The sequence below is a fragment of the Tenacibaculum profundicola genome (genome assembly GCF_057220795.1).
The window spans coordinates 3,990,317-4,047,987 of the sequence record NZ_CM170137.1 but is presented as its reverse complement, the minus strand read 5'-3'; the positions used below and the strand labels follow the sequence as shown (position 1 = coordinate 4,047,987).

The following is a 57,671-nucleotide window of genomic DNA, read 5'->3' as shown; positions in this document are numbered from 1 at the left end:
AATATAAAACGCCTTTGCCATTACTTCAGGAATATCACTAGCTTTGGTTATTTGATAATTCCATTTAGTAACTGGTGTTGAAATACCCACGATATCGGTTTCTTGAAACGCATCAGTTCCCAATAAATGTTCCGCTACTTGCCCTGTAATACAAACCATAGGCGTAGAGTCAATTTGAGCGTCTGCTATTCCCGTTATTAAATTAGTAGCACCAGGGCCTGATGTTGCTATCGCTACTCCCACTTTCCCGGATACTCGAGCATAACCTTGCGCCGCATGGGTAGCACCTTGCTCATGACGTGTAAGGACATGATGAATTTTATCTTGATATTTATAAAACTCGTCATATACTGGCATAATAGCACCTCCTGGATATCCATACAGTATATCTACTCCTTCTGCTAACAAACATTTTATAACCGCTTCCGCTCCTGTTATTCTTTCAGTTTGACTTGCAATTTCTTTCGTTTGTTCTTGTGTTTTTGTTGCCATTTCTTTTTGCTTTATATTTGGCTTATAAGCTTTATTACTTTGTTAGAATTCATCTGTAACACAGCCATTTGACGCTGATGATACCGTTCTTGCATATTTATACAAAACACCTCTACTTACCTTTAACGCAGGTGCTTTCCAATGTTTTTTACGTCTCTGCAACTCTTCTTCGGAAATCTCTAATGTAATCGCATTTGTTTCTGCATTTAGAGATACTATATCTCCATCTTCAACGAACGCTATAGTGCCTCCATCTTGAGCCTCTGGTGTTATATGACCTACCACGAAGCCATGAGTTCCCCCTGAAAAACGACCATCAGTTATCAATGCCACATCTTTTCCTAACCCTGCACCCATAATAGCTGCCGTAGGTTTTAACATTTCTGGCATTCCCGGACCTCCTTTTGGTCCTTCGTAACGAATAACAACTACATCTCCTTTTTCAACTTTTCCGTCTCGTATTCCATCATTTGCCGCATATTCTCCTTCAAAAACTTTAGCTTTTCCTCTAAAATGAAGTCCCTCTTTTCCTGTTATTTTTGCTACCGAACCTTCTTCCGCTAAATTTCCATAGAGCATTCTCAAATGTCCTGTTTGCTTAATTGGTTTTTCTACGGGCTTCACAACCTCCTGACCTTCAGCCAAACTAGGTACTTCTATTAAATTTTCAGCAAGTGTTTTTCCTGTTACCGTCAAGCAATCACCATGTAATAATCCTTTTTCCAATAAATATTTAAGTACTGCAGGAATACCTCCTACTCGATGTACATCTTCCATTAAAAACTTACCACTTGGTTTTAAATCTGCCAAAAACGGCGTATTATCAGAAATTCGTTGAAAATCTTTTAAGGTAAACACTACATTCGCCGCTTTTGCTATCGCTAAAAAGTGTAATACAGCATTTGTTGAACCTCCCATCACCGTTACCAGTCGTATGGCATTTTCAAGTGATTTTTTGGTTACTATATCAGAAGGTTTTATGTCTTTTTCTAATAATATTCGTAATGCTTCTCCTGCTTTTATACATTCTTCTTCTTTATCCGCACTAATAGCAGGGTTTGATGAGTTATAAGGTAGGCTCATACCTAAGGCTTCAATGGCTGACGCCATGGTATTAGCGGTATACATACCTCCGCAGGCGCCTGCACCAGGGCAAGCTTTTTCTATTACGCTTTGATATTCTTGAGCATCTATTTTCCCTGCAACTTTTTCTCCCCAGGCTTCAAATGCAGAAACCACATCTAACTTTTTTCCCTCATGACAACCAGATGCTATCGTTCCTCCATATACTAAAATTGAAGGTCGATTTAATCGTAACATTGCCATTAAAGCCCCAGGCATATTCTTATCACATCCTACAACAGTAATTAAGCCATCATACGACATTGCTTGCACAACCGTTTCCATAGAATCTGCTATCACATCTCTCGAGGGCAGTGAAAATCGCATTCCAGGTGTTCCCATTGAAATTCCATCTGACACCCCAATAGTATTGAATATCAAGCCTATCAAATCGGTATTCTTAGTTCCTTTTTTCACAAGCTTAGCCAAATCATTCAAATGCATATTACACGGGTTTCCTTCGTAACCAGTACTTGCTATTCCAACGAAAGGTTTTTCAAAGTCTGAATTAGACAATCCTAAAGCATGAAGCATTGCCTGCGCTGCCGGTTGTGTATCATCTTGAGTTACTCTTTTACTAAATTTATTTAACTCCATACTTAGTTTACTGAATGTTTTTTACGAAGTCCTAAAACCTCTTCTTTATATAATTTCATTAATTTACTTCCTTGAGATGCTTCCCATGCCAATGGAAATTGATACTCATCTATAGATTTCAAGCCTACAACTTCAGCTGCTGTACCAGTAAAAAAGGCACTATCGGCTTGCTTTAATTCTTCTATTGAAAAAAATTTCTCTTCAACCATAATAGCTTCTTGCTCGCACAATTCTAATATGGTAGCTCTTGTTATCCCAGCCATAATATGGCCACGAGGTGGTGTAAATAATTTCCCGTCTTTTTCAACAAAAATGTTAGCTCCAGAGCATTCAGCTACATTATTGTTCATATCTAACAATAAGGCTTCATCATACCCTTGTTTTTTTACTTCATTACTTGCTAATATTGAGTTTATATAATGTCCTGTTACTTTTGCTTCTACAAAACATGACTTAGGATTCGGGCGCTGAAATTCTGATGTTTTCACTCTTAACAATTTATTTCCCATTAACTTTTCCCATTCCCAACATTGAATTATCAAATCTGATCCTTTTGCTGTAAAAACACCCATATTCTCTCCTGCTAGCACTATGGGTCTTATGTAAGCATCGGTTATATTATTTCTCTCTAGCAATTCATAAGTAATCCGTGTTAACTCCTCCTCTTCATAGTCAAAATCTATCCCCATTACTTCTATTCCATACTTCAATCGTTTAAAGTGTTCTACTGGTTTAAAGATCTTTACCCCTTCTGGAGTATCATACGATCTTATCCCTTCAAAAACACCATTACCATAATGCAATGTTTGTCCGTAGAGACTTACTGAGGTCTCTTTGGGATTTACAAATTCTCCGTTATGAAAAATTATTGTTTCTTCATTATAATACATCATTCACTCTTTTGTTATTCGAAATTATTTGATTGTTTCATTGTTCTACTGTTATATTTTTTTCTTTAATGATTGTCATTCTTCACATTTTTAGCGCAAATATTTAAAAATCAGTGACTTAACGCAAAACCGCAAATGACACTCATGGTATAAAAAAAGCCTGTATCGATTTGTCGATACAGGCTTTTTTAACACAATAGCTATCCGTATCAACTCGGTGGCGAATTAATAATGACCATAATGTTAATTACTACTATATTAAAAAATTGTTTCATTTTAATGGTAACTAAAAAAGGCTTCCTGAAATTTCAGGAAGCCTTTTTTTATTTATATTTTATTAAATATACTTCCTCTATCCTTGTGAAATAATCACAATGACAATAATTATAGAAATAATATTTAATACTTGTTTGCTCATGTTGCGACAAATATGCAAAATTATTTTTTAATTATCCTAATTATTTTAAAAACATTTTAACTCAGCACCAACAAAAGCTAAAAACTGTGTTTTTTAAGACATTACACAAATTATATTGTTATACTTTGTATTTATTAAAATTTAATTTATAGATTTGTCCTATGTTAAAAAATAAAACATACAACCATATACCCAGTTTGTTAGTGCGGTAATTCTGACCGAGACTAACCTTACTACTATTTAACTTATTGTTGTATAATTTTTTTGACATGTTAATTCACATAACCCACCTATTTTTTTTCACACTAGATATTACTATACAGAATAGCGTATTTTTCGTACGCCCTATTTTTATCAAACCACGCCCGTAAGGGTGTTACTTCTTTATGGAACTTAGGTGAGTCCGGTTCTTTTTCTGCAAACATATAACCATCAAGACATCATTTTTCAACAATTAAATCAACAACAATGAAAATTGTTATTGCTAATAAATCGCACATTGCATATAGCCAAATTATATGCAGTACCATTGAGCAAGCCGCAAAAAAAAGAGGTACTGGCATCGCTAAGCGTACCTCTGATTATATCATTTCTAAAATTGAAAAAGGCAATGCTGTTATTGCTTTAGACAACGACGAATTTGCCGGTTTTTGTTATATAGAATCATGGGGGCACGGAAAATTTGTAGCTAATTCTGGATTAATAGTCCATCCAAATTATAGAGGGATTGGACTTGCTAAAAAAATAAAAAACAAAGTTTTCAATTTATCTAAAAAGAAATTTCCTGATGCTAAAATTTTCAGCATTACTACTGGACTAGCAGTTATTAAAATGAATAGTAACTTAGGTTATAAACCAGTAACTTTTTCCGAATTAACTGACGATGAATCCTTTTGGAAAGGCTGTCAAACTTGTGTGAATTATGATGTTCTTCAAAGAACTCAACAAAAAATGTGTTTATGTACAGGTATGTTATATGATCCTATCGCAGAAAACAAAAACAACAAGGTTAAAGCAACTGTTTTTAAGAGATTAAAAAGAATTAAAGAAAGCATTTATTTAAAAAAAGAGAAAAAATGAAAAAATTAGTAATTGCCTATAGTGGCGGATTAGACACATCGTATTGCGCAGTGAGTTTGTCTAAACTAGGATATGATGTACATGCCGTAAGTGTTAACACAGGAGGTTTTTCTTCAGAAGACATAAAAAACATTGAAACAAATGCTTATAAAATGGGCGTTACCACTTATAAAAATATTGATGCGGTCACTACTTTTTACGAGCAAGTAGTAAAATACTTAATCTATGGAAATGTATTAAAAAACAACACCTATCCCCTATCAGTAAGTGCTGAAAGGATCATACAAGCTCTCGAGATTATTACCTATGCAAAACAGATAGGCGCCAAATACATCGCCCATGGAAGTACCGGTGCAGGAAATGATCAAGTTAGGTTTGATATGATTTTTCAAACTATTGCTCCAGAAATTAACATCATAACCCCTATAAGAGATCAGAAAATTTCAAGACAGCAAGAAATCAATTATTTAAAAAATCACGGTATCGATCTATGTTGGAACAAAGCAAAGTACTCTATTAACAAAGGTTTATGGGGCACTAGCGTTGGTGGTGAAGAAACCTTAACCTCTGAAACCCCTCTACCTGAAAAAGCCTACCCTTCACAAGTAGAAAAAAAGCAAGCAGAAAAAATCAAACTTTCTTTCATAGAAGGTCAATTGGTGGCTGTAAACAACAACAAAGAAACCCCTGTAAAAAACATAGTTTATCTAAATTCAATTGCTTCGAAATTTGGCATAGGAAGAGACATTCATGTAGGGGATACTATTGTTGGTATTAAGGGAAGGGTAGGCTTTGAAGCTGCGGCGGCTCTACTAATTATTAAGGCACATCATTTATTAGAAAAACACACATTAACAAAATGGCAACTACAGCATAAAGAATATTTGGCTAATTTTTATGGAATGCATTTACATGAAGGGCAGTATCTAGATCCGGTGATGAGAGATATGGAAGCCTTTTTAGAAAGTAGTCAAGCAAAAGTTACTGGTGACGTTTATCTTACGTTACACCCGTATCATTTTACGCTTGATGGAATTAGCTCTCCTTTTGACTTAATGAATACTAAATTTGGTAGTTATGGAGAGATCAATGAAGGCTGGACTGCCGAAGAGGCTAAAGGTTTTATCAAAATTCTAAGTACTCAAAATAAAATATATCAACAAGTAAATCAATAACGCATGATACAAGCAGGAATCATTGGAGGAGCTGGCTATACGGCAGGAGAGCTCATTAGGCTTTTATTACAACATCCTACAACCAACATCAATTTCGTTTTTAGCACTTCAAATGCAGGAAACAGAGTATCCGATGTTCATCAAGATTTGGTTGGCACTACAGCGATTAAATTTACAGATACGATTAACAAAGATATCGATGTGCTTTTTCTTTGTTTAGGACATGGAAATTCGAAAAAATTCTTAGCGTCTAACTATTTTCCAAGCAATACAAAAATTATTGATTTAGGTAATGATTTTAGATTAAAAGAACACCGTTCTTTTCAAGAAAAACATTTTGTTTATGGATTGCCAGAGCTCTATACAAAAGAGATCAAGAAAGCGAATTATATTGCCAACCCAGGATGTTTTGCAACGGCTATACAACTGGCTTTACTTCCTTTAGCAAAGGCCAAACTTTTACAAAACGATGTACACGTCAATGCCGTAACCGGAGCCACAGGAGCTGGAACCTCACTTTCTGACACCACCCATTTTACCTGGAGAGATAATAATTTTTCTTATTACAAACCTTTCATTCATCAACATTTAGGAGAAATTAATCAAACCTTTCATTCGGTACAAAAAGAATTTGATGCTGACGTAATTTTTATACCTAATAGAGGTAATTTTTCTAGAGGTATATACGCTACTTCTTATACCTATTTTAACGGGGCTATTGAAGATGCACAAGAGCTTTATGCTAAATTTTATAAGGATGCCCATTTTACTTTTATTTCCGAGAACAATTTACATTTAAAGCAAGTAGTCAACACAAACAAATGTCTCATCCACTTACATAAACACCAAGACAAACTACTCATAACAAGCACCATAGACAACTTATTAAAAGGAGCCTCTGGACAAGCAATTCAAAACATGAATCTCATGTTTGGACTGGACGAAACCACTGGAATTCAATTAAAAGCTAATTATTTTTAAATCGATAATCATGAAAATCGCAATCATAGGTACAGGAAATTTAGGAAAATCAATAGCCAAAGGCCTTATTAAAAACAACATTATAACCAGTCTTTTTTTAACTAAAAGAAACCTTGAAGAACTCAAAGAATTTGAAGATAGTCCATCTGTTTTTATTACCTCAAATAATAAAGAAGCTATTTTAAAATCTGATATTTTAATTGTGGCTGTTCAGCCAAGGCATTTCGAAAATATTTTAGAAGAAGTCCGCCCTTTTTTAACCAAAAATCATTTATTAATATCAACAATTACAGGATTTCCAATGCGTAAAATAGAAGACATAATTGGCTCTAACAATTATATTTTTAGGGCCATGCCCAATACAGCTATTGCGGTAGGAAAATCAATGACCTGTATTTGCTGTAACTCTAAAGGAACATATAAAATTGAAGTAGCGCAGACTATTTTTAATCAATTAGGAAACTCTATTGTTATACCTGAAAATCAAATGCAAGCAGCAACGGTTCTTTGCGCCAGTGGTATTGCTTTTTGGATGCGACTTATTCGTGCAACCACCCAAGCTGCCATCCAATTAGGCTTCGATGCTAAAGAAGCCCAAGAACTGGCTATGCACACAAGTGAAGGTGCAGCAAGTCTGTTAATTGCTACAGGCAATCATCCTGAAGAAGAAATAGACAAAGTAACAACCCCTAAAGGCTGTACTATCGAAGGGTTGAATGAAATGGAACACAAAGGCTTAAGCGCTGCCTTAATTCAAGGAATGGTAGCATCCTTTAAAAAAATAAATACTATTAAAAAAGAACAAATATGAGCTTATTCAATGTATATCCTTTGTTTGATGTTACTCCAGTAAAAGCAACCGATGTTTACGTATTTGATACTAAAGGAAGAAAATATTTAGATCTATATGGTGGGCATGCGGTAATATCAATAGGACATTCTCATCCTACCTATGTAAAGAGCATCAGTGAACAAGTTCAGAATTTAGGGTTTTATAGTAATGCCATTCACAATCCATTACAAGTTGAATTGGCGGAACAAATCGAAAAAGTTTCAGGATGTAAAGGGTATCAATTATTTCTTTGTAATTCTGGTGCTGAAGCCAATGAAAATGCATTGAAACTCGCTTCTTTTCACACCAATAAAAAGAAAGTAATTTCCTTTAAAAATTCTTTTCACGGACGAACTTCTGCTGCTGTTGCCGTTACTGACAACCCAAAAATCATTGCTCCTATAAATGCTCAACAAGAAGTAACTTTTCTTGAGGTAGGCGATTTATACGGCGTAGAAAATGCTTTACAAAAAGGAGATGTATGCGCTATCATTATCGAAATCATCCAAGGAATCGGTGGTTTGGAAGAAGGTACAACTGCCTTTTATCAAGGGCTTGAACAACTTTGTAAACAATACGATGTACTATTGATTGCTGATGAAATTCAATGTGGTTTCGGAAGGACAGGCGATTTTTTCGCTTTCCAAAAACATGGGATCTCTCCTTCCATTATTTCCATGGCCAAAGGCATGGGAAATGGATTTCCTATTGGAGGTATCTTAATTCATCCAAGTATTAAACCCTCATATGGTTTACTAGGAACCACTTTTGGAGGTAATCATTTGGCCTGCGCTGCTTCACTAGCGGTTTTAGCGGTAATGGAAACAGAAAATTTAATGCATCATGTCAAACAAATTAGTCGCTATTTTATCGAACAGGCAAGATCTTTACCACACTTGAAATCTATCAAAGGAAGGGGGTTCATGTTAGGGTTAGAATTTAATTTTCCAATTAAAGACATAAGAAAATCACTTATCCACAAACATTTCATTTTTACTGGAAGTGCTAAAAATCCCAATTTATTAAGAATTCTACCTCCATTGACTTTAAAAGAAAAGCATATCAATGTATTCATTAAAACTTTAAAAGAAGAACTCAATCAAAAAGAAATGATCCATTCCTAGTGAACACCAATTAAACTACAGGAATCCAAAAAATTTAAATAGATGAGAAATTATACCTGTCTTAACGACATCAACGACCTTAACACTATGGTTCACCAAGCTATTGAACTAAAGAGAAATCCATTTCAGTTTTCTTCAATCGGAAAAAACAAAACCTTAATTATGCTCTTTTTTAATGCCAGTTTACGCACTAGATTAAGCACTGAAAAAGCTGCTAAAAATCTAGGAATGCATGTCAGTATTTTAAACATTTCAAATACTTGGAATTTAGAATTTGAAGATGGCTCTATCATGAACTTAACAACTTCTGAACATATAAAAGAAGCCGCTAGAGTCATCTCTCAGTATGCCGATATTATTGCGATTAGAGCTTTTCCTACTTTACAAAGCAGAGAAAAAGATGCTTCTGAATTTGTTATTAATAATTTTGTAAAATATGCAAATGTTCCTATTGTAAACATGGAAAGTGCCACTGCACATCCTTTACAAGCATTAGCCGACGCCATTACTATTACCGAAACAGCAACAATGCAAAAACCGAAAATTGTACTCTCATGGGCACCTCATCCTAAGGCATTACCTCATTCTGTTGCCAATTCTTTTGTTCGCTTAATGCATAAAATGGACGTTCACTTCACTATAACTCATCCCGAAGGGTACGAGCTAGATAGTTCCATAACCAAAGATGCAACAATCGAATACGATCAACAAAAAGCTTTTAAAAATGCCGATTTTATTTATACCAAAAATTGGTGTTCTTATACTGCTTATGGTCAAATTCTAAGTAACCACACTAACTGGATGATTACCTCAGAAAAAATAGGAAAGGCAAAATTTATGCACTGCTTACCCATTAGAAGGAATGTTGTTGCTGAAGATGCTGTTTTAGATAGCGAAAATGCCCTTATTATTGAACAAGCCAATAACAGAACGTATGCCACACAAATAGTATTACACCAAATTCTAATGAACTCATGCAAACACTAAAAATTATTAAAATAGGTGGTCATATTATTAATCAAGAAAAAGCTTTAACGGAATTTATACATGCTTTTTCCAAAATAAAAGGCCCAAAAGTACTAGTTCATGGAGGTGGAAAGTCTGCTTCTGAACTAGCGAAACAGATGAATGTTCCTGTTCAAATGCTCCATGGAAGACGAATTACAGATGCCGCAACCTTAGATATCACTACAATGGTTTATGCCGGTAAAATAAACAAAAAAATTATTGCTCAATTACAAGCCAAAAATATTAATGCTGTTGGCTTTACAGGAGCAGACGGTAATACGATTACCTCTGTAAAACGCCCAGTATCTACAATTGATTACGGATTTGCAGGCGATATCATTAAAGTAAATACCGCCGTTCCTTTATTGTTAATTACCAATAAAGTGGTACCTGTATTCTGTGCTATTACTCATGATAATAATGGTCAGTTATTAAATACCAACGCCGACACTATAGCCGCTGAAATTGCCATTAGTTTAGCTTCTTCATATACAACAGAACTTTATTACTGCTTTGAAAAACCAGGCGTACTACACAATGTAAATGACGACCACTCGGTTATTGAACATCTCAACCTAAAAATTTATCATAAACTGAAAGAGCAAGGCGTCATATATGAAGGGATGCTTCCCAAATTAAATAATTGTTTTTACGCCCTTAACAATAACGTTCGTAAAGTTTATATAGGTAATACCGACATGTTGTTCAATCAAAATGTAAAATACACATCTCTACAACTCTAATGAAACAAGCACTCACCAATAAAGCAATTAGTTTACTGAAGCAATTGATAGAAACGCCCTCTTTTTCTTCAGAAGAAGAGAACACCGCCCTATTATTAGAAAACTGGTTTAAGGAATTCGATATTCCATATACAAGAACAGTTAATAACGTATGGTCCGTTAATAAATATTTTGACAGTACAAAACCCACACTGTTATTAAACTCACATCACGATACAGTTAAACCCAATAACGGTTATACTAAAAATCCGTTTAAAGCCATTATTGAAGGTGATAAACTATATGGGCTAGGAAGCAATGACGCCGGTGGTTGCTTAGTTTCTTTATTGGCATCGTACACGTATTTTTATCAGCAACAAAACCTGCAATACAATATCGTTTTTGCTGGCACCGCCGAAGAGGAAAGTAGTGGTTCAAACGGACTAAACAGCTTACTTTCGATACTCCCTGAAATTGATGTAGCCATCGTTGGTGAACCTACCCAAATGCAATTAGCCATTGCCGAAAAAGGATTGATTGTTTTCGATGCAGAAATAACCGGCACCCCTAGTCATGCTGCACATCCAAATAATGACAATCCCATTTACAAGGTAATAAAGGTTTTAGAATGGTTTAAAAATGTATCGTTCGAAAAAAAATCAGATACCTTAGGAGACGTCAAATTAACGGTTACACAAATAAATGCTGGTAAACAACACAATGCTGTACCTGCAAACGTTCAATTAGTTGTTGATGTTAGAGTAAACGACCGATATACCAACAAGGAAATAAGTGACTATTTACAAGTGAATGCTCCTTGCTGTATAAAACCGAGAAGCTTAAATTTAAATTCATCATCAATACCAGTGGAACATTCTTTGGTTCAAGCAGGTATCTCATTGGGCAGAAAAACCTATGGTTCTCCTACTTTATCAGATCAAGCCGTTTTAAATTGTGCTTCCTTAAAATTGGGCCCAGGTGATAGTAAACGCTCTCATTCGGCTGATGAGTTTATTTATCTCAAGGAAGTTGAAGAAGGTATTGCTATTTATATCAAATTATTAGAACAAGTTCTATAACTATAAAAAAAAACGAAAAATATGAAACTTTGGGATAAAGGATTGACCATAGATAAAAAAATAGAAAATTTCACCATTGGAAATGACAGAGAAATTGATTTACATATTGCTTCTTACGATATCCAGGCTTCGATAGCGCATGCTAAAATGCTCGCAGCTACAAATATTATTTCTACTAAAGAATTTGGTCAGCTTGAAAAGGGGTTGCATATACTTCAGCAACAAATAGCAGAAGGTTCTTTTCAAATAGAGTCGGAATTTGAAGATGTGCACTCGAAAATTGAATTTGAACTAACCAAAGCTTATGGCGCTGTTGGGCAAAAAATACATACCGCTAGATCAAGAAATGATCAGGTTTTAGTTGCTTTGCACTTATACTACAAAAATAACTTACAAATCATTTCTGAAAAAGTAAAACTTCTTTTCGAAACACTTTTACAACTAGCTGAAAGGTATAAAGATAATTTACTACCCGGCTATACTCATTTGCAAGTAGCCATGCCTTCTTCATTTGGCTTATGGATTTCTGCCTATGCAGAACTGTTAATTGATGATTTATATATAGTTCATGCTGCTTTAAAAACAGTAGATCAAAACCCATTGGGTTCAGCGGCCGGATATGGTAGCTCTTTTTCTATTGACAGACAATTCACCACGAAAGAGCTACACTTTGCCACCTTAAAATACAATGTTGTTGCCGCTCAAATGAGCAGAGGAAAAAGTGAACGAACAATCGCTATGGCCTTGGGAAGTATTAGTAATACCTTGGCTCGTTTTTCTATGGACATTTGCCTATACATGAGTCAGAACTTTGGCTTTATTTCTTTTCCTGATGCCTTAACTACTGGAAGTAGCATAATGCCTCATAAAAAAAACCCAGATGTTTTTGAACTTATTAGAGGAAAATGTAATGGGATACAAGCACTACACACAGAAATAACCTTAATTACCAATAATTTACCCAGTGGGTACCACAGAGATTATCAGCTTCTAAAAGAAAAAACAATATCAGCATTTGAAGACCTAAAAGATATTTTAGACATTTTTGAGTATTCAATTCAACAAATCATTGTGAAAGACATCGATTTAAATGATGACAAATACCACTATTTGTTTACCGTTGACAACATAAACACTTTGGTAGAAAACGGTCATAGTTTTAGAGAAGCCTATCAAAAAATAGGAAGTGAAGTTGACAAGGGGACTTATATACCCGATAACTCAAAAACACATACCCATGAAGGAAGTATCGGTAACTTATGTTTAGAGGGGATTCGAAAAAAAATGGAGTGTCTGTAATTTCAGAATAAAGTCATCTGCTAGCTTTGATTCTTTATAAATCAAACTACGGAAAACCATATTTAATTTTTATACAATGTTTGGGGCTCATAAACATTAAGGATCCAAAAAAATAGTTTTTTGGATCTTCCTTATTGGTTGTAATCTTGACTATTTTTGTGGAAAAATCATTGAAAATTGCTTCGTAGTCCTTTTTGTCAACTTCTGTAATTCAATACCATTTACCATTTGAATTTACAGTAAACTCAAATGGTAAATGGTATACTATATTTTCACTACCTTGTTTGCTACTACTACTCAACTCACACTACCCTAATCTGATAACAATCCTAAAAATGAAAAACACAATCCTTATTCTCATTTTCTCTGCACTCATCTATGGGTGTTGTCTTAAAGATAAAATAATTACATCGCACAGGTTTAACGAATTTGAAACCTCTCTTATCCCCTACAATTCAAATGAAAACTTAAATTTTGTTGATGAAGAAGGAATTATGTCTATCGCCATAAGTCAATCAAAAGAAAATACATTTTTCACTACTAGATTACATCCAGATGGATGCGAGTTATCTGAACATGAAAAATCAACAAGCTATCTGAATTTTCGATCACAAGGAATTCAGATACAACTAGAAGCAACTGCTCATTTTAGTGGATTCAACCTTATCATTTCCAGTGATCAACCTACTTTAAACGGATGGTTAGTATTAGCTTGCCAAGAATTATATCAGCTGACAGTTGAAGAAAGACTCACTGATATCTCCATTCATGGGTTTAACTACCAAGATGTACTCGTATTTAAAGACTGTGAAGGGGCTAACCAAATAGAAAGAGTTGTGTATTCTGTTGTTCATGGAATTGAATTCATAGAATTTCGCGACGGAAAATGGTTAAAGCTGACTGAATAAGGTCCTTTATAATATGAAATTACTATAACTTTTTCTCTTTATACAAAGAATAAAAATTAAGCAAGGTATTAGTTCATGGTAAACAATTAAGATCGGTAAATGAACATCAGAATTGAATTATATTCCCAACCACTGATTAAATGCAGCTGTTTTATTCTGACTTGTTTTTAAGACTGTTGCACTTCCTTCCAGTGATATTGCTAGTACATTTTTGTTATATCTATGGATTTTATCAATATAATTTCTATTTAAAAACTCACTTCTATTTATCTTAAAAAACACCGATGGATCTATCAATTCTTCGATTGCTTTTAAAGACGTTTGGTTCAATACATGTTTTTTCCCAAAATTATCATAGGCAAATAATACTCCATAGTCAGCTTGAAAATATTGTACCTCTTCTACCTTTAAGAAATAAGTGAAATTTGATGATTTTACGGCCAATGAATTTTGGTAGGTATTCGGCTTAATTCCTTGATTTAAGTAAGCATCTAGCTTCTTTAAAATATCGTGATCTTTCATTGATTCTTTTGAGTTCACTAATTTTAAAAACTTTTCTACTGCCCTTTCAAACCGCTCATAAGAATATGGTTTTAATAAATATTCTATTCCATTTGTTTCAAAGGCATCCATCCAAAATTTATTATACGCTGTTGTAAAAATAATTGGGATTGGCACCTCAATTTTGTTATAAATTTCAAAAATATTTCCGTCTCTTAACTCTATATCTGAAAAAATCAAATCAACAGAAGGTGTCTTTTTTAGGTATAATTCAACCTCTTCTAATGTTTCCAATTCATCGACAATAAACATAGAATGATTGGATTTTTGAATGAACTTCTTGAGCTTTTTCCTTGCAGGAGCTTCATCTTCTATTACTAGTACCTTTATCAATGTTTGTTTGTTTTAATTAATGGTAAAATTACCTCAAAAGTCAATTCATGATTCTTAATTTCAAGTGGTGTTTTTTCAAGCAATTCAAATTGTTTTGATAAGTTCTGTAATGCTACACCGTTTCCTTTTATATGGCGTTTAAAAGGAATTTTGTTATTTGCTATTTTCAGTCCGTTATCCACACTTATTTCAATGATTACAGGTGCTTTTCGTGTACCCTTATTGTGTGTGATGGCGTTTTCTAGTAAAACTTGTAAACAAAATGGTGGTAACATAATATCTAACCCACGAACATAATCATCTATTTTTAAGTAATAATAGTCCTTATACTTTTCCTCCATCAACTTAAAATACCCCTCAGCAAAAAACAACTCTTCGTTAAAAGGCACTAATTCTTTGTTTATACTATGCAGGCTGTATCGGTATAGCTCTGAAAAATTAGTTAAAAATGAGGATGCCTTTTCAGTATCTTCATCTATTAATTGATCCAAAATATTTAAGTTATTAAATAGAAAATGTGGATTTAACTGCGCTTTTAACTGTGTGATCTCATTTTTTGCTTTACTAATTTTGTATTCATGAACCTCCTGTTGAAATTGCTGAGTATCCTTATAGTATAAATAGGCAAGAGAAAAGCCTCCAAACATCATAAAATCTAGAGAAGAACTAACGTTCTTATAAATCACATGAAATACTGAACTAAAATTTCTTGAAAATGTATCAAATATTACAGCAATTAATACGCCAAAAACATTTGAGAAGATTAAGTAGGAGATCAATCCAATACTCAAAAGCGACATGTTTTTATACGCTTTTGTAACATTCATTAAGGCACCTTTCTCTACCTTCTTTTTAGTAAAGTAAATAATACCATATATAAACTGAGCGTCGAGGAAAAACCAAAAAGGCGCATCTATTTTAAACCTAAAATCATCCCATGATGTTGAACTTTTTAATTCTCCTATGAGGATCACTAACCAGCTAATCAGAAAAAGGAAGATTAAAAAAGCCTTATTGGTTTGAAAGTAATTACTTATTTTTTTCATATGTGAACGCAAATATATTAAAATCGCAATGAAGCATTTGCCAGATCCTTCATCGCAATTTTAAAAACTACTACTCTTTTTTGGGCCAGGTACTTACGATATTCCCTTTTTCATCGTATGCTACTAGCTTAATTTCATTATTATTATCAATAATAAACTTAGCTCTTGTTTTTCCTTTTTTATCGAACAAAAACAAGCCATTCTGTTTTCCAGGTGTTTGACCTAAGGCCACTCTAGGAACACCGCCAATCATTCCTTTATTAATGTATTCTAATCTCTTTTTTCTTCTTTCTTGAGGGTTCTTAATTTTTGCCAATTCATTGCCAATTCTCATAGTACCTTCTTGTGTTTCATGTTCAGCTCTATCATTAAAAACCAAACGCCCTGTTTTATATCTCTTATCGTTAACTTTAGTATCGTGTGTGATGAGCTGCATGACCTGATCTCCATCGTATTGATCAAATGATAATGCAAGTCCGGAACTGTGTCCTTTTTCAGTTTTTTTACCGTCGTAAATAAAACCACCACATTCCATTCCTTCTTCATTGTAAAAAAGCATCCCTGCTCTTTTCTTGCGCTCATGATAAACTCGTCCATTAATAACATCTCCTTTACTTGGGAAATTTTCTACATTAGTGATCATCATTTTTACTGTTCCATCATTTTCTACAATATTAATTCGTTTAACATCAATAGTATCAAATTGAGTGTTTCCTTTATTTTTAAAAGCTACAGTAGTGAAAATTATCATTGCAGTTGTTATGCTTAAGGCAAATGTTCGCAACAATACGAGTTCTTTTTTTGTGTTCATTTTTAGTGTTTTTTAATGTTTTACACTTCAAAAGTACCTTCAAACTATGCGCCTAAAAACCACTATTTGATAAACACAGGAATTATTCTATTAAACACCTGAACTTTCCCTATAAGCCAACCGTTTCATAAAATAAACCCCATCATACCTATAGCATTAATATCAAATGAGCACTCTTCACCAAAAGCAGGTGTCTTCATGGTTTTCACTGATATAACTTCTAGGGTTTCTACCTATTTCATATACTATAGTTATACTGTACATTTGTAATACATTGTTATTTATTGAAAAGCTAACTGTGCTGCTTCATTTAAACCTATCCTTTTCACCATCATATTTTAAATAAGCACAGTTAGTTTTTAAGTATCAGTTAGCTAATGCTTTAATAACGTTTGCTTTACTTTCTTAATCCAAATTTATTCTAATTTTGACTTGTTTATCGTATCCATTGACTTTGAATTAATGATTCTCCTAAAATCTGCTACATAATTTTATGTAGCTTTTTTCATGAGCTATTATTACATTGATTCCCTATCTTTGAACATGCTTAATAGACTAATAGATTTCATTGTAAAAATTTTGGACTTTTTAAAAATTTGGTTTTTTGGGTTCTTTATTATGTTAGCTATTTATTGGGTTTTAAAAGGTTTCTTTTATTTAATATTTACACTATTTTAAATACTGTCTTTATTATACCAGTGAAGTAATCGAGAAAATTAAATGTTAAATTGTATCATCTATAAATCGGCATTTACCATGAAAAATCATAGTCAGCAAATTAACATCAAATGCTACAACATCATGCTCTGTATGGTCAGTATTTGCAGAAAACACAGTTTCTTGTAGTTGATAATTTAAATATATTAGTATGAAATTTAAAAGAACCCTCCGCACTTATTGGGTGCTAAACTAGCAACTGATATTATTTCAATTCTAATTTTTCAATTCGGTTGCCTAATGTAAAATCTATCATCTCGGATTCCAGTTCAGAAAAGTCTTTTCGGACTACTTTCTTAATAATCTCTCCGTTTTTCATCAAAAAAATTTCATCGCAGGTTTCTGCCAAAGTAGAGAATATATGTGATGAAATTATTATTGTTTTTTCTAATTGATTAAGCTTCTTAATTATTTCCATTATAATCAAATTACTTTGTATATCTACACCGTTAAAAGGTTCGTCCAAAACAAAAACGTCATTTTCTTGCAATAAAATGGCCGTCAATGCCAATTTCTTTTTCATTCCGGTAGAATATGTTGCAGCGTATTGGTTTAACGGCAGATCAAAAATGTTTTTATCTTTAATACTCTGTATTTTTAATTGCCTGGCATTCGCAAGTAATTGAATGTATTCTTTACCTGTAATTTTTGAAAAAAAGAATGGCTCTGTAAGTAATAGACCTAAACTATCTTTGAGTTTTTTACAGTCTGAGGATATTTTACCTTCATAGGTTTCTAGCCCAGAAATACACCTGAAAAGGGTGGTTTTACCGGCGCCATTTTCACCAACAATCCCATAAACTTTTCCTTTTTCAAATTCTATATTAATACTCTTAAGTACTTTCTTTTGGCCGTATTTTTTTGATAAATTCTCAATTTGTATCATTTAAAATTGGATTTAGGTTTTTAACAGACTGAAAATAAAAATATGGAATTATTCCAATTAAAGCAGGAGGCATCATTATGCTTATTGCAATTAAAACAACCTGTGGTAGGCTCATTTCATTCGGATACGCCGAATATTTGGCCAAAATAATAGTTGCCAAATAGATAAAACACAAAAGAAATAAAATGATTAAAATTATTCCATTTTCAAAAAAGAATATTAACAAGGCGACTATTATTGGTAAGCTCAATATTGTAAAATAAACAAAACAGGTTTTTACTTTTTCTAGCAGAAATTTTCTTGATGATGTGTTGAAATTCCAAACAAAATACTCTTTTTCAGGTTTTGAATAATAGGATAAACAAACCAAACCGACTAAAATTATAGAAAACACACCAAGATTAAAATTCTCCACAGATATTGACATCAACGTTAGAAAATAAGCGATAGGAAAGATAAAAAATGTTTTTCTAAAACCCACCGTAAATTCAAATGGTTTCTTCCCAAATGGTGTTGGTATGGGAAAATTGGTTTTTATACTGAAATTAAAAAAAGCCAGTAACGTTGCTAACAGCACTAATATTATTGAGGATATTAGTAATTGTTGATACACCATAAACATTAAAAAGGGAATACAGCAAATAAGATTTTCGATAATTCGTAATTTTAAATAGTTCTGCTTGCTGAAAACGGATTTGAGGAAATCGTTTCTTTTGACTTCACTCATTTTTGAAATAAAACTTAGCGCTACTAAAACATAAATATAATTCGCATACGCTGTTTTAGTAAAAAGGTAGTTTGAAAATAACACAAAGGCCATCATCATTATTGGATACCCTACCAAAAGAGAGAATCCAAAATCAATTAATTTACGATTTAGAATTTTATATTGAAGCAGCAAATATTCTTTCATTGACTGTATTACTATATACTACGATTTACATATAATTGGGTAAAGTAGCACCTTATGGTTCTTTCTACTTTCTTTATTTTTCAGGCCAAATATACAACTTAAAAACACCCCTAACTTATCATTCTTCGCATACTATGTCGTATCAGTCAACAAGACATATATACACCATCTTCTTAGTTAATCAGTACTTTTAATATGCATGATATTGTGAAGCTACGAATTTAAGTTTTTTGATGCAATCGTTTAAACAATCGGGAAATTTCGTTTTTCTGAAGTTTATTTCTAAATAAGATTCATCTTTCTTTACAATTCTATAATCTCCTATACGAAAACCTATTTTAAACCTTATATATAGTTTTTTAAGTTTAGGCGCCTTTTGAAGAGTTTTATGCCCATTAATAAATTCCATATAATCAAAACGGGCAATCTCTCTTCCATCTATTTTCGTAGTACCATCCTTATCAGTTATATAAAGATATTTCGTCGTGACAAGAATCTTCCTTGATCTATTTGGCGTTATTAATAAAACTTCTATATCGTTAGTATCGATTGTGAAAGGTTCATTCCTTAATTTCATGTGAGGTTCATCAAAAAATAGAATTCCTCTTTTATTGCGATAACACTCTACCTTTTTAAGAATCTGATCTCGTATAGCTTCTTTTTTCTTTTTGTATGTATTCGTCAATTTTGTGTTTTTGTTGTAACATAAACTAATTCATCAATACTTTCAACTGTAAATTCAGCAATTGCCTTTTTATCTGAAATTACAGCAACACTAATGATCTTACTTTTGTCGGATTTTTCAATAATTTCTCGAGTGACAATTTCACCATCTATAACATATATTCTTTTAATATTGTGAATTGATGAATCCTCTATTTTTTTTAGTTGAGACAATTTGGTAGTTAACGATACTACTCCGAACTTATCTTTACTTCCATATATTTGAGTTTCCCCTTTATGAATATACTTCAGATTTGATATATCTTCTTTTTTTATTAAGAACCAGCCATCATTCATATTTTCATATTGTATTACTACTCCGTCAAAAATAACTAGTGGATTCTTGGATAATTTATGTTCAATCTTCAAAGAATCAATATAGTTTGCTAAATACGATTTATTTGACCTGTTCTCATTACAAAAGACCATCCAAGAATCTACTAAGTCGTTACCTACATTTGTATTTAAACTTATTTGTGCAAAAATTTTATTAAGACATAAAACCAGTAGTATTAAGATTGTTTTTTTTTGCATTTTTTCTAACATTTATTTTATTGGCTATGTAAAATAGCCCCAATAATTCTTTCTCATTTCTGAATTTACATGACCAAATATACGAAAACCAAACCCTTCAATATGCTCTAAACTGTTTATCTTATTCAAGTGATATTATCATAACTTTAAATTTCCTCTATTACTGATTTGATATAATATAAGACCAACGGCTATACCGGTTCTTTAGTGAAATCACACACTAATCTACTCATAATCATTCTTTTCGAATTCAAACAGCTTAACATATTCATTACATTGGGTTAAGATAAAGAAAAAGGAAGCCCTATATTTTTGACCCACTAACTAAACATAAAATACAATGAAATTTTTATTAAATGTGAGTTTCTTTCTCATATTCCTACCAACATTCGGACAAACTGCCTACCAATTAACTGAAATTGAACGCCCTTTTTCCAAGGAGCGAAAAACTACTGAACAAAGTAAATACGATTGGGAAAAAGCACCATTTTTACACGGGGTTGCTTCTGGTGATCCTCTAGCCGATCGTGTTATTATTTGGACACGAGTTACACTTTCTAACCCCGATGATGATATCCAAGTATATTGGGAGATTTCTTCGGATGTCAACTTTCAAAATGTAATAAATTCTGGTACTACTACTACCGATAGCTCGAAAGATTATACGGTAAAAGTAGATGCCGACAATTTACAAGAAAGTACGTCATACTACTACCGATTTAGAGTTGATAATAAGTACTCTATTACGGGTAAAACCAGAACAGCCCCAAAGGCACAAGAGGCGGTAGAAAATTTACGTTTTGCTATAGTATCTTGCTCTAACTACCAAGCTGGATACTTTAATGCTTATCAAAATATTGCTAATCGTACCGATTTAGATGCGGTAATCCATCTTGGAGACTATATTTACGAATACAAAAAAGGGGGATATGGTTACTCTAGTAGCAGACCTGATAGAGGACACGAACCAGAAAATGAAATCGTTACGTTAGAAGACTATCGAGTTCGTTATTCGTACTATCGTTTGGACCCTAATTTGCAAGATGTACACCAACAACACCCTTTTATTACTGTTTGGGACGATCATGAGTTTGCAAACGATGCGTATATGGATGGAGCAGAAAATCATGATGATAGCGAAGGAAACTGGTCTGATAGAAAAAGAAATGCTAAAAAGGCATATTTTGAATGGTTACCCGTACGTGAAAATAGTGAGGATAGTAAAAGAATTTACAGGAAAATTTCCTATGGTAAACTATTAGATTTATTTATGATAGATACTCGTATTGAAGGGAGAACCAAACAAATGGGACTAGGACGTGGAGCGTTTTCAGAAGACTTTTTAACATTAACAAACACTAAAAAAAATAAACTAGAGTGGGCTACCTATAACATGGTGGAAGATTCGTATCGCAATAACTTAAGTTACGAAGAAAAGATTACCATGGCAGCTTACATCTATAGAGTATTTGATGGTGAACTAAAAGCTCGTGCTGGTAAAAAAGAAAACACGGCCTCTTTTTCCGATACAGAAATAAAAGAAATAAAGTTACTAATGGCTAAAGCTGAAACTAACTTGGCAAATAAACTAACTATTAGTGAAAATGAAGCTCGTTCAAATCGTTCTATTCTTGGAGACACACAGAAGGCTTGGTTGAAAAATGGGTTACAACAAAGCAGTGCTACTTGGAAAGTTATCGGTAACCAGGTGATGATGGCTCCTTTTGGGTTAAAAATTGACAGATTTAGTAGTTCTTGGTATTCTTGGTTAGTTCCAAGTTGGATGAAAAAATGGCACCAATTAAACAAAGACGATTGGAATCTTTACTTAGATGAGAAAAATGAAATGTTAGATTTTATAAAATATAACGTGGATAATGTAGCCGTATTAACTGGAGACATCCATATGATGTTCGCTTCTCAGATTGAAAGAAATGGAGCATGTGTACTACCAGAATTCACTACACCAAGTGTAACTTCCCCGAACTTAGACATGTTTCCAGATTGGATGATTTGGTTGTTAGAAGAATTCACTGGAACGTCTGCTGATCAAGAATTAATTGAAGATAACAAGCATATTAAAAGAGCGCATACAGAAGCGCATGGATATTATGTATTAGATGTGAGAAATAGCCAAATTCAAGCAGATTGGTATTTTATTCGTACTAAAGAAAGTATAGATCCAAATGCTGATTTTAAAGTTGGATTTAAAAATGTATTGAATAACTGTAACCTTACCAACGCTTCTAGAACCTACGGAACTAACAGAGGCACTTACGTTACAGATAACACGGCAGCAAAACAAAATGCATTACTAAAAGAATTTTCTTTATTAGGAGTGTATGCAGATGTGGAAGATAAAAATATTAATGTGCATTACGGATTCAACGATGCCGATAAATTAACGGTAAAGATATACAATATGGGAGGTCAGTTAGTGAAGAATGTTTTTCAAGATTTACCCCATAACAAAGGACTATACAACTTAAAGCTATTCTTAAACGATTTAGATGCTGGATTGTATATCGTAAAAGCTACCAATGGAAAACAACATTTCGGAAGAAAGGTTATTTTAAAGTAATTATGTCTATTCATAAGTAAAATTACGCAATCATTTCCTTGCAGTCATACTTGTATTTTATACGGATTGGAATTTGACGCTTTCTTTTAATTTAGCTTGACTCATTAAAAGGTTTCAAATAAGCACCGGCATAATACCAGTGAATTAATAGAGTCAATTTAGCGTTAAAATTGTATTGCCTATAGATCGGTATTTACCCTAAACATTTATGGTCGGTAAACTAACATCCGAAATGGTATTACGTAACTTTATATATAACCATACTATAAAGCGAACTACTAAATCAGTAGTTCGTTTTTTTTATAATATTATTTGTCACAACAACTGTTTTAACCCGAATTATACAATAGAACTCGACATGAGAGAGGTAGGCGCAATCAAAGCAAGTACTTTTTCAATTTTAGCACAGCAGCGATATGGTTAAACTTAAAAGTACAATGAAGTGGTTGATGTTACAGTCGCTTCATCCTGTAATAGATTTTCTATTGCTTATACGATTTACCATTTGAATTTACCGTAAATTCAAACAATAACTGGCATTAACTTAGGTTAAACCTTGATTAAGGTCAGACTTGAAAGTACCAATGCGGAAACCAGTCTCGACAAGGAATGTTCACAAAAACACACTTCCTTAGCAGAAAATCAATTGAATTATATAGTTATACGATTCCTATCAACAGATCAGTCAACAAGACGTCTAGCGTTAGCCTATCGACTGACCACATGCTTAGTTATTATTTGTCAATATTTTCAATTTTCTCAATTAGTTCTAGCCCTTTTCGTTTAAACTCATCAAGCTCAGGTAAATAAACTTTATATGCAAAAAATTCAAACGTAGCCACTCTAGTCTTATAATCATTGCTTTTTAAAGCATACTCAATAAAGCTATCATTTATTTTTAGTTGCACATAATCAGACCACCAATCAGTATTATTTTTCCAATATTTAAAATTGTCTTTGTAGTCATCAGAGCGCAGTTCGTCATCAACTTTTATTTCCCAAAGCTGCTCTTTGTAAAAAAGAATTAATTCCTGAACCAGTTCTTTTTTTTCTGATATTATATCTCCTTTAAAGTTTTCTAATAATGAAACACCTCTTTCATTTAAGGCAAGTTCGGGGTAACCAAAAATAAGAAAAGCTATATTTGGTTTTTTTGTATAATCCTCTTTTTTGTATTTTGACTTTAATACATTTTGAAATATTGGCTTAATATTTTCATAACTTGCAACAACTTTATTGATTTTAGTTATATCATTTTTAAGGTCTTCCTTTACTTTTAATAATAACTGATTCAGTTCATTATTTTTCTTTCTATTTTCATTCCAATTATTTATTGAAACTGCAATTAATATTCCAATTACAACAAGAAAAATCTCTCGAATTGCATATGTGATGAAATTGGTTTGCCCATTTCCCTTAGAATTTCTTTTATTAAAGAAGTTAAATTTCATTATTTCTGTCTAAAACCTTTGGAATTAACTTTTGAGTTTTGTTTTTATTACTACGTAGAGTAGAGCCTGATAGCTATCTCTATATTTTTGTATTACTTGTTTTATCAAAAATACGATAACCGCACAAAGGTATCGTTTTTCCCTTACTCTCATCGGATTAGTGACCAAGGGATATAGCGATCGGCACACCATATGCTTAGTTATTAGGTACTGGAATTATTCTGAATATTCTTTTATTAATCTTACCATTAAATCATTTAGGTATTCCACATCATACTGACCAACACTTGGAATCAAATGGTCATTTCCAATTCCGCTATCATTTGTAATGAATACATAAGTTCCATTAGTGAAAATAGCCATGAATCGCATTAAAAATTCTGTTTCTTTATCAATTCCACTCGCCGTAATTGGAATTACTTTAATTCCCTTTTGTGATGCATTTCTAATGACATCATGTATGTTTTCAATAATTTCAGTGTCATAATGAGGTGGGGCATCTAATACTAAAAATGCAATTCGAGTTTTTGCATTATCAGACCATTGTAATTCATTTATTCCAACATTTAAAGCAGTATGAACTGCTTCAGGAAAATCACCACCTCCACCTGCACTTTGTTGATTTATAAAATCGATAGTTTTATTTAAGTCATCTGTAAATTCAGATTTTCTAGTAACATATTCATCGCCTTCATCCCTGTAAAAAACAGTTGATGTATAGATATCTAGATTTGAATTGTCATTTTTCACACTATCAATAACACTTTTCAAGTCCTCTTTTAAAAACATTAATTCATCACCCATTGACCCAGTTGCATCAACAATAAATGAAATTTCCACTCTCTTTAAATTACCATTATTTGAGTTTATAGTAATTTCATTTGTTCCATTTTCAATTAAAAGGAGTTCGTGGTCTTGTACTTCATCATTAATTTTTAGTATAAGATTACTGACGTCTATAGATTCTTCTTTTTGAAACATACCGACCCATAGTTCTGCATATCCACTATTATCCGTCTTAGCTGACCATATAACTGCATCATTTCTCAAAAGTTCAATTTTTGCATTTACTACAGGAACACCACTGCTTGAGACTAAAAATGACAATCTATTATTGGTATAAAAACCCCAATATGAAGGCATGTCTGAATAATCTTCCCCGTTTATTAAATCCTCCCAGAATGCCCAATTAGATAGATCATTCCATTCGCCTGCTGTTATTAATCCAGCTTCTCCTTGTCCTTGATTTCCATCAGAAGATGAAAATTCGCTTGAATCGTCACTTGATGATAAATGACCATCATCTTTACTACAAGAGCTAAAAATTAATACCAAAATAAAAAACATCAAAGTGTTTATCTTTCTCATTATTTTTTATGTTTATTTTTATTCTTAATGATGAGTTTTGTATTTCATCGGTTGGAGTTTTTTTGCTTGCACCCTAGAGTAGAGACTTATAGCCATCTCTATATTTTTATTTTTGTATTACTTGTTTTACCAAATATACAAAAACAGCACTAATTTATCGTTTTCCCATTTACTATTAACGAATCAGTTAACAAGACATATAGCATTAGTCTATCGGCTCGTCATATACTTAGTTATTATCCATAGTTATTTATCCATTTCATAATTTCCATTCGCCCATTTAATACTCGGTTTAACCCATTCTTTTAAAGGCTTGAACAAAAATCCGTGTCCCATTCCTGTATTCAGTTCTATTTCTTTAAAATGCTTGATTTGGCAAGTTGAACTGTTTTTCCGTTCGACTGCCGAAACACCATAAGGGTCTGACTTTTCATATATCGTCAATATATTCCCACAATAGTTGATTTCTGGAATATTTTCAATGTCGGAATTTCTGAAACTTGCAATGAACACAAAATTCAAATCAGGATTGTTTGCCAAAGTCGAGACATATTGAGCAATATATCCGCCTTTCGACGTTCCAACAACCGTTATTTTATTCGGTTCAGTTCCTCCTTTAATTAGGCTATCAATTTGACTTACAACTCTAATCGCATATTCACGAGCATTTACATTCCCGTTCCTTTTTTCAGAGATTACTTTAAATCCACGTTTTTTAAATTCCGATATGATTTCGATGTATTGGGTTCGTCCAAATTCTGGATGACTTTCGTCTAATTCGTGAGTTTCCAAAAAACGATTATGGTGAAAGAAAATGAATCGTTCATCCCTATTTCCTTCACAAGCAAAAAGTGTCGAGCAAAAAAGAATTCCAATTAAGAAACGTATTATCATTTATTTCCTAGAGTTGTTTTAATTGTGGCGTAGAGAAGAGCCTGATAGCCATCTCTATATTTTTATTTTTGTATTACTTGTTTTACCAAATATACAAAAACAGCACCAATTTATCGTTTCTCCCGTTCCTATCAACGGATTAGTTACCAAGGGATATAGCGTTAGCCTATCGGTACGCTATATGCTTAGTTATTGGCAATAGTATGCTTTAATTACTATTCACTATGATTTCATTTATTTTAGTAATATATTTTATAGCATTACTATTATTTGGATTTAACTTAAGTGATTTTTCGTAATTTTCTTTCGACTTTTCATATTCTTTTCCCTCGTAGTATGCTTGGCCCAAACTATCATACAAATTAGCATTTTCCGTATCAGTTGAAATTGCAATTTTGAGGACTTCTATTGCAGATTTTACTTGGTTCCGATAAAGGAACTCATAACCTACACGATTGAGATATTTAGATTCAGAAAAATACTGTATTGTATCCTTTTTAAGTTCATTGTATCGTTTCATGGCCTCTTTCGGATTCTCATAAAATAAGGGTTCCAGTTTTGACCATAAATTGATTTTCGGATATTTTATTAAGTCGTATTCAATTTTATTATATAAACTCAACCAATCATTTGTTGCTTTTTCAGAAGTGTTAGTCATTAAGAGTATTTGCCCATAATCGGAATCAGGACAAATGAGTATTATACTTTGTACACCATTTGATGTTCCTGATTTTAAGTAGTAAAACCCCTCTTCATCTGCATAGCCCAAGTCCCATAAATATCCTATATTTTCTTCATTGTCTTCATAAAGTGAGCGAGTCGATTCTTTAAGGAATGGTTTTTTAGATTCTAATTGAAATTGCATAAACCTTGTTAGGTCAGGCAATGTAGTAATGATACCCGATGAACCCCCAAGCAGCGGGTTTTGATCAATCGTTGCAAGTTGACCTGTTTCGGTATACCCCTTAATAAGTCGATCCCTGTGTTTATTATAATCTTGCAAATAGGTGTTTTTCATCCCTATCTCATTAAGAAACTCTTGTAGTATTTCAGGATAAGGTTTCTTGTAAATCTGTTCCAAAATATAGGCAGTAATATCTGGTCCAACATTATTATAATCATAAAAAGTACCTGGTAGATGACTGAGTTTTATTGTTTCAAGCTCATCAAAAAGGTCGTTCATGTCATAATCAATGGGGCTCTCTCCATATTGCCCCGAAAATATTTTCTCATATACACCACGTAATTTTTCAGGAGTTTCAAATCCTAGAGTATGACTAATCAAATTTTTAATAGTAATCGGTTTACCTTCATATTCCAAATTCGGGTATGCTTTTGGCAAGAACTCTCTAATATCTGAATCCAACGTCACTTTTTTATTTATTATGGCTTGTGCCATTAAAGACCCTGTAAAGACTTTCGTAATTGAAGCTATTTCAAAAAGTGTGTTGTCATTTGGAAGGCTCTCTAAGTCTGAATCGATTGCTCCATAATAATTGTGATAAATGTCGCCGTTTCTGTAAATAGCAACCGACATCGTATTAATATTCCCCTGTTCTAAAACGTTTTCAGAATATTGGTCTACAAAGCTAGTGAGTTGTTTGAATGGCTGAATAGTATTTTTATTTTTTGTATTACATCCTAATAAAAATAGAAGTAAGGTAACTCTTAAGATTTTGGTCATATTTTGAGAGCGATAGATTTTAAAGGATTGTTCATATTGTTGCCAACGGGAGTCTTCGCATTAACTCCACTTTTTTGATAACTATTGCGCACAGAGCATAAATATAATCGATTTTAGGCGACTAAAAAATGTATTCTACGAATTTGTGATTTCCTGTTTTTCAGATTAAGTTGGCTTAAAATGGCTAAAAATGAGTAAATCATCGCTCTTAATTCCAAAACAAGACCTTTCAACCTATTTTTTAACGTTTTTACCCTAACTACCAACGTATCAGCCAATAACACGATTTACAAATAAATATTTCGCATATCTATTATTTCTTTTGTAGCTATTTTTGCGTTATAAAACTTAACCATAGCTTGGCTATGCTAAAGTTTTATGCCTTAAACTAACTTAAAATAATTCAATACCTGTATACGAAATATGTATCTGTAAATCGTATAAGACATACAGCGTTAGCATAACGGCTCGCCATATGCTTAGTTATTGTAACACATTTTTATTTCGTTTATTATTATTTCTATATTATCATTCAAATCAGCAGCCCCATTTAAACGCAATACTTTACAATCCAGTAATTCAATCCAATTATTATGAATCTTTAATGTTCTTCCTTGAAATTTTGGGTTTTCATATTCGTTAGCCCATTCAAGAAACGCTTTCGAGTTCTGTTGAATTTTTATGTCCGTTAAAAGTTTTTCTCCGTAACGTTCATGTTCACGTTTTTTAAGTCGTTCTATTCGTTCGGTGTTTTCTAGTTGGATAAAAACGGCTAAATCAAATGCTCTTTCCCATTCCTTTCCCCAACTTACCATTGAACCACTTACGACAATATTCTCAAATTTTTTAAAGTCAATTTTGAGGTTTTTATTTCGCTCTATCAAAGGTATTTTTTCTTGGTAGGGTGGATTAGTTCTTTTCCAATAATAATTATCTACATCTAAGTGTTTAAAATCAGTCCTTCCCTCAATTTTTTCACCCAAAGTTGTGGTTCCTGAACCAGAGGCTCCAAAAATTAATATTTTCATTTTATTAGACTGTTATTTATTGATTTAGCGAATGTGTTATACGATTTACAGCTATTGAATATGCACAATTGCGCACATTTACCTTTCAAATATAAGTAAATAGGGCTGAGATTAAAATTGTTTTTAGGGTTGGTTCTATATCTAGTTTTAAGTATAACATCTAATTACTAAAACTTCATTGATTTCCCCGGTGTTTATACTTCTATATGAAATGAACATGAGTATAATCTCAAAGAATTCATCATGCTAAAAGATAACGAATAACCGTTTTATAAACGGTTACTGCAATTTACTTACCACAATTACATCAAAGAACTCTTCCGTTTTTCAGGTATCGGAGAATCTACTGTAAATTGAATATTCGTTTATACATTTATAGTTTACACTTATGAAGTTTTATAAATAATCATGTTTTTATTTTTTTAATTCGATAAATTTTAAATCACTTATTATGTTAAAAAACATTAAAAACTTAGGTACTCAACTAAGCAAAACTGATCAAAAATCTATTAATGGAGGTAAGAAAGACATAGCAGGTCCATTCACTCCATGTTATTGTAATGGCGTTTTAATTGGTTTAGGTCTTAGTCCAAGAGACTGCTATTGGAAGTGTATGTTCACATATTAAATTCAATTTTAAATAGAGAAAGGAACTGTAATGGTTCCTTTCTTTGGTTATAACACCTCCTGTTTTAAGTATTCAATAAGTTCATCTATTTGCGCAGATAGTAAATATATATTTTCAACTCCCATAAGTTCACTTTCACAATATTCCATCACCTCACATACACTTACATCTTTGTTAATAGTGCAATCGCTAACGTCTAAGCTATGGTAAGCGTTAACTATTGCAATCACCTTTTATATTTTAGCGTATCGTTTCATATCTCTATATTTTAAACAACTATTAATTTATAATTCTACTTGACATAACTCCTCTTTGAACGCTCTTTTACCATTTCCTCAGAGCTGAAATAAATACTGCTTAGGCAATCATCCTCAGCAACTTCTATCATACATTTCGAGGTTACTTCTATTTTTTTTTAGAAGCCATATCAACTATTATTTTATCATTCGTTTACTTAAACCTTAAACATAAAAAACCACCTTAAAAAAGGTGTTTTGCGTTACGTTTAATTATATATTTTATTCCTTATGTGCCCAACAATCATAAAGCGTTAGCCTATTGGGTCGCTATATTATGCTTAGTTATTAAGGTTAGTTTTTTATCCATATAACTGCATTTTTAGACATTTTTATATAGTCATGTCCTACATTTCTGATTGTGTCCACTTCCCAATTATATTTCCAGTTTTTTTGAACTGCTAATTTCTTGTTTTTTTTATAAAAATTTGTTCCACGCTCTAATCTATGAGCTCCCTGTTTCATTGCTAAATCAGTTGTTCTGAAAGTTCCTAAACTTTGGTCATTATCTAACTCTCCCAAAAGAATAATCAACCTTTTTTTATAAGCTTTTTGTATATCGGAGTTTAAATTTATTTCTGTTTTTTTCAATCCATAAGGAAACTGTACGTTCTCATTTGGTAAACTATAAAAGCCAGAATTAGCAGAAATAGCAGTTCCGATTCTAGATTCCGGCATTAACATTATCATTCTATGAACAAATTGTCCACCGGCTGAATGTCCAAAGATGTCATAATTTTCATTCGTAATACTATTAATTGATTTGATATGGTCAAATATGTTTTCTACTACCGTATATGCCCATTCCTCTTTCGGATTTTGTGTTCCGAAAAAAGTAAATAAATTACCTTCCTGATAATCGTTGGTGGTGTACTTTGAAAAATTATTTTCGAATTCAGGTGCTACTATTAGCAAGTTATTCTTGTTGGCTAATTCAATCCAAGCATTAAGATAATCGCCCGCATTTCTGCCTCCTCCATGCATAACGAAAACAATTTTATCTTCATTTTTCCAATTATTTGGCTTATAAGTCCAAACTTTAATAGATTTCCTATTACTTTGCTTGTATGCATAAATAACAAAGGAGTCCTTTCCTTTCTTTATTGGTAAAGTTTTCGTGATTTCTGGCCCTTTAGGAAGTACATAGAGATACGTATAACCTGTAATTGAAAGAAGTAAAACTATGGATATTGTGTATATTGTTATTCTTTTTAAGATTCTAAAAGTTTTATTCATTTTGGATAAGTCTATTTTTTAACCCAAATTTGAAGTTATATTCATGATTTCAAAATTTTATTTTTCCGAATTGTTGATATTTAAGGTTGAACCGTGTTTTTAAATTAACCCGTAGAGTAGCGCCTGATGACTATCTATACATTTTTATATTCCTTGTTTCACCAAAAAAACAAAACAGCTATCAGCCCCCCTTCATCAAACCGTACATGAAGTTTTCCCTCATACGGCTTACCGAATAGAGTTCTTCATGCTGCTTACGAGAGTGTCTTTAAGCGAGCATACTTTTCTATGTCTAGAAGATTATATAATCTAACTAATGTCTCATAGGGACACTGACGAAGCTTCAGGTGCAAAAACAGCACCAACTTATCATTTTACCCCTTGCTGTAAACGAGGCAAATAGGCTTAACCTATCGGCTGCCATATCCTTAATTGTATAGGTGTTTAATTGACATCAGATTCCATCTTTTTTCTTGTAAATATTGCTACAATTGCGGTTGTCAAGACTCCCATAATTGGTGCGCCAATAAGTCCTTGAATTATATAGTTTTTTAAATTAAAAAAATTCATAGCATCATCTTTAGACATCAATTCATTTTCAACAGCATAATTAATTACATTCGAAAAATAGTTGGGTGTTATAATTGTTGATGTAATATATTGTGATAATGGGACAAGAAGGGTAACGGTAAACGTGATAATTAGCCCACATATGAATCCCTGTTTATATGTCAGAGTTCCATTGTAATAATTTTGTCGTTTATCAAGAAACGCAAAGACATATATGAGTATTGATGGAATCGCAATAAAGTTGGTATAAATTGCATGTTTTTCAATATGTTCATCATGAAGGCCTAATAGACGTTCTGAAAGCATCCATAAAAGGCTCATTATAGTGAAAAAAAATGCCCATTTTATTTCTAGTTTAAATTTACTCATATTCTATTTTTATATTAATATCATAGTAGAGTAGCGCCTGATAGCCATCTCTATATTTTTGTATTACTTGTTTTACCAAATATACAAAAGCAGCACCAACTTATCGTTTCACCTCTTACTGTCAACGGATCAGTCAACAGGCCATATAGCGTTAGCCTATCGGCACGCCATATGCTTAGTTATTGGCAGCTGTTTTTTATATATTCTTCAATCTGTTTTTGGTCATTCAAATCATAGTATTCAGATTTAAACCAATCAACTCCTATGAAATCATATCGATTTCCAAATTCACTTAGCCCTTGTTTTAAATTCTGTCTTTCTAAATCGGTTTCTGTATGACCTGTTAACCATATATTTTTCAGTATGTCAGATTCAACCTCAAGAATTACAGCGAATTTGTTTGAACCAAAACCTAATGGCGCTTTATCTCCTTCTAGGAGTCCAACATCTTGCATGACAACTTTTTCAATTTTCACCAGTCCAGAATCTCTAAAGATCTCGATTGCCTGACTTTGTGGAATTTGCTTGTCGGTTGTCTTTACTGGCTTTTCTCCAATAACTGTAATATCCGTAAATCCAGTTCCGTCAAAATGTTCCTGCCCAAATTCGTCAATTCTCGTAGTTTCATTTTGAATGAACTCCAAATTCTCTTTGGGAAGCAATTCAATCATTAGATAATCGTCTTCCCACATATGAAGCACATCAGCATGTTCATATGGCTTCTTATCTTTTGGTTGAAGTCCGAAGAATTTTCTAAAGTTCATTTTAATAGTTGCGTAGAGTAGCGCCTGATAGCTATCTCTATATTTTTGTATTACTTGTTTTACCAAATATACAAAAACAAAATAGCTATCAGTGCCCCCTTCATCAAACCGTACATGAAGTTTTCCCTCCAGCTTTCGATAATTAACAAGGTAATTAAAGGATGTTTCTACCAACGTGAGTTCGTTATAAAATAACATAAATAGTCAATAAAACAACTCATTACGAAGCTTATTTTAGGCTGAAATAATCATTTCGTTTGAAGAGACTTCCGCGAAAACTACCGTTAGAAACTAACCAATATTCACTTACAAAAACAGCACCAACTTATCGTTTTACCCCTTACTGTCAACGGATCAGTCAACAAGACATATAGTGTTAGCCTATCCGTACGGCATATGCTTAGTTATTGTACACCGTTAATTTTCAAATATTTTCTTTATTTCTTCTTTAGTCATTATCTTTAAATTCAATTTAACTTTTGCTTTATTCTTTATTTTATTTAGAATGATACTACCTGCAAACCAATTGTTTTCATATTGATGTCAGTATTTATTTTTTTCGGTATTTAGCTGAATTTTGGTATTTTTGACAACCCAAAATTTATTTAAAAAATTGCGGGTTTTAAATAATTTAATTTGTAAATCATACTCTATGAAACGTCTACTATTATTACTACTAGTATTGCCTTCGTTTGTGATGGCCCAAGAAAAAATTGGTAACAAAATCTATAAATACGGCGACCTCTACCACTCAATAGAGGGGGCTACCCTCATTTCATTTGATGAGGCAAAGGCAAAATTGATGAGTAAAACTCTGGAATACTTCTCTGAGGCTGGAGCAAATATAAAATCTTACAATTCTCTTTTTTTTCCAGGCACTGAAATATCTGAAGATACTTTTACAAGTACACTTGATAAAAATAATATCCAAACCTTAATCTCAGTTGATGTTATTGATTCTTCAGAGGCAACGATGAGCAGAACCACCTCCAATGCGTATGCTTCGGTAAACAATAAAAGAGAAAGATCTAGCTCTTCAACTAACAATGGATGGACCGGAACATACAAAGGAAATTCTAGCTCTGCATCTGGCTCAGTGAGTACAACAAAAAACGTTAATTTCATTACAGAAATGAGTTTGCGTTTAACTATTTTTTCCAAAAAAGATGGCTTTAGTGCCCCTGTTGCTGTGGTTGAAGGAAGGGCGACAAATGGCAGCCCAGATACGAAGCCCGATCAACTTGCTAAGCGAATTGTGAGAAGGATGGTCAAAGCCTTAGTTAAGCAAAATGCTTTTTAGCACTTGAGTTACGGGTTTTCTGGTACATAAAAAGCTTGTAGGCGCCCCATAAAAAAAGAAAGATACTTATGGCTGCCCTATACCAAAATGACCTAGGGGCTTCGGTTTACTTGAGTCAATCCAATCGCCTTATTTGATGCACTAGATTCTAAAAACTCTCAGATAGACCCTAAAATGAAATATAATGATCGGACGGCTTTATTGAACTGTACATCGATTTGGTTTAAGCCGTCCGTTAGCGTTTGGTATTATCGTTCAAATTGTCGCGAATGGTTTCGTATAACCGTCAGTTAATTTTTAAACTTACTAATTTTTTTTAAGCAACAAAGTTTAAAAGTTCGATTGGTTTACTTGAACAGTTCGCACGTCGCACTCTTGTTGGAAGTAGTCGAATCCACTGGCACTTGCGCAGCGACTGAAGCCAGTAAACTCCGTTTGTACAATATTTTAATTAATTTCTTTATTCCAACTTTTGTTATAATAATATCAGATGGAACACTAAATTCAGTTGCCTCATTCATTTTTACTCCTTGATAGCTTTTTCATAATGACCTAATATTAATGTTTTACTAAGATGTTATTTTTCTTCGTTTTCTTAAAGAAAGGCTCTGAAAATTTCATTTCCTTGTTGATATTCCCAAATGCCAATAAAAATCTCCTGAGCTTGTGTTTGATCGTAGCTGATACTTAAAAAAAGTAAGAATATGTATTTTATATTTTTCACTTCCTATTTATTTAATTGCTACAAGGCTTTCTTCAATATGTGAATTTTCTTCACTTGTACAAGCTTTAAATAAAATTAATGTAAAGCTCAATATAAATGTTAGAAGAATTCTTGATTCTATTATTCATAGTATTTGGTTTAATTGTATAGCGTTAAAAATTATTTTCTACTCTTTCGATTCTCGTAGCTCGGTTTACTTTTTTTTATTTCGGTTTCAGATTTCACATTCCTGATTTTGGATGGTCAGTCCGTTTCTCGACCTTTATGTTTGGTTTAATCACATACAACTAGTGAATATACGCAATTGCACATATTTCGCTTTAAAATGTAAGTATTTAAATGGTTGGATAAAACTTTTATCCTTTGAAAACAATGGCTACCAGTGATAAATGTAATTTTAAGCGGTTTCTAATTTCTTAATTTTTTAAACTAAAAAATTAAGCGTCTATTGGACGGATAACTATAGTTTTTTTACTTTAGATTATAAGTTTCATGTTCAAAATTTCCTGTTTCCTCTTTACAATTAACATCAAATCTAATCTTTATAATTCCAGAGTTTTTACCTTTTTTTACGGTAATATATTCTTTCTGATATTTTTCCTTTATTGCAAAAATTCCACCTTCATAATCTAGTCCTGTTACATAATAAGGTTTAAGAACTCCTAAACCACATAATTCCAATTCTCCAGATTTTCTATTGCAACAAAAAATGTTATGATTATTAAAATACAAACTAAACTTTTCATCTTTCTCAAATGGTGTAGTAGAGTAGCGCCTGATAGCTATCTCTATATTTTTTTTTATTACTTGTTTTACCTAATATACAAAAACAAAATAGCTATCAGTGCCCCCTTCATCAAACCGTACATGAAGTTTTCCCTCATACGGCTTACCGAATAGAGTTCTTCATTCCGCTTTCGAGAGTGTCTTTAAGCGAGCATACTTTTCTATGTCTAGAAGATTATACAATCTAACTAATGTCTCATAGGGACGCTGGCGAAGCTTCCGATGTGCTTTTCGACCTTTTCTTTTCATCCATTTAAACAGTTGGTAATCCAATTGTTTCTTAAAAAGTAACAAATTATAAACTAAGACACATAAAAATAGCTAAACTTCTCTTAGAAAATAACGAATCTTCAATTACTAAAATAATACAAAATTATCGTTTTACCCCTTACTGTTAACGGATCAGTCAACAGGACATATAGCGTTAGCCTATCGGCACGCCATATGCTTAGTTATTATACAATGTTATTTCATTCCACTATTTCCGTTCAATAATAATTTCAATTTCTTTAAAGTCGATTTTCTTTCCAAAAAAATACCCTGCAAAAAGGCTTCGTTTTTTTATAACTAAAGTGTTTTGCTTTTCAAATTCAATTTTATATTTACCACCTTTGTTAATGGTAAAAGAAAAGATCTTTTTTGTTCTCTTTTTTCTAAAATAAGATTGATATTTTAGCATAACTTCTTTTGGTCTGATCTTTTTATTTTCAACATTTTCTTTACTCAAATAAAAGTTGAATTTTCCTAAATCAACATACCAGCCTCCAATTACATATACATCGTAAATTCCCATAGATAAATCTATGATGTTTTCTTTCGTATTAATATTTATAGGTTCAAACACGTCTTTTGTTTTAAGAGTCTCGAATATTGTAGTAGAGTAGAGCCTGATAGCTATCTCTATATTTTTGTATTACTTGTTTTACCAAATATACAAAAACAAAATAGCTATCAGTGCCCCCTTCATCAAACCGTACATGAAGTTTTCCCTCATACGGCTTACCGAATAGAGTTCTTCATTCCGCTTTCGAGAGTGTCTTTAAGCGAGCATACTTTTCTATGTCTAGAAGATTATACAATCTAACTAATGTCTCATAGGGACGCTGGCGAAGCTTCCGATGTGCTTTTCGACCTTTTCTTTTCATCCATTTAAACAGTTGGTAATCCAATTGTTTCTTTATAACCTTGATCGTTTCCCAAATATGGGTCGTTTTACTTATTTTAGAGGTGTCTTTGTGGCTAAACTACGAAAAGTAATTCCAGATGTAGACCAATCATTATATGATGATTTGTTTAAAAATAAATGGGGTGTTTATGCAAAGCCTCCCTTTGGAAAACCAGAAAATGTAATAGAATATTTAGGGAGATATACTCATAAAATAGCCATTAGTAATCACCGAATAATAGCTATTAATAAAGAAGATAAAACAGTGACTTTTCGTATCAAAGACTATCGTAAAAATGGACAAAAAACCATCCTAACTTTAAAGATTAAAGAGTTTATTCGACGGTTTCAATTGCATATTCTACCCAAAGGATTTACCAGAATTAGACATTATGGAATTTTAAGTAGTAGTTGAAAAAAAGTAAAGTTACCAAGATTACAATTGCTATTAGCAGATAAAGAGCTAGATACTATTGACCTATTTATCCCTACTGAGAAAAGTGTACACAGATGTTGCCCGAGTTGTAAAAAAGCAAGCTTAATTACATTGCTAACTTTTGGCTCTAGAGGGCCTCCTAAAAATTATAAACAGTTGGCTAATCAGAAAATTCAAAAATATATGACTTAAAAAATGACACTAAAAAGTGTCCTAGACAATTAATGCCTATACTTAAGAAAAAACCAAATAAACAAGCAGATTAAGCTATGAATTTTACAATCAGAAAGAAAAAGTAACAAATTATAAACTAAGACACATAAAAACAGCTAAACTTCTCTTAGAAAATAACGAATCTTCACTTACTAAAATAATACAAAATTATCATTTTACCCCTTACTGTTAACGGATCAGTCAACAGGGCATATAGCGTTAGCCTATCGGCACGCCATATGCTTAGTTATTGTGTGTAGTGTTTATTCATCAAATGCATCTCCAATTTTTTCAAATTTATCCTCAATCCAATACCAAGAATCTCCTTTCCCTTTTGAATTATATAATTTCCACAATAGTTCTGTAAAATTGAGAGCAACAATATCGGACATTCCTTGTTCACCGTGAATGTCAAGAAAACTGTCATAACAATTTCCTCTTTTTTTATCCGTTAAGTCAATGCTGATATATTGAGACGACCATTCACTTTTTCCAATTAAAAACCATTCATTCGTGATGTCTCCATCAAGTTCTTCCCATATCACATCATCTTTTGGGTATAGATATTCATTGGTGGATATAAATTCTTCTTTTCCTATTATTTTAATACCAAAAGATTCATTTTCAAATAAACTAACTCCGTTAGTCAGTTTAAAGAATAATTCTAAATCATCGGGTATTTTTCTGTCAATTATTAATTCCGAATTAGGTTTGAATATTTGACAATTATTGTCTTTAGATATTAGTTCTAAAATCTTTTTTAAATCTTTCAATTTCGTTTTTTTTCATTACACAGTAGAGTAGAGCCTGATAGCTATCTCTATATTTTTGTATTACTTGTTTTACCAAATATACAAAAACAAAATAGCTATCAGTGCCCCCTTCATCAAACCGTACATGAAGTTTTCCCTCATACGGCTTACCGAATAGAGTTCTTCATTCCGCTTTCGAGAGTGTCTTTAAGCGAGCATACTTTTCTATGTCTAGAAGATTATACAATCTTACTAATGTCTCATAGGGACGCTGGCGAAGCTTCCGATGTGCTTTTCGACCTTTTCTTTTCATCCATTTAAACAGTTGGTAATCCAATTGTTTCTTTATAACCTTGATCGTTTCCCAAATATGGGTCGTTTTACTTATTGAGTAATAATTCAACCAACCTAGAATTACCTTATTTAGTTTCCATACAATCCAGGGTATAGTCCAATGCCGTCGTTTATATAATGTATCCCGAAGCTTTCGGAATAGTTTACTCCGTGACTTATTACTAGGACGAATATTGGTATACTTCTTTTTGTTCCAACTAAATTTCGAGCGTATACTCCTAATTTCAAATCCTAGAAAGTAGAGACTGCTCTTGCTCGTATGTAATAACTTGGTTTTATTCGGGTTTAATCTTAATCCCATATTCGATACTATTTTACCTAGATAACTTAGTATATCTTTACTGAAATACCATTTCCCCATTAGAAGAAAATCATCTGCAAAACGTACTATACGAATTTGTGAGTGGGCAAATTTACCTTTTGGATTTGTTACTATTTTGTCTAATTCATGCAAGTAGATGTTTGATAGTAGTGGAGAGATTACCCCTCCTTGTGGGCTTCCTTGTTTACTCTTTAATAACTCCTTTGTTTCTAATTGAATAGGAGCTCTTACCCATTGGTGAATTAATCCAAGTATCGAAGTATCTGAAATCTTTCGCTTTAAGCAAATAAACAGGCGGTCATGAGGGATACTATCAAAGTACTTCGATAAATCTGCATCCAGTACAAATTGATACCCTTCGTAGATATTTGTCTTTACCTGCTTTATTGCGTCTTTGGCACTTCGCTTGGGCCTGAACCCATAAGACGTAGCTATAAATTCAGTTTCCCATAGCGGTTCTATGGCCATTTTTACTGCCATTTGAACTATCCTATCTTTTATGGTAGGTATTCCTAATGACCGAAAAGATCCTTTCTCTTCTTTTGGTATCAAAACTCGTTTAATTAAATTGCTTCGGTACCGTTTCTCCCTTAATTCATTTTGTAAGTTTGTTAAGTAAGTCTGTAGACCTGATTGCTCGATACTAGCAATACTAACACCATCTACTCCCATTCCTTTTGTGTAGTTTTGTTTAACTCGATAGAATGCAGTGATTAGAAAATAGTCTAAACATATTTTATCATACAAACTATGTGCTACAAAACTGCTATCTCTCTTGGCTGTAATGTATAGCTTCCTTTGAAAAACACGAACTTTCTCATCGCATTGCGATGGACTTACTAATAGATTTTCATCAATATAGGTCGTTCTGTTTTTCATATAAGCTTCTCTAAAGTAGAGCCCCTTTCCTAAATAGGGTTATGTTGTCCCTATAATTATCGGTACTATGAGCTCCTCCGACTTCTCTTATAACCATTGCTGGATTTCGTAATACTTATACCAGCATGTTTTGCCTTGCCAATGCTTATTATAAGAGACCTCCCACGTTCCGTATAAATCCATCTATAATCACGCCATCCCTATGACTCCGGCAACTCTTCCATAGTCTCGCGACTGTTTATCCTATGGAAGTGACAGGGTTCGAAGACCGTCAAAACTCTCCCCAAATTGCGAGTACACCTATCGAAGCTACTATGGGTTCACGTATTACACATTACGGCTTGATTATTTGTCCTCTAGAGCTTCAGCAAAACCCTCACGAGTCTAACTGTCTAGATTCCTTCAGAGTGAACAGCCAATTACTCTGGTGGGATTTACACCCACTGGATTTACACAACTTCGTGGCACACCAACGTTAAATATATGGCAAGTTGGGTAGAAAACAAGTAATTATTCTTGGTTTAGCCACAAGCCAAATCTTTTTCTTTTGTTTTAATTTCTCTTATTTAATACCAAATCAAAAGATTTGGAGACTTTGCAAATAGACAGCAACCTTTGGGTTAAAAACTAATCGCCCAATTTGCTATATATAGTGTTAGAGCAAGTCATTTTTCATTTCGCGTAAACTTATTTTATCTTTAATCTTTTCTTTTTTTACGCGTCCAATTTTATCTCCTTGCCCAATTATTTTAATTATCCTTTTAGGTTTTATGGAATTGGAAATTACTATTTGTAAATGCTCCATTGCTAAATTTACAAATTCAATATCAGTCAATCTTTTACTTAAATTAACAGTTTTTTTGTTTACTTCGTTTTCTCCAATCTTGATTAAATCTGTATAAGTTAAATTGAAATAGTCTTCCCTTGAGTTAGCTATGAATTGACCAAGTTTACATAAAAAAACATTTTTGAATTCCGCTTTTAGCGTTTTCAAATCTGTTATATCCTTTTCAAATTTGTCTATGTTAGTAGCTCCAATCCAATCACCAAAATACGCTGGCATATCAGATTCTTGAAGTCTAAAAATAAAGCCATTATATTCTTTTTTGTCTGAAGAATTAAATATGTCAACCCAAAATTTGTCTACATAATGATTACCTGTTAAAGGGAAACAATATAATCCGTTTTTATTTTTACGGATTCCGTTTTTTTTTATCCTTTTAGTATTTTTTACTGGCGTCCAGTGTATTGCTAACATTTTTTACTATTTGCTCGTAGAGTAGAGCCTGATAGCTATCTCTATATTTTTGTATTACTTGTTTTACCAAATATACAAAAACAAAATAGCTATCAGTGCCCCCTTCATCAAACCGTACATGAAGTTTTCCCTCATACGGCTTACCGAATAGAGTTCTTCATTCCGCTTTCGAGAGTGTCTTTAAGCGAGCATACTTTTCTATGTCTAGAAGATTATACAATCTTACTAATGTCTCATAGGGACGCTGGCGAAGCTTCCGATGTGCTTTTCGACCTTTTCTTTTCATCCATTTAAACAGTTGGTAATCCAATTGTTTCTTTATAACCTTGATCGTTTCCCAAATATGGGTCGTTTTACTTATTGAGTAATAATTCAACCAACCTAGAATTACCTTATTTAGTTTCCATACAATCCAGGGTATAGTCCAATGCCGTCGTTTATATAATGTATCCCGAAGCTTTCGGAATAGTTTACTCCGTGACTTATTACTAGGACGAATATTGGTATACTTCTTTTTGTTCCAACTAAATTTCGAGCGTATACTCCTAATTTCAAATCCTAGAAAGTAGAGACTGCTCTTGCTCGTATGTAATAACTTGGTTTTATTCGGGTTTAATCTTAATCCCATATTCGATACTATTTTACCTAGATAACTTAGTATATCTTTACTGAAATACCATTTCCCCATTAGAAGAAAATCATCTGCAAAACGTACTATACGAATTTGTGAGTGGGCAAATTTACCTTTTGGATTTGTTACTATTTTGTCTAATTCATGCAAGTAGATGTTTGATAGTAGTGGAGAGATTACCCCTCCTTGTGGGCTTCCTTGTTTACTCTTTAATAACTCCTTTGTTTCTAATTGAATAGGAGCTCTTACCCATTGGTGAATTAATCCAAGTATCGAAGTATCTGAAATCTTTCGCTTTAAGCAAATAAACAGGCGGTCATGAGGGATACTATCAAAGTACTTCGATAAATCTGCATCCAGTACAAATTGATACCCTTCGTAGATATTTGTCTTTACCTGCTTTATTGCGTCTTTGGCACTTCGCTTGGGCCTGAACCCATAAGACGTAGCTATAAATTCAGTTTCCCATAGCGGTTCTATGGCCATTTTTACTGCCATTTGAACTATCCTATCTTTTATGGTAGGTATTCCTAATGACCGAAAAGATCCTTTCTCTTCTTTTGGTATCAAAACTCGTTTAATTAAATTGCTTCGGTACCGTTTCTCCCTTAATTCATTTTGTAAGTTTGTTAAGTAAGTCTGTAGACCTGATTGCTCGATACTAGCAATACTAACACCATCTACTCCCATTCCTTTTGTGTAGTTTTGTTTAACTCGATAGAATGCAGTGATTAGAAAATAGTCTAAACATATTTTATCATACAAACTATGTGCTACAAAACTGCTATCTCTCTTGGCTGTAATGTATAGCTTCCTTTGAAAAACACGAACTTTCTCATCGCATTGCGATGGACTTACTAATAGATTTTCATCAATATAGGTCGTTCTGTTTTTCATATAAGCTTCTCTAAAGTAGAGCCCCTTTCCTAAATAGGGTTATGTTGTCCCTATAATTATCGGTACTATGAGCTCCTCCGACTTCTCTTATAACCATTGCTGGATTTCGTAATACTTATACCAGCATGTTTTGCCTTGCCAATGCTTATTATAAGAGACCTCCCACGTTCCGTATAAATCCATCTATAATCACGCCATCCCTATGACTCCGGCAACTCTTCCATAGTCTCGCGACTGTTTATCCTATGGAAGTGACAGGGTTCGAAGACCGTCAAAACTCTCCCCAAATTGCGAGTACACCTATCGAAGCTACTATGGGTTCACGTATTACACATTACGGCTTGATTATTTGTCCTCTAGAGCTTCAGCAAAACCCTCACGAGTCTAACTGTCTAGATTCCTTCAGAGTGAACAGCCAATTACTCTGGTGGGATTTACACCCACTGGATTTACACAACTTCGTGGCACACTAACGGTTAATGTAAAATGCGTTTTAATGCATTTTTACATAGTGTTGTGCTTAGTTTTCTTTATCAAATTCTCTTAAATAGTCGATTACTTCTTCTTGTTGATGAAAAACGGCAAAATCTAAAGCTGATTGTCCTTTTTTAGGTTTTACTATACAACCAGATTCAACTAAAAATTCAACAGTTTCAATATTTCCATTAGCCGATGCGTGAATTATAGGTGTTGAGCCATTTATGTCCGTATCATTTATATCAGCACCATGTTTAAGAAGCACCCTAATTTCTTCAGTATTACCAGCAATACTTGCAAGAATAATAGGTGATTGTCCATTAGCATCTTTAAAATTTAAATCTGCACCATTCTCGATCAATTCTAAAACAGCTTTTCTATTACCAATAAAAGATGCAAAACATAAAGGGGTCCACTTATTAGTATTAGATGCAACTCTTTCCGTTTTTATCAGCTTGTCAATTTGCTCATTGGTTTTCAGCTCTTCTATTATTGCACTCACCTTAAAACCATGATGGTAAAGCATTGCCTCAATAAGTTCTTCCTCTTTATCGCTTCTTTGTTCATTTGGTCGATTTGAATTACAACCAATCGTAAATAAGGTGACTACTGATAATATGAAGTATTTGATTTGTTTCATTTTTATTAAGCACAACGGTTGGGGTATGGTTTGTTGTGGTGTTTTGGCCCTAATTTAGCAAATAAAATCTAGACTTTGGTTCAACGGTTATTTATCCAAAAAAGAACTTCAGCAACAATAAACTATACCCATTGTTAGCCACTGTAATTTTATATTTTTTCAAACTTTGTATCATTCCATTTATAAAGACTGGTTGAAATTGAATGATTCCCAGTTTCAAAACTCTCTTTGATAGTTTCTTTAAGTTTTTCAATAGCTTCTTTATCATTTGAACCTGTAATGAAGACTAAATCTCGATTTGGAATTGCGATTACAATTTCTCCGTTCACATCAAAGTTCTCTTTAGTCCAAATGTCAGTCATTAACATTAAACTAACTTCATAATCTCCACCTGCAATCAGTCCGAAATTTCCATTCTCTCCAATTTTCTCAATTTTCGGTAATACATTGTTTAGGTTATTAACTGAAAATTCCAAAAGGGTATCCTTTGAAATTTCAAGTTTTTCAAATTCCTCGTGGTTAAAATAATGGATGCTTTCTTCTCTGTCCTCTGCGTAAACTATAATCAAGTCCTTGTTGTATGGCTCCCAAATTAATTCTGGTATTTTATAATCTTGAACTGAATTTCCAAGTGTTTTTAATTGTTCAAAATAATCACTCGGTTTAATGATTGGAACAATTCGATTGACGTTTATTTCTTTGCTTTTGTTATAAACATCGCACGAAGCATTAGAATATCTTTCAATGACTTCATCTATTTCTTTTAGGTCAAGTTTATATTCGCGATATGAGTTGTCTAAATAATGAGTTACTTCTCCGTTTTCTCCGTAAGTCGCTTTGAGCACTAATGGTTCAACTATTTCATAGTTTACATTAGGATACTTCTTTTCCATAACCTTGATGTACTTTTTTGTGTATTGACTTTCCGTCAAAACTTTTGGTTGTTTAGAACATCCTGTAATGAATAATCCAAGTATTATGTGAAGTAGTTTTTTCATTATTGTGGCTAACGTTTTGGCTAAGCTGCGTTTTAATGCAGTTTAGGTGGTGTTGTAAATAGTTTTATCAGTTTATGATTTCATCAAGTCTTTTATTAGAGTCAAAATCAAATCTATTTTTTTTAAAATTAATATTCACATAGTCAAAAATATTCCTATCTGTACTAAAAAATCTATTTTTCAATGTTCTTATGTAAATATTTTTACTTTTATTTTTACTTAATGATTTTAAAATTTTATTTAAATCTCTAGCTTTCATTTTTTTATCAGGAGTTATTATATAATTTACAAAAGGTATTTCTTCTTTCGTATAATATTCCTCAAATTTATAAGTCAAAGAATCAAAAGATTTTAGAGTTTGTAACCCCTCTAATTTCCATGATTCAATCAAAAGAGTTTTATTTTCTTTAGAAAACCCAATATTTATATATTCATTTAAATTGTGTCTAAAATTATAAACAGAATCTTTTTTTATGTTTTTAATTTTTAAAAAGTCGATTTTAAGTTCAGTTTTGTAATCACTTATTTTATCGCAATTTTGTTTTCTTTCTAGTTTAATTTTTTTGCCAAGAGAATTTTTAATGTATACATTGCCATTCTTAATTTCATAGTAAAAATCATAAATTCCACATGCTTGTGCGTAAATTTCTATTTTCTTTTCATTTCCAAAATGTTTTCCATTACTAGGCTCTGAATTAAGAGATGATATCATGAAACAAAGACTGTCATTCTCTATATCTAACCTATATTCATAATTTTCTAAACCTTTAGAGTGCCAATGACCATTCAAATCTTTCTTACAACTAAAGAAAGAAAAAGCTAATAGGAGGATTAGAAAATACTTTTTCATAAATATTTGCAGTTTTTGAAATTATTTACAACGGTTTGAATATGGTGCGTTTGGCTTTTCAACGCCCTAAACTTTCAAGTTTCCACTATGTTTATTTATTTTTACCTCACTCCAAATTTAGTACTTTCTGCCAAATGCACTATATTTTTTGTTGTGCCGTCGTGCTTTATTTCTTTATCTGTGTTAGTATTTCATTTTTAAACCAATTCAAATCATTTTCTGATTGAAATGAATCAATCGGGATATAGATGAATTGATTCTTTGCAATAAACAGCAAATAAGTATTCTTAATCAAATCGACTTTAATAAAATGTTCAATCTTTATTGGAGAACTAGTATCATCATCAATTACACCATTAATTTTCCCCTTTTCTATTTCATAGTGCCTTTCAAGTAGAAATAATTTATTGTCTTTGGAATTAGCGTAACGCCAAAATTGCCAAACTAATAGAATGGGATAAACTATCGCCATACCTGTGAAAAAGTATTCAAATTCACCATAATCGCCCATTAACCACATAATAATTGCTAAACCCCAAATCCAAGCAATCAACCACCACCTACGCTTTACATATCTTGTAATCAAGATACTAAAATATTCTTTCGCTGTAAGCTTTACTTTTTTTGTTGTAATCATTGTTTTATATCTATTCAATCACGAACCTAATTAAGTTTAAATTTCAAAAAGGTAAATCATCTAAATCGGTATTTTCAAGAGAATCAAGTTCTTCGATATTTTGCTCATTGCATTTATCATTAGAATCTTTTTCACTACTCATTAAATGATAGTCTCCATTCAAATAAAAATCAAAATCAGTCGCATTTTTCTTATAAAACTCATCCGATGGAATGCCTTCAATTACATAAATCCTGTGATATTTCATTTTCCCTCCGACAAAGTATGCTTCCTTTATAAATTCACGACCATTTTTATCTCTATGTATCTTTGGCTTCTTTTTATTTTTCACTTATTCGTAATCCTAATTTATTAGTACAGCCTAAAGTTTCTTGCATGCGGCTCAACTAGTGTATATGCACAATTGCGCATATCTACCTTTCAAATATAAGTAAATAGGGCTGAGATTAAAAGTGTTTTTAGGGTTGATTGTATATCTAGTTTTAAGTTTAACATCTGATTACTAAAATTTCATTGATTTCCCCAGTATTTATACTTCTATATGAAATAAACATGAGTATAATCCCAAAGAATATATCATGTTAAAAGATAATAATATGTTTACAAATAACCGTTTTATAAACGTTTATAAACGTTTATAAACGCTTATTATAATTTACTTGCCACAATTATGTCCTAGAACTTTTCCGCTTTTAAGGTATCGGAGAACCTACAATTATGTTAGCCTTGTATAATTATATGTATCATGTACTTAGGTTTTTCATTTAACACGAATATGCAAAAGAAATTCTATTGTAACGATTCTCAGGGAAAGTTATACTAGTTATTGTTTGAATCTACTGTAAAAGAAAATGGTAAATGGTAATACACGATCATTTCCTTGAAGTAATGCTTGTGCGCCAATTATATCTCGGCTGTTTACCCTAAACAATTATGGTCGGAAAATTAACATCAGATATCGTATAACCTCATCCGTAACAACCGATACACAAAACCAATAAAAAAACCACCGAAGTATCGGTGGTTTGTACTCTATTGGTTGAGAACCTTAATATAAAGTTTGTAACGCTGTAATATCATTAGCATTGAACTCCCCATCTTCACTAGAGCTAAAACAAGCCAACATAATAGACGTAGAATCATAACCCGTTGGAGTACCTGAAACATGATTTGCTCCTACTCCAGCATCCCCTTCATTGGAGTTTTGTCCACAACTTTGGCGACTAAACCAATCTGTATGTCTAAAACCAACTGAATGTCCAATTTCATGTGTAATTACATGCTCATTAACGTTTGTATCATACCCTGATAACCCGTAGATTTGAACCCACTTGTAAGGAAGTCCACCGCTAGGAAAACCAGCACTTCCACCAGCTCCTGAAGAAGTAGGATTATGGTAAACTACCATATCTTTACTTTGGTAACTTGTTCCAAAAGTTAATGTAAAACTAATCGATACACTACTTAGTCGATTGTAATTATTCACGGCCCACTGTAAAGCTGTTTGTTCTTTACTAGAAAGACCATAACCACCACCTCCAGTATATCCAATAATAGAAATATTTCTACCTTGTGACACTAAACTGTTGGTAGCGTACTGACGCCCAGCAATATCTCCATTTCCAGCATCTTCTTTTAAGGTTGCCAATGTAATTAACTCTTTCTCTGTCATTACAATATCTTCCTCAAAGAATAAGCGTTCTTCAGAAGTTCCATCAGGAAAATAAAAGTTATCATAACGAATGTGATCTATGTTCAGATCCAACTTCACTGCCGCTTCAACAATATGCTTAGGAATAGGTTTTGTTAAAGAAGTTTGTACATCTGGTGTATTAGATTCGTTAGTTTGTTCATTGTCATTTGAACATGATGTGAATAGCACACCTACCGACAAGCCCAGAATTAGGGCAAATTTCGATTTTTTCATAATATTAGTTTAATTATTTAGAATGGGTTTTAAATCACTGTAAACCTACATCTTACATAAAGGATATCCTAAAAAAATAACAATAATTTAATATTTAAGTTAAAAAACTGAGAAAAACCAACTAGCCAGCGTTTGCTATTTACCATTTTTTTTCGTAAAAAGAACAGTATAAGTACCCGTATTGGTGTTTAAAAAAGAGCATATACATTCAAAAATAAACTTCCCTATACATTTTATATCGATTCTTAGGTAAGAATACTGAATCATTTCCTTGCAGTTGTACTTGTGTTTTATACCAGTTATTGTTTGAATTTACTGTAAAAGAAAATGAGTGTTTTTTTTTATAAAATAGAAAAGGAAAAAAGGACGTTTTACTACGGTAAATTCAAATGGTATTATACCTATTGTAATTTCAAGTTATGGACATACCTGAGTATAACAATTATGGATCAATTCTCTCTTTAACGCAATAGGCACCATAAAAACGACCCTTAAACTCCTGTGTGCAAAGAAGTTTAGGGTCATTGATATAATTAATGTAATGAGATAATTATATAATAGTACTTTGTCCCATATGAATATTTTGAAAATTAATATCACTGTCTTCTTGATTTTGAATATAATCAGCGATAAAATCACCCACCTTACTTGTAGAAAATGGTTTTTCAGAATTGATATCTTCAGTTGTAATTCCAAGCTCTAGTGATTTTTGTACAGCGCTATCAATAGCGTCTGCTTCATCCTGTAAGCCTAGATGCTCCAGTAGCATTGCTGCGGATAAAATTGACGCTAAAGGATTGGCAATATCTTTGCCTTTTGCTTGTGGAAAAGAACCGTGTATAGGTTCAAACAAGGCATTTTCTTTACCTACAGAAGCAGATGCTAACAAACCAATTGACCCTCCAATTACACTTGCTTCATCCGATATAATGTCTCCAAACAAATTTTCGGTTAAAATCACATCAAATTGTTTTGGATTTAAAATCAACTGCATCGCTGCATTGTCGACAAATAAAAAATCCAACGCAACATCTGGATATTGACCTGCCATGGCAGTCACTGTTTTCCTCCACAACCTAGACGTTTCCAATACATTGGCTTTATCAATTAACGTTAATTTCTTTCGTCTATTCTGAGCTGATTGAAAAGCCAAATGCGCAATTCTTTCTATTTCTTCAACAGAATAAGAACACCCATCAAACGCAATTTTTCCATCATCGCTAAGTTCTTTTATTCCAAAATAAATTCCTCCGGTAAGTTCTCTAAAAATACTGATATCTGTGCCCTCGATTCTATCTTCTTTTAACGGTGAATTTTGAAGTAACTTATCATATGCTTTCACAGGTCTTATATTGCAAAACAATCCGAGTTCTTTTCGCAAACGTAATAATCCCTGCTCGGGACGCACTTTGGCGCTTGGGTCATTGTCATATTTAGGATCGCCAATTGCACCAAATAACACCGCATCTGCTTTTTTACATAATTCAATGGTTTCGTCTGGTAATGGGTCTCCTGTTTTATCAATAGCGCACGCTCCCATTAGTGCTTCTTCATATAAAAAAGTATGATCAAAAACATCTGCAATAGCATTCAATGCTTTTTTGGCTTGAGCTGTTACTTCTGAACCGATCCCATCGCCAGGTATTACCGTTATTTTTACTTTCATCTCTATTATTTTTAGGTGGGTTATATTTTATACTGCAAACAGTGATATCGCATACTATTTATATCAAGTTGCTTACTTCAAATTTTTCTATTTCTAATTTCTTACTTACTAAAAAGTCAATATCATCATAGCCATTTAACATACATACCTTTTTATAGGAGTCAATTTCAAACTCTATACTTCCAATAGAGCTTCTAACAATTTGCTCTTCTAAATCAATTAAAATTCTTGTCGTTGGATCAATGGTAACAATATCTAATAATTTAGCTAAAAAGTCTTTCGGTACTTGTACTGGTAACAATCCATTGTTTAAGGCATTTCCTTTAAAGATATCAGCGAAAAAACTACTAATAATTACTTTAAACCCATATCCATGTAGCGCCCATGCAGCATGTTCTCTACTAGAACCACAGCCAAAATTGTCTCCTGCTACTAATATACTTCCCTTATAAATAGGTTTATTTAAAACAAAATCTGTGTTTAAACCACCCTCTTTATCATACCTCCAATCTCTAAATACGTTATCTCCAAAGCCCTTTTTATCTGTTGCTTTTAAAAATCGAGCTGGTATAATCTGATCCGTATCTATATTCTCCGTAGGTAACGGTACTGCTGTATCTATTAATTTAACAAACTTATCCATTAATTTAAGTACTTTGTAAAGTTTACGATTTTTCCCTCTACGGCAGTTGCCGCCGCCGTTAAAGGACTGGCTAAAATAGTTCTAGCTCCTTGGCCTTGCCTTCCTTCAAAATTTCTATTAGATGTTGAAACGCAATACTCCCCTTCTGGTATTTTATCATCATTCATGGCCAAACATGCCGAACAACCAGGTTGCCTCATTTGAAACCCTGCCTCTTCAAAAATTTCTTGCAAGCCTTCTTCTACAATCTGCTTAGCCACTTGCTGTGACCCCGGAACCAACCATGCATTCACATTAGCCGCCTTTTGTTTGCCTTTAACATACTTTGCTGCTACTCTAAAATCTTCAATTCTAGAATTTGTACAACTTCCGATAAACACATAATTAACCGTTGTATTCACCATACTCTCCCCCTTCTTAAAGTTCATGTATTGCAATGCTTTATCAAAAGAAGAATCTTTTCCTTCAGGTATTTTATCAGAAATTTTTATCCCCATACCTGGGTTTGTACCGTACGTAAGCATCGGTTCAATATCTTGAGCATCAAAATAATACTCCTGATCAAAAGTAGCATCATCATCGGTTTTTAAGGTTTTCCAATAGGCCACTTTTTGGCTAAACTCCTCTCCTTTCGGTGCAAACTTCTTTCCTTTTACATATTCAAATGTTGTTTCATCCGGAGCAATCATACCTCCTCTTGCTCCCATTTCAATACTCATATTACAGATAGTCATGCGGCCTTCCATCGACATTTCCTCAAATATATTACCCGCATATTCACAAAAATACCCAGTTCCTGAGTTTGTTCCTAACTTGGCTATTATATATAAAATTACATCTTTAGGCAGCACTCCGTTCTTAAGTTTTCCGTTCACATTTACACGTAAACTTTTCGGTTTTTCAATCAATAAACACTGACTTGCAAATACCTGCGCCACCTGACTTGTTCCGATTCCAAAAGCAATAGTTCCAAAGGCTCCGTGTGTTGAAGTATGGCTATCACCGCATACCATCGTCATTCCAGGCTGTGTTATTCCTAATTCAGGAGCCATCACATGCACTATTCCATTATACTGGTGTCCTAGACCATACAATGTAATATCGTGCTTCTCACAGTTCTTTGTTAATTGTTCCAGTTGATTTTTAGATAAAGTATCCTTAATCGGTAAATGCTGATCAACTGTAGGTGTATTATGATCAGCTGTAGCTACAATTTTATCTGGTCGTGCAATTGGGATACCACGCTCTTCCAGTTCATTGAAAGCCTGCGGGCTTGTCACCTCATGAATAAGGTGTTTATCTATATATAGAATTTGAGGACCGTTGGGTATCCTTTCAACCACATGCGCATCCCATACCTTGTCAAATAATGTTTTCCCCATTAGGCTATCGTTATTTTTGAAATTTTGTTTACTTTCTTCATTATTCGATGAATATCTTCATCTATTACTTCCTTCTGTACATCTGCAAACTGTAAAAAGGTTTTATATGCCGAATCCAATTGTACTTTTGTTAGCATATAGCCTATTTTCTTTGCTCTATAGGCTAAGGCCGCTCTACCGCTTCTTGCTGTTAACACAATAGCACTTTCTGTAACACCTACCTCTTTTGGATCAATAATCTCGTATGTTTCTCTATTTTTTATAACGCCATCTTGGTGTATTCCAGAACTATGTGCAAAGGCATTCGCTCCTACAATTGCTTTATTTGGCTGGACCATCATTCCCATTTTTTCACGTACCATTAGGCTAGTATCGTACAACATCTTTGTATTAATATCTGTTTGTAAATTCAAATACGGATGCTGTTTTAAGATCATCACAACCTCTTCTAAAGCAGTATTTCCAGCACGTTCTCCAATACCATTAATAGTACATTCTATTTGGCGTGCTCCATTAATGACCCCCGCTATAGAATTTGCCGTCGCTAAACCTAAATCGTTATGACAGTGACATGAAATCGTTACATTATCTATTCCTGCTACATTTTCTTTTAAATACTTTATTTTGGCTCCGTATTCTTCTGGCAAGCAATATCCTGTGGTATCAGGAATATTTAAAACCGTGGCACCTGATTTTATCACTTCTTCACAAACTTTAGCTAAAAACACATTATCAGTTCTTCCGGCATCTTCCGCAAAAAACTCAACATCATCTACAAAATTTCTAGCGTATAAAACCGCTTCTTTTGCCCTATAAATTACATCGTCTTTTGAGATATTAAACTTGTGCTTAATATGTGAATCACTTGTTCCTATTCCTGTATGAATTCTTGGTTTTTTAGCAACTTTTAACGCTTCTGCAGCTACTTCAATATCTTTTTTCACTGCTCTAGTTAAACCACAAACCGTTGCGTTTTTAACTAATTTCGAAATTTCATTTACAGAAGTAAAATCGCCAGGACTTGAAATGGGAAAACCAGCTTCAATAACGTCAACTCCTAAAAAATCTAACCTTTCAGCTATTATTAATTTTTGTTTTGAGTCAAGCTTACATCCGGGCACTTGCTCACCGTCTCTTAACGTGGTATCAAAAATTTGAACTTTATCATTTGGCATATTCTGAAAACTTTTGTCTTATTATAAAATCAAATGTATATATTGGAATTTCTAACCAATCCTTTTACAAAGCCTTGGCTACGAGATTTAAAAATCTAAAAAAATAGACAAAATACTGATTATCAGTTGACTATGAACACAACAATTACATCAACCAATCAACAAAACGATGCGCTTTTTATTTTAATAAAGTCGCTATCTAAGTCTGAAAAGCGACAATTTAACCTTTACATTGGTCGTTTAGGAGGTAATATTGATGCTAAATTTTTTGCGCTTTTCAAAATTTTAGAAAAACAAAAACATTATGATGAAAAAGACATTATAAAAAGCGGTGTTGTAAGCAAACAACAACTGTCAAATTTAAAAGCGCATTTATACAAACAAATTCTAACAAGTTTACGTTTAAACCCAGCTCATAAAAACATTCGAATCCAGATTAGAGAACAACTCGATTTCGCCACTGTGTTATACCAAAAAGGGCTGTACAAACAAAGTTTGAAGCTTTTAGACAAAGCAAAAAATATGGCTATTGACAGTGAGGAAAAAAACATAGCCTACGAGATCGTTGAGTTCGAGAAAATCATAGAAAGTCAGTACATAACCCGAAGTATCAACACTAGAGCCGACGAACTCACCATTCAAGCAAAAGAATTAAGTCAGCAAAATGTAATCACCAGTAAACTGTCGAACTTATCACTACAGCTATATGGCATTCTCTTGAAAACAGGCTACGTCCGAAATGATGAAGAGCTTAAAAAAGTAAATGACTATTTTTATGCTAGGATTCCAAAGTACGATTTTAAAACGCTTGGTTTTCGGGAAAAACTGTGGTTATACAAAGCCAACTTGTGGCATAGTTTTTTAACCCAAGATTTCTTGCAAAGTTATAAATATGCGAATAAGTGGATCTCCTTGTTTAAAGACAATGATAGAAATATTTGTTTGCACCCTGTTTTCTATTTAAAAGGAATTAATTACTTATTAGAAAGTTTATTTTTCATTAAACATTACACCAAATTTAAAGAAGAATTTTATTGCTTAGAAAAAGATATAGAAACTCAAAGAATTCCTAAAAACAGCAATACAGAAATTCTTATCTTTCAATATTACTACGCCAATAAATTACATTTACATTTTTTAGAAGGCACTTTTAGTGAAGGCGAATATTTGGTAGCGATCATCAACCAAAAAATTGAAAAGTATAGAACCCTTTTAGACAATCATCATATAGTCGTTTTATACTATAAAATCGCTTGTTTATATTTCGGAATGGGGGAAAATAAAAAATGCATTTTTTACTTGAATAAAATTATAAAATCTAAAAACCTTCACGTAGCTGAAGACCTTCAATGTTTTGCTAGAGTGCTTAGCCTTATTTCACATTACGAATCTGGGTTGGATTATCACCTAGAGGTTCAATTTAAAGACACGTATCGTTTTCTATTGAAAATGGAAAATCTTCAGGAAGTACAGAAAGAATTTATTTCTTCTATAAAAGCACTAGGAGATGTTTACCCACATCAAATAAAAAATGAGTTCAAAAAAATTTACAATCGTCTTAAAGTTTTCGAGTATCACCCTTATGAAAAACGAGCTTTTTTATATCTAGACATCCTTTCTTGGCTTGAAAGTAAAATAGAAAATACAACGGTTTCGCAAATTATTCAAAAAAAATTCAAACAATTAAATAAATAATAAAAAATCATTTATATATTTGACGCCATGTTACTTAACGAAAGAAATATAATCATCCAAATTATCGCTACTTCTGTAGTGGCTTTCGTTGGCACCATTATTACTACTACAGGTATTACCCTTTAGGGGGTCATTATTTATACATATCATTTATTCCGTCCTATTTGTTTTTTAACAACAAACGATAAACAACAATTGAATTTCTATAATTAATTTTTATACCCTTTTGAAATGAAAATTTTAAAATTTGGTGGCTCATCACTCGCCAATAGTGAAAACATCAGTAAAGTTGCGCAGATAATAAGTAATACCGCAGCAAACGAAAAAGTTGCAGTCGTAGTTTCAGCTTTTGGCAAAACAACTAATAAATTGATTGCCTCAGCTAACAAATCAGCTCATAATGAAGAGGATTATATTGACCTTTTTAATGAAGTTAAACTACATCATTTAACAGTAGTTAGCCATTTAGTCAATGATCTAAAACAAGAGGAGGTTTGCGAAAAAGTGCATACGCTATTTGGGCAATTAAAAACCTTACTAGAAGGATGCTTTTTGTTAAAAGAAGTAACGCCAAAAACAATGGCAACCATTAGTGGATTTGGTGAATTGTTGTCTTCTTATATTATTTCAGAAGTCCTTAAAAAACAAGTAAATACTACTTACAAAGACAGTAGAGAACTTATTACTACCTCAAATGTTTTTGACAAAGCACAAGTAAATTTTAAAATTACCTACAAAAATTGTACTACTTTCTTTGGTAAGAACTCACATCAAGTAACTGTACTTCCCGGGTTTATTGCTAAAACAGAAAGTGGCTTATCAACTACCTTAGGTAGAGGTGGATCTGACTATACTGCTGCTATTTATGCCGCCGCTTTGGAGGCTAACGAATTACAAATTTGGACCGACGTAAGCGGTATGTTCACAGCAAACCCAAGTATTGTAAAACAAGCACTTCCAATACCTCAAATTTCGTATCAGGAAGCCATGGAGTTATCGCATTTCGGTGCGAAAGTGATTTACCCTCCCACCATTCAACCTGTATTAGAAAAGAACATTCCTATTGTTATTAAAAATACTTTTGAGCCAGAAAATGAAGGTACTTTAATTACCAATAAAGTTAAAAACACAGCCATTGTTAAAGGGATTAGCCATATTGAGAACATTACATTATTAACCCTAGAAGGTAGTGGTATGGTAGGTGTTTCTGGCATCTCAAAACGATTGTTTGAAACCCTTTCCAATCAAGATGTTAATGTCGTTTTGATTACACAGGCTTCTTCTGAACATTCTATTTGTGTAGGTATTTACGATGAAGATGCTGAAAGGGCTACCCAAGCGATTAATGAAGCTTTCGAAATAGAAATCGAACGACACAAAATAGACCCTGTTGTTGTTGAATCAGGTCTTGCCATTTTGGCTTTGGTAGGTGATCATATGAAAGATCATCAAGGTTTAAGTGGTAGAATGTTTAGTGCTCTAGGAGGTAACAATGTAAACATAAGAGCAATTGCCCAAGGAGCATCACAAAAAAACATCTCGGCTGTTATTGATAGCAACGATGCTAAAAAAGGATTAAATACTTTACACGAGCATTTTTTTGAAGAAAACATAAAACAACTTAACTTGTTTGTTACGGGAGTTGGAAACGTAGGAGAACGATTCTTAGCACAAATTCATCAGCAACACGGATATATAAAAGAGCATTTAAAAATGAATATTCGAGTTGTAGGTTTATCGAACTCAACAAAAATGTACTTTGATGCTGATGGTATTGATTTAGGTAATTGGAGAAACTTGTTAACGAACGGAACACCTGCTACCATAGACACATTTTTTAACGAGGTAAAATCGTATAACCTTCGTAATTCAGTATTTGTTGACAATACAGCCAATGAAAAAGTATCAAAAGTGTATGAAAACTATTTACGTAACAATATTGCCGTAGTAACTTGTAACAAAATAGCCTGTGCTTCTCACCTTGAAAATTACAAAACACTTAAAAGGATTTCGAGTAAATACAATGCGCCATTTTTATTTGAAACCAATGTAGGTGCTGGATTACCTATTATTGACACCTTGAAAAACTTAATTGTTTCTGGAGATCGTGTCAATAAAATTCAAGCAGTTTTATCAGGAAGTTTAAACTTTGTTTTTAATAACTTTAATACTTCCTCTACGTTTCACAACGTCGTAACGCAAGCGCAAGAACAAGGATACACAGAACCTGACCCGAAAATTGACTTAAGTGGTATTGATGTTGCTAGAAAAATACTAATTCTCGCTCGTGAAAGCGGTTATGAATTGGAGTTATCAGACATCAAAAACAATTCTTTTTTACCTGAAAAATGTCTAAATACTTCTAACAATAAAGACTTCTATGCGCGTTTAGCTGAATTTGAAGATCATTTTCAGCAATTATTTAAAGAAGCCAATAACAACAATTGTCGCTTAAAATATGTAGCAGAATTTTCAAATGGTAAAGCTAATGTTGGATTGCAACATATTCCTGCAGACCATCCTTTTTACAATTTAGAAGGAAGTGACAATATCGTGTTATTTTTTACAGACAGGTACCCAGTATATCCGTTACAAATAAAAGGTGCAGGTGCGGGCGCTGATGTAACTGCTTCTGGAATTTTTGCAGACGTCATTCGAATTGGCAATAATTAATAGTGATCATGGATACCTATCAAAGCACCATCGCAACCTTTACTAAAACAGCACAGCAGTATCAAGATAAA

The 57,671-nt window shown here is 32.9% G+C and carries 53 protein-coding genes and 1 pseudogene (2 of these 54 running past the window's edge); 17 read left to right on the top strand and 37 right to left on the bottom strand.

From position 1 onward, the window contains the following. The 3 genes in view from ilvB to ilvE are tightly spaced (at most 42 nt apart) and all read right to left on the bottom strand, a layout consistent with a single transcriptional unit that may run on beyond the window. Nucleotides 1-492: the 5' portion of a biosynthetic-type acetolactate synthase large subunit gene (ilvB, locus tag AC2TDS_RS16605; RefSeq protein WP_484736693.1), read on the bottom strand. The gene continues 1,242 nt to the left of window position 1, outside the view; only the first 492 of its 1,734 coding nucleotides appear in the window; it begins with the start codon at nucleotides 490-492; its stop codon lies off the left edge, out of view. Between the two features lie 42 nt (nucleotides 493-534). Continuing rightward, nucleotides 535-2,211: a dihydroxy-acid dehydratase gene (gene ilvD / locus AC2TDS_RS16600; RefSeq protein ID WP_484736692.1), complete on the bottom strand. Its 1,677-nt coding sequence runs from the start codon at nucleotides 2,209-2,211 to the stop codon at nucleotides 535-537. Nucleotides 2,212-2,213: 2 nt separating this feature from the next. Next, nucleotides 2,214-3,104: a branched-chain-amino-acid transaminase gene (gene ilvE / locus AC2TDS_RS16595; protein WP_484736691.1), complete on the bottom strand. Its 891-nt coding sequence runs from the start codon at nucleotides 3,102-3,104 to the stop codon at nucleotides 2,214-2,216. An 883-nt stretch (nucleotides 3,105-3,987) separates the two neighbouring features. On the opposite strand from ilvE, the gene AC2TDS_RS16590 reads away from it, so the two are divergent. The 10 genes from AC2TDS_RS16590 (at nucleotide 3,988) to AC2TDS_RS16545 (ending at nucleotide 13,727) form a co-directional block, all read left to right on the top strand. Next, nucleotides 3,988-4,599: a GNAT family N-acetyltransferase gene (locus AC2TDS_RS16590; protein WP_484736690.1), complete on the top strand. Its 612-nt coding sequence runs from the start codon at nucleotides 3,988-3,990 to the stop codon at nucleotides 4,597-4,599. Further along, the gene (locus tag AC2TDS_RS16585) at nucleotides 4,596-5,774 is read left to right on the top strand and encodes an argininosuccinate synthase (protein ID WP_484736689.1); all 1,179 of its coding nucleotides are present in this window, start codon (nucleotides 4,596-4,598) and stop codon (nucleotides 5,772-5,774) included. Before AC2TDS_RS16590 ends, AC2TDS_RS16585 begins: the two co-directional genes overlap by 4 nt. A 3-nt stretch (nucleotides 5,775-5,777) precedes the next feature. Beyond that, a complete protein-coding gene (gene argC / locus AC2TDS_RS16580; protein WP_484736688.1) occupies nucleotides 5,778-6,755 on the top strand; it encodes an N-acetyl-gamma-glutamyl-phosphate reductase in 978 nt (325 codons plus the stop codon). A 10-nt stretch (nucleotides 6,756-6,765) separates the two neighbouring features. After that, complete coding sequence (gene proC, locus AC2TDS_RS16575) at nucleotides 6,766-7,566, top strand: pyrroline-5-carboxylate reductase (protein ID WP_484736687.1); 801 nt, start codon at nucleotides 6,766-6,768, stop codon at nucleotides 7,564-7,566. Continuing rightward, nucleotides 7,563-8,711 carry an aspartate aminotransferase family protein gene (locus AC2TDS_RS16570; RefSeq protein ID WP_484736686.1) on the top strand — a complete coding sequence of 383 codons (1,149 nt, stop codon included), beginning with the start codon at nucleotides 7,563-7,565 and terminating at the stop codon, nucleotides 8,709-8,711. Before proC ends, AC2TDS_RS16570 begins: the two co-directional genes overlap by 4 nt. Before the next feature lie 42 nt (nucleotides 8,712-8,753). Continuing rightward, entirely contained in the window at nucleotides 8,754-9,698 is a 945-nt protein-coding gene (locus AC2TDS_RS16565) for a Rossmann-fold NAD(P)-binding domain-containing protein (protein ID WP_484736685.1), read from the top strand. Beyond that, complete coding sequence (argB, locus tag AC2TDS_RS16560) at nucleotides 9,686-10,462, top strand: acetylglutamate kinase (protein ID WP_484736684.1); 777 nt, start codon at nucleotides 9,686-9,688, stop codon at nucleotides 10,460-10,462. The genes AC2TDS_RS16565 and argB overlap by 13 nt, the downstream gene beginning before the upstream one ends. Next, nucleotides 10,462-11,520 carry a M20 family metallo-hydrolase gene (locus tag AC2TDS_RS16555; protein WP_484736683.1) on the top strand — a complete coding sequence of 353 codons (1,059 nt, stop codon included), beginning with the start codon at nucleotides 10,462-10,464 and terminating at the stop codon, nucleotides 11,518-11,520. Before argB ends, AC2TDS_RS16555 begins: the two co-directional genes overlap by 1 nt. Before the next feature lie 21 nt (nucleotides 11,521-11,541). Beyond that, nucleotides 11,542-12,819, top strand: coding sequence for an argininosuccinate lyase (gene argH / locus AC2TDS_RS16550; protein WP_484736682.1), 1,278 nt, complete (start codon nucleotides 11,542-11,544; stop codon nucleotides 12,817-12,819). Between the two features lie 335 nt (nucleotides 12,820-13,154). Then, nucleotides 13,155-13,727 carry a hypothetical protein gene (locus AC2TDS_RS16545; protein ID WP_484736681.1) on the top strand — a complete coding sequence of 191 codons (573 nt, stop codon included), beginning with the start codon at nucleotides 13,155-13,157 and terminating at the stop codon, nucleotides 13,725-13,727. Nucleotides 13,728-13,844: 117 nt separating this feature from the next. Here AC2TDS_RS16545 and AC2TDS_RS16540 read toward each other — a convergent pair whose 3' ends face one another. From AC2TDS_RS16540 to AC2TDS_RS16510, 7 genes are all read right to left on the bottom strand, one after another. Then, a complete protein-coding gene (locus AC2TDS_RS16540; protein WP_484736680.1) occupies nucleotides 13,845-14,621 on the bottom strand; it encodes a LytR/AlgR family response regulator transcription factor in 777 nt (258 codons plus the stop codon). Continuing rightward, the gene (locus AC2TDS_RS16535; RefSeq protein WP_484736679.1) at nucleotides 14,618-15,667 is read right to left on the bottom strand and encodes a sensor histidine kinase; all 1,050 of its coding nucleotides are present in this window, start codon (nucleotides 15,665-15,667) and stop codon (nucleotides 14,618-14,620) included. Before AC2TDS_RS16535 ends, AC2TDS_RS16540 begins: the two co-directional genes overlap by 4 nt. 70 nt (nucleotides 15,668-15,737) lie before the next feature. Continuing rightward, nucleotides 15,738-16,478, bottom strand: a complete 741-nt coding sequence (locus AC2TDS_RS16530) for a hypothetical protein (protein WP_484736678.1) — start codon at nucleotides 16,476-16,478, stop codon at nucleotides 15,738-15,740. A 922-nt stretch (nucleotides 16,479-17,400) separates the two neighbouring features. After that, nucleotides 17,401-18,081 (bottom strand): ABC transporter ATP-binding protein, encoded by a 681-nt coding sequence (locus AC2TDS_RS16525; protein ID WP_484736677.1) that lies wholly within the window; start codon nucleotides 18,079-18,081, stop codon nucleotides 17,401-17,403. Further along, entirely contained in the window at nucleotides 18,068-18,994 is a 927-nt protein-coding gene (locus AC2TDS_RS16520) for an ABC transporter permease (protein WP_484736676.1), read from the bottom strand. Before AC2TDS_RS16520 ends, AC2TDS_RS16525 begins: the two co-directional genes overlap by 14 nt. 190 nt (nucleotides 18,995-19,184) lie before the next feature. Further along, entirely contained in the window at nucleotides 19,185-19,679 is a 495-nt protein-coding gene (locus tag AC2TDS_RS16515) for a hypothetical protein (protein WP_484736675.1), read from the bottom strand. After that, the gene (locus AC2TDS_RS16510; protein WP_484736674.1) at nucleotides 19,676-20,251 is read right to left on the bottom strand and encodes a hypothetical protein; all 576 of its coding nucleotides are present in this window, start codon (nucleotides 20,249-20,251) and stop codon (nucleotides 19,676-19,678) included. The genes AC2TDS_RS16515 and AC2TDS_RS16510 overlap by 4 nt, the downstream gene beginning before the upstream one ends. A gap of 340 nt (nucleotides 20,252-20,591) precedes the next feature. Here AC2TDS_RS16510 and AC2TDS_RS16505 point away from each other — a divergent pair, with 340 nt between their 5' ends. Then, the gene (locus tag AC2TDS_RS16505; protein ID WP_484736673.1) at nucleotides 20,592-22,832 is read left to right on the top strand and encodes an alkaline phosphatase D family protein; all 2,241 of its coding nucleotides are present in this window, start codon (nucleotides 20,592-20,594) and stop codon (nucleotides 22,830-22,832) included. A gap of 734 nt (nucleotides 22,833-23,566) precedes the next feature. On the opposite strand, the gene AC2TDS_RS16500 is transcribed toward AC2TDS_RS16505, so the two are convergent. From AC2TDS_RS16500 to AC2TDS_RS16480, 5 genes are all read right to left on the bottom strand, one after another. Further along, a complete protein-coding gene (locus AC2TDS_RS16500; protein WP_484736672.1) occupies nucleotides 23,567-24,283 on the bottom strand; it encodes a DUF6090 family protein in 717 nt (238 codons plus the stop codon). Between the two features lie 216 nt (nucleotides 24,284-24,499). Next, nucleotides 24,500-25,651 carry a hypothetical protein gene (locus tag AC2TDS_RS16495; protein WP_484736671.1) on the bottom strand — a complete coding sequence of 384 codons (1,152 nt, stop codon included), beginning with the start codon at nucleotides 25,649-25,651 and terminating at the stop codon, nucleotides 24,500-24,502. A 246-nt stretch (nucleotides 25,652-25,897) separates the two neighbouring features. Next, the gene (locus tag AC2TDS_RS16490) at nucleotides 25,898-26,545 is read right to left on the bottom strand and encodes an alpha/beta hydrolase (protein WP_484736670.1); all 648 of its coding nucleotides are present in this window, start codon (nucleotides 26,543-26,545) and stop codon (nucleotides 25,898-25,900) included. 208 nt (nucleotides 26,546-26,753) lie between these two features. Next, a complete protein-coding gene (locus AC2TDS_RS16485; RefSeq protein WP_484736669.1) occupies nucleotides 26,754-28,229 on the bottom strand; it encodes a serine hydrolase in 1,476 nt (491 codons plus the stop codon). A gap of 479 nt (nucleotides 28,230-28,708) precedes the next feature. After that, nucleotides 28,709-29,257 carry an AAA family ATPase gene (locus tag AC2TDS_RS16480; protein ID WP_484736668.1) on the bottom strand — a complete coding sequence of 183 codons (549 nt, stop codon included), beginning with the start codon at nucleotides 29,255-29,257 and terminating at the stop codon, nucleotides 28,709-28,711. Nucleotides 29,258-29,708: 451 nt separating this feature from the next. Between AC2TDS_RS16480 and AC2TDS_RS16475 the strand changes: the two genes are divergently transcribed. Continuing rightward, nucleotides 29,709-29,885 carry a hypothetical protein gene (locus AC2TDS_RS16475; RefSeq protein WP_484736667.1) on the top strand — a complete coding sequence of 59 codons (177 nt, stop codon included), beginning with the start codon at nucleotides 29,709-29,711 and terminating at the stop codon, nucleotides 29,883-29,885. 47 nt (nucleotides 29,886-29,932) lie between these two features. Here AC2TDS_RS16475 and AC2TDS_RS16470 read toward each other — a convergent pair whose 3' ends face one another. From AC2TDS_RS16470 to AC2TDS_RS16455, 4 genes are all read right to left on the bottom strand, one after another. Next, complete coding sequence (locus AC2TDS_RS16470) at nucleotides 29,933-30,115, bottom strand: hypothetical protein (RefSeq protein ID WP_484736666.1); 183 nt, start codon at nucleotides 30,113-30,115, stop codon at nucleotides 29,933-29,935. Between the two features lie 360 nt (nucleotides 30,116-30,475). After that, entirely contained in the window at nucleotides 30,476-31,417 is a 942-nt protein-coding gene (locus AC2TDS_RS16465; RefSeq protein ID WP_484736665.1) for an alpha/beta hydrolase family protein, read from the bottom strand. A 444-nt stretch (nucleotides 31,418-31,861) separates the two neighbouring features. Continuing rightward, nucleotides 31,862-32,356: a DUF4199 domain-containing protein gene (locus AC2TDS_RS16460; RefSeq protein ID WP_484736664.1), complete on the bottom strand. Its 495-nt coding sequence runs from the start codon at nucleotides 32,354-32,356 to the stop codon at nucleotides 31,862-31,864. A 179-nt stretch (nucleotides 32,357-32,535) separates the two neighbouring features. Next, complete coding sequence (locus AC2TDS_RS16455; RefSeq protein WP_484736663.1) at nucleotides 32,536-33,318, bottom strand: hypothetical protein; 783 nt, start codon at nucleotides 33,316-33,318, stop codon at nucleotides 32,536-32,538. A 454-nt stretch (nucleotides 33,319-33,772) separates the two neighbouring features. Here AC2TDS_RS16455 and AC2TDS_RS16450 point away from each other — a divergent pair, with 454 nt between their 5' ends. Next, nucleotides 33,773-34,420 (top strand): hypothetical protein, encoded by a 648-nt coding sequence (locus AC2TDS_RS16450; protein WP_484736662.1) that lies wholly within the window; start codon nucleotides 33,773-33,775, stop codon nucleotides 34,418-34,420. Between the two features lie 1,195 nt (nucleotides 34,421-35,615). On the opposite strand, the gene AC2TDS_RS16445 is transcribed toward AC2TDS_RS16450, so the two are convergent. The 4 genes from AC2TDS_RS16445 to AC2TDS_RS16430 form a co-directional block, all read right to left on the bottom strand. Further along, nucleotides 35,616-35,825: a hypothetical protein gene (locus tag AC2TDS_RS16445; RefSeq protein WP_484736661.1), complete on the bottom strand. Its 210-nt coding sequence runs from the start codon at nucleotides 35,823-35,825 to the stop codon at nucleotides 35,616-35,618. A 225-nt stretch (nucleotides 35,826-36,050) separates the two neighbouring features. Continuing rightward, entirely contained in the window at nucleotides 36,051-36,179 is a 129-nt protein-coding gene (locus tag AC2TDS_RS16440) for a hypothetical protein (protein WP_484736659.1), read from the bottom strand. Between the two features lie 229 nt (nucleotides 36,180-36,408). Then, on the bottom strand, nucleotides 36,409-36,774 hold the full coding sequence (locus AC2TDS_RS16435; protein WP_484736660.1) for a hypothetical protein: 366 nt from the start codon (nucleotides 36,772-36,774) through the stop codon (nucleotides 36,409-36,411). Between the two features lie 172 nt (nucleotides 36,775-36,946). Beyond that, nucleotides 36,947-37,075, bottom strand: a complete 129-nt coding sequence (locus tag AC2TDS_RS16430) for a hypothetical protein (RefSeq protein WP_484736659.1) — start codon at nucleotides 37,073-37,075, stop codon at nucleotides 36,947-36,949. A gap of 75 nt (nucleotides 37,076-37,150) precedes the next feature. Here AC2TDS_RS16430 and AC2TDS_RS16425 point away from each other — a divergent pair. Beyond that, nucleotides 37,151-37,723: pseudogene (locus AC2TDS_RS16425) on the top strand (IS91 family transposase); the annotation flags it as partial. A gap of 284 nt (nucleotides 37,724-38,007) precedes the next feature. On the opposite strand, the gene AC2TDS_RS16420 reads toward AC2TDS_RS16425, so the two are convergent. From AC2TDS_RS16420 to AC2TDS_RS16355, 14 genes are all read right to left on the bottom strand, one after another. After that, on the bottom strand, nucleotides 38,008-38,517 hold the full coding sequence (locus AC2TDS_RS16420; protein ID WP_484736658.1) for an SMI1/KNR4 family protein: 510 nt from the start codon (nucleotides 38,515-38,517) through the stop codon (nucleotides 38,008-38,010). A 163-nt stretch (nucleotides 38,518-38,680) separates the two neighbouring features. Further along, complete coding sequence (gene ltrA, locus AC2TDS_RS16415; protein ID WP_484736656.1) at nucleotides 38,681-40,051, bottom strand: group II intron reverse transcriptase/maturase; 1,371 nt, start codon at nucleotides 40,049-40,051, stop codon at nucleotides 38,681-38,683. A 655-nt stretch (nucleotides 40,052-40,706) separates the two neighbouring features. Further along, nucleotides 40,707-41,309, bottom strand: coding sequence for a hypothetical protein (locus tag AC2TDS_RS16410; protein ID WP_484736657.1), 603 nt, complete (start codon nucleotides 41,307-41,309; stop codon nucleotides 40,707-40,709). Nucleotides 41,310-41,466: 157 nt separating this feature from the next. Further along, nucleotides 41,467-42,837, bottom strand: coding sequence for a group II intron reverse transcriptase/maturase (gene ltrA, locus AC2TDS_RS16405; protein ID WP_484736656.1), 1,371 nt, complete (start codon nucleotides 42,835-42,837; stop codon nucleotides 41,467-41,469). 520 nt (nucleotides 42,838-43,357) lie between these two features. Continuing rightward, on the bottom strand, nucleotides 43,358-43,954 hold the full coding sequence (locus AC2TDS_RS16400) for an ankyrin repeat domain-containing protein (RefSeq protein WP_484736655.1): 597 nt from the start codon (nucleotides 43,952-43,954) through the stop codon (nucleotides 43,358-43,360). 149 nt (nucleotides 43,955-44,103) lie between these two features. After that, on the bottom strand, nucleotides 44,104-44,952 hold the full coding sequence (locus AC2TDS_RS16395) for a DUF1444 family protein (protein WP_484736654.1): 849 nt from the start codon (nucleotides 44,950-44,952) through the stop codon (nucleotides 44,104-44,106). A 67-nt stretch (nucleotides 44,953-45,019) separates the two neighbouring features. Then, nucleotides 45,020-45,802, bottom strand: a complete 783-nt coding sequence (locus AC2TDS_RS16390; protein ID WP_484736653.1) for a hypothetical protein — start codon at nucleotides 45,800-45,802, stop codon at nucleotides 45,020-45,022. Nucleotides 45,803-45,968: 166 nt separating this feature from the next. Further along, complete coding sequence (locus tag AC2TDS_RS16385) at nucleotides 45,969-46,439, bottom strand: hypothetical protein (protein WP_484736652.1); 471 nt, start codon at nucleotides 46,437-46,439, stop codon at nucleotides 45,969-45,971. 43 nt (nucleotides 46,440-46,482) lie between these two features. Beyond that, complete coding sequence (locus AC2TDS_RS16380) at nucleotides 46,483-46,686, bottom strand: hypothetical protein (RefSeq protein ID WP_484736651.1); 204 nt, start codon at nucleotides 46,684-46,686, stop codon at nucleotides 46,483-46,485. An 801-nt stretch (nucleotides 46,687-47,487) separates the two neighbouring features. Next, the gene (locus AC2TDS_RS16375) at nucleotides 47,488-48,366 is read right to left on the bottom strand and encodes a M57 family metalloprotease (protein ID WP_484736650.1); all 879 of its coding nucleotides are present in this window, start codon (nucleotides 48,364-48,366) and stop codon (nucleotides 47,488-47,490) included. A gap of 550 nt (nucleotides 48,367-48,916) precedes the next feature. Next, entirely contained in the window at nucleotides 48,917-50,032 is a 1,116-nt protein-coding gene (gene leuB, locus AC2TDS_RS16370; RefSeq protein WP_484736649.1) for a 3-isopropylmalate dehydrogenase, read from the bottom strand. A gap of 58 nt (nucleotides 50,033-50,090) precedes the next feature. Beyond that, nucleotides 50,091-50,675, bottom strand: a complete 585-nt coding sequence (gene leuD / locus AC2TDS_RS16365; RefSeq protein ID WP_484736648.1) for a 3-isopropylmalate dehydratase small subunit — start codon at nucleotides 50,673-50,675, stop codon at nucleotides 50,091-50,093. After that, on the bottom strand, nucleotides 50,675-52,057 hold the full coding sequence (leuC, locus tag AC2TDS_RS16360) for a 3-isopropylmalate dehydratase large subunit (RefSeq protein ID WP_484736647.1): 1,383 nt from the start codon (nucleotides 52,055-52,057) through the stop codon (nucleotides 50,675-50,677). Before leuC ends, leuD begins: the two co-directional genes overlap by 1 nt. After that, nucleotides 52,057-53,232: a 2-isopropylmalate synthase gene (locus AC2TDS_RS16355; protein ID WP_484736646.1), complete on the bottom strand. Its 1,176-nt coding sequence runs from the start codon at nucleotides 53,230-53,232 to the stop codon at nucleotides 52,057-52,059. Before AC2TDS_RS16355 ends, leuC begins: the two co-directional genes overlap by 1 nt. Nucleotides 53,233-53,364: 132 nt before the next feature. Between AC2TDS_RS16355 and AC2TDS_RS16350 the strand changes: the two genes are divergently transcribed. The 3 genes from AC2TDS_RS16350 to AC2TDS_RS16340 all read left to right on the top strand — a co-directional run. After that, the gene (locus tag AC2TDS_RS16350; protein ID WP_484736645.1) at nucleotides 53,365-54,927 is read left to right on the top strand and encodes a hypothetical protein; all 1,563 of its coding nucleotides are present in this window, start codon (nucleotides 53,365-53,367) and stop codon (nucleotides 54,925-54,927) included. 231 nt (nucleotides 54,928-55,158) lie between these two features. Then, complete coding sequence (gene thrA / locus AC2TDS_RS16345; RefSeq protein WP_484736644.1) at nucleotides 55,159-57,600, top strand: bifunctional aspartate kinase/homoserine dehydrogenase I; 2,442 nt, start codon at nucleotides 55,159-55,161, stop codon at nucleotides 57,598-57,600. 8 nt (nucleotides 57,601-57,608) lie between these two features. Continuing rightward, on the top strand, nucleotides 57,609-57,671 hold the 5' end (the start) of the coding sequence (locus tag AC2TDS_RS16340) for a class I SAM-dependent methyltransferase (protein WP_484736643.1). It continues 573 nt past the right edge of the window; 63 of the gene's 636 nt are visible here — the first part of the coding sequence; the start codon lies at nucleotides 57,609-57,611; its stop codon lies beyond the right edge, outside the window.

What these genes read in the sequence shown, in the direction of transcription:
- ltrA (WP_484736656.1), bottom strand. Translation starts at nt 42,837, where the DNA reads ATGAAAAACAGAACGACCTATATTGATGAAAATCTATTAGTAAGTCCA.
- AC2TDS_RS16545 (WP_484736681.1), top strand. Translation starts at nt 13,155, where the DNA reads ATGAAAAACACAATCCTTATTCTCATTTTCTCTGCACTCATCTATGGG.
- ltrA (WP_484736656.1), bottom strand. Translation starts at nt 40,051, where the DNA reads ATGAAAAACAGAACGACCTATATTGATGAAAATCTATTAGTAAGTCCA.
- AC2TDS_RS16535 (WP_484736679.1), bottom strand. Translation starts at nt 15,667, where the DNA reads ATGAAAAAAATAAGTAATTACTTTCAAACCAATAAGGCTTTTTTAATC.
- ilvE (WP_484736691.1), bottom strand. Translation starts at nt 3,104, where the DNA reads ATGATGTATTATAATGAAGAAACAATAATTTTTCATAACGGAGAATTT.
- AC2TDS_RS16480 (WP_484736668.1), bottom strand. Translation starts at nt 29,257, where the DNA reads ATGAAAATATTAATTTTTGGAGCCTCTGGTTCAGGAACCACAACTTTG.
- AC2TDS_RS16555 (WP_484736683.1), top strand. Translation starts at nt 10,462, where the DNA reads ATGAAACAAGCACTCACCAATAAAGCAATTAGTTTACTGAAGCAATTG.
- proC (WP_484736687.1), top strand. Translation starts at nt 6,766, where the DNA reads ATGAAAATCGCAATCATAGGTACAGGAAATTTAGGAAAATCAATAGCC.
- argB (WP_484736684.1), top strand. Translation starts at nt 9,686, where the DNA reads ATGCAAACACTAAAAATTATTAAAATAGGTGGTCATATTATTAATCAA.
- AC2TDS_RS16525 (WP_484736677.1), bottom strand. Translation starts at nt 18,081, where the DNA reads ATGATACAAATTGAGAATTTATCAAAAAAATACGGCCAAAAGAAAGTA.
- AC2TDS_RS16380 (WP_484736651.1), bottom strand. Translation starts at nt 46,686, where the DNA reads ATGAAATATCACAGGATTTATGTAATTGAAGGCATTCCATCGGATGAG.
- AC2TDS_RS16440 (WP_484736659.1), bottom strand. Translation starts at nt 36,179, where the DNA reads ATGAAAAGAAAAGGTCGAAAAGCACATCGGAAGCTTCGCCAGCGTCCC.
- leuB (WP_484736649.1), bottom strand. Translation starts at nt 50,032, where the DNA reads ATGAAAGTAAAAATAACGGTAATACCTGGCGATGGGATCGGTTCAGAA.
- argC (WP_484736688.1), top strand. Translation starts at nt 5,778, where the DNA reads ATGATACAAGCAGGAATCATTGGAGGAGCTGGCTATACGGCAGGAGAG.
- AC2TDS_RS16510 (WP_484736674.1), bottom strand. Translation starts at nt 20,251, where the DNA reads ATGCAAAAAAAAACAATCTTAATACTACTGGTTTTATGTCTTAATAAA.
- AC2TDS_RS16485 (WP_484736669.1), bottom strand. Translation starts at nt 28,229, where the DNA reads ATGACCAAAATCTTAAGAGTTACCTTACTTCTATTTTTATTAGGATGT.
- ilvD (WP_484736692.1), bottom strand. Translation starts at nt 2,211, where the DNA reads ATGGAGTTAAATAAATTTAGTAAAAGAGTAACTCAAGATGATACACAA.
- AC2TDS_RS16410 (WP_484736657.1), bottom strand. Translation starts at nt 41,309, where the DNA reads ATGTTAGCAATACACTGGACGCCAGTAAAAAATACTAAAAGGATAAAA.
- AC2TDS_RS16355 (WP_484736646.1), bottom strand. Translation starts at nt 53,232, where the DNA reads ATGCCAAATGATAAAGTTCAAATTTTTGATACCACGTTAAGAGACGGT.
- AC2TDS_RS16350 (WP_484736645.1), top strand. Translation starts at nt 53,365, where the DNA reads ATGAACACAACAATTACATCAACCAATCAACAAAACGATGCGCTTTTT.
- AC2TDS_RS16375 (WP_484736650.1), bottom strand. Translation starts at nt 48,366, where the DNA reads ATGAAAAAATCGAAATTTGCCCTAATTCTGGGCTTGTCGGTAGGTGTG.
- AC2TDS_RS16430 (WP_484736659.1), bottom strand. Translation starts at nt 37,075, where the DNA reads ATGAAAAGAAAAGGTCGAAAAGCACATCGGAAGCTTCGCCAGCGTCCC.
- AC2TDS_RS16450 (WP_484736662.1), top strand. Translation starts at nt 33,773, where the DNA reads ATGAAACGTCTACTATTATTACTACTAGTATTGCCTTCGTTTGTGATG.
- AC2TDS_RS16465 (WP_484736665.1), bottom strand. Translation starts at nt 31,417, where the DNA reads ATGAATAAAACTTTTAGAATCTTAAAAAGAATAACAATATACACAATA.
- AC2TDS_RS16565 (WP_484736685.1), top strand. Translation starts at nt 8,754, where the DNA reads ATGAGAAATTATACCTGTCTTAACGACATCAACGACCTTAACACTATG.
- AC2TDS_RS16455 (WP_484736663.1), bottom strand. Translation starts at nt 33,318, where the DNA reads ATGTTATTTTATAACGAACTCACGTTGGTAGAAACATCCTTTAATTAC.
- AC2TDS_RS16495 (WP_484736671.1), bottom strand. Translation starts at nt 25,651, where the DNA reads ATGAGAAAGATAAACACTTTGATGTTTTTTATTTTGGTATTAATTTTT.
- AC2TDS_RS16570 (WP_484736686.1), top strand. Translation starts at nt 7,563, where the DNA reads ATGAGCTTATTCAATGTATATCCTTTGTTTGATGTTACTCCAGTAAAA.
- AC2TDS_RS16460 (WP_484736664.1), bottom strand. Translation starts at nt 32,356, where the DNA reads ATGAGTAAATTTAAACTAGAAATAAAATGGGCATTTTTTTTCACTATA.
- AC2TDS_RS16585 (WP_484736689.1), top strand. Translation starts at nt 4,596, where the DNA reads ATGAAAAAATTAGTAATTGCCTATAGTGGCGGATTAGACACATCGTAT.
- AC2TDS_RS16390 (WP_484736653.1), bottom strand. Translation starts at nt 45,802, where the DNA reads ATGAAAAAGTATTTTCTAATCCTCCTATTAGCTTTTTCTTTCTTTAGT.
- AC2TDS_RS16395 (WP_484736654.1), bottom strand. Translation starts at nt 44,952, where the DNA reads ATGAAAAAACTACTTCACATAATACTTGGATTATTCATTACAGGATGT.
- AC2TDS_RS16500 (WP_484736672.1), bottom strand. Translation starts at nt 24,283, where the DNA reads ATGAAATTTAACTTCTTTAATAAAAGAAATTCTAAGGGAAATGGGCAA.
- AC2TDS_RS16590 (WP_484736690.1), top strand. Translation starts at nt 3,988, where the DNA reads ATGAAAATTGTTATTGCTAATAAATCGCACATTGCATATAGCCAAATT.
- argH (WP_484736682.1), top strand. Translation starts at nt 11,542, where the DNA reads ATGAAACTTTGGGATAAAGGATTGACCATAGATAAAAAAATAGAAAAT.
- AC2TDS_RS16530 (WP_484736678.1), bottom strand. Translation starts at nt 16,478, where the DNA reads ATGAACACAAAAAAAGAACTCGTATTGTTGCGAACATTTGCCTTAAGC.
- AC2TDS_RS16520 (WP_484736676.1), bottom strand. Translation starts at nt 18,994, where the DNA reads ATGAAAGAATATTTGCTGCTTCAATATAAAATTCTAAATCGTAAATTA.
- AC2TDS_RS16490 (WP_484736670.1), bottom strand. Translation starts at nt 26,545, where the DNA reads ATGATAATACGTTTCTTAATTGGAATTCTTTTTTGCTCGACACTTTTT.
- AC2TDS_RS16400 (WP_484736655.1), bottom strand. Translation starts at nt 43,954, where the DNA reads ATGAAACAAATCAAATACTTCATATTATCAGTAGTCACCTTATTTACG.
- leuD (WP_484736648.1), bottom strand. Translation starts at nt 50,675, where the DNA reads ATGGATAAGTTTGTTAAATTAATAGATACAGCAGTACCGTTACCTACG.
- leuC (WP_484736647.1), bottom strand. Translation starts at nt 52,057, where the DNA reads ATGGGGAAAACATTATTTGACAAGGTATGGGATGCGCATGTGGTTGAA.
- thrA (WP_484736644.1), top strand. Translation starts at nt 55,159, where the DNA reads ATGAAAATTTTAAAATTTGGTGGCTCATCACTCGCCAATAGTGAAAAC.
- AC2TDS_RS16475 (WP_484736667.1), top strand. Translation starts at nt 29,709, where the DNA reads ATGTTAAAAAACATTAAAAACTTAGGTACTCAACTAAGCAAAACTGAT.
- AC2TDS_RS16505 (WP_484736673.1), top strand. Translation starts at nt 20,592, where the DNA reads ATGAAATTTTTATTAAATGTGAGTTTCTTTCTCATATTCCTACCAACA.
- AC2TDS_RS16385 (WP_484736652.1), bottom strand. Translation starts at nt 46,439, where the DNA reads ATGATTACAACAAAAAAAGTAAAGCTTACAGCGAAAGAATATTTTAGT.